31 protein-coding genes and 1 riboswitch (1 of these 32 running past the window's edge) are annotated in these 57,671 nt (G+C 67.2%); of the genes, 16 read left to right on the plus strand and 15 right to left on the minus strand.

Translation table 11 applies throughout. From position 1 onward, the window contains the following. The 6 genes from CRO50_RS18265 to CRO50_RS18290 form a co-directional block, all read right to left on the minus strand. Nucleotides 1-24,998 (minus strand): LEPR-XLL domain-containing protein (locus tag CRO50_RS18265; RefSeq protein ID WP_143516961.1); only part of this gene is annotated, 24,998 nt, incomplete at its 3' end. 223 nt (nt 24,999-25,221) lie between these two features. Continuing rightward, nucleotides 25,222-26,001 (minus strand): SapC family protein, encoded by a 780-nt coding sequence (locus CRO50_RS18270; RefSeq protein ID WP_097147388.1) that lies wholly within the window; start codon nt 25,999-26,001, stop codon nt 25,222-25,224. A 78-nt stretch (nt 26,002-26,079) separates the two neighbouring features. Next, entirely contained in the window at nt 26,080-27,450 is a 1,371-nt protein-coding gene (locus tag CRO50_RS18275) for a TolC family protein (protein WP_232617815.1), read from the minus strand. A gap of 452 nt (nt 27,451-27,902) precedes the next feature. Then, the gene (locus CRO50_RS18280; RefSeq protein WP_097147389.1) at nt 27,903-29,204 is read right to left on the minus strand and encodes an NAD(P)/FAD-dependent oxidoreductase; all 1,302 of its coding nucleotides are present in this window, start codon (nt 29,202-29,204) and stop codon (nt 27,903-27,905) included. 171 nt (nt 29,205-29,375) lie between these two features. Further along, a complete protein-coding gene (locus tag CRO50_RS18285; RefSeq protein ID WP_143516962.1) occupies nt 29,376-29,573 on the minus strand; it encodes a hypothetical protein in 198 nt (65 codons plus the stop codon). A 234-nt stretch (nt 29,574-29,807) separates the two neighbouring features. Next, nucleotides 29,808-30,269, minus strand: coding sequence for an Lrp/AsnC family transcriptional regulator (locus tag CRO50_RS18290; protein ID WP_097147391.1), 462 nt, complete (start codon nt 30,267-30,269; stop codon nt 29,808-29,810). Between the two features lie 104 nt (nt 30,270-30,373). On the opposite strand from CRO50_RS18290, the gene CRO50_RS18295 reads away from it, so the two are divergent. Beyond that, nucleotides 30,374-31,822, plus strand: a complete 1,449-nt coding sequence (locus tag CRO50_RS18295) for an aminotransferase class V-fold PLP-dependent enzyme (protein ID WP_097147392.1) — start codon at nt 30,374-30,376, stop codon at nt 31,820-31,822. 21 nt (nt 31,823-31,843) lie between these two features. On the opposite strand, the gene CRO50_RS18300 is transcribed toward CRO50_RS18295, so the two are convergent. Then, entirely contained in the window at nt 31,844-32,587 is a 744-nt protein-coding gene (locus tag CRO50_RS18300; protein ID WP_097147393.1) for a sulfite exporter TauE/SafE family protein, read from the minus strand. A 269-nt stretch (nt 32,588-32,856) separates the two neighbouring features. Here CRO50_RS18300 and CRO50_RS18305 point away from each other — a divergent pair, with 269 nt between their 5' ends. Beyond that, the gene (locus tag CRO50_RS18305; protein WP_097147394.1) at nt 32,857-34,083 is read left to right on the plus strand and encodes a cytochrome P450; all 1,227 of its coding nucleotides are present in this window, start codon (nt 32,857-32,859) and stop codon (nt 34,081-34,083) included. On the opposite strand, the gene CRO50_RS18310 is transcribed toward CRO50_RS18305, so the two are convergent. Next, nucleotides 34,080-34,754 (minus strand): GntR family transcriptional regulator, encoded by a 675-nt coding sequence (locus CRO50_RS18310; RefSeq protein ID WP_097147395.1) that lies wholly within the window; start codon nt 34,752-34,754, stop codon nt 34,080-34,082. The two genes, CRO50_RS18305 and CRO50_RS18310, sit on opposite strands and share 4 nt — an antisense overlap. Nucleotides 34,755-34,894: 140 nt before the next feature. On the opposite strand from CRO50_RS18310, the gene CRO50_RS18315 reads away from it, so the two are divergent. The 7 genes from CRO50_RS18315 to CRO50_RS18345 all read left to right on the plus strand — a co-directional run bounded on the left by CRO50_RS18315 (nt 34,895) and on the right by CRO50_RS18345 (nt 42,768). Continuing rightward, a complete protein-coding gene (locus CRO50_RS18315; protein WP_097147396.1) occupies nt 34,895-36,460 on the plus strand; it encodes an ABC transporter substrate-binding protein in 1,566 nt (521 codons plus the stop codon). Nucleotides 36,461-36,563: 103 nt separating this feature from the next. After that, complete coding sequence (locus tag CRO50_RS18320) at nt 36,564-37,487, plus strand: ABC transporter permease (protein WP_097147397.1); 924 nt, start codon at nt 36,564-36,566, stop codon at nt 37,485-37,487. Nucleotides 37,488-37,511: 24 nt separating this feature from the next. Further along, entirely contained in the window at nt 37,512-38,348 is an 837-nt protein-coding gene (locus CRO50_RS18325) for an ABC transporter permease (protein ID WP_097147398.1), read from the plus strand. Continuing rightward, complete coding sequence (locus CRO50_RS18330) at nt 38,345-39,322, plus strand: ABC transporter ATP-binding protein (RefSeq protein ID WP_097147399.1); 978 nt, start codon at nt 38,345-38,347, stop codon at nt 39,320-39,322. Before CRO50_RS18325 ends, CRO50_RS18330 begins: the two co-directional genes overlap by 4 nt. Then, entirely contained in the window at nt 39,309-40,337 is a 1,029-nt protein-coding gene (locus tag CRO50_RS18335; RefSeq protein ID WP_097147400.1) for an oligopeptide/dipeptide ABC transporter ATP-binding protein, read from the plus strand. Before CRO50_RS18330 ends, CRO50_RS18335 begins: the two co-directional genes overlap by 14 nt. After that, a complete protein-coding gene (locus CRO50_RS18340) occupies nt 40,334-41,443 on the plus strand; it encodes a CapA family protein (protein ID WP_097147401.1) in 1,110 nt (369 codons plus the stop codon). The genes CRO50_RS18335 and CRO50_RS18340 overlap by 4 nt, the downstream gene beginning before the upstream one ends. Then, nucleotides 41,440-42,768: an MmgE/PrpD family protein gene (locus CRO50_RS18345; RefSeq protein ID WP_097147402.1), complete on the plus strand. Its 1,329-nt coding sequence runs from the start codon at nt 41,440-41,442 to the stop codon at nt 42,766-42,768. The genes CRO50_RS18340 and CRO50_RS18345 overlap by 4 nt, the downstream gene beginning before the upstream one ends. A 76-nt stretch (nt 42,769-42,844) precedes the next feature. On the opposite strand, the gene CRO50_RS18350 is transcribed toward CRO50_RS18345, so the two are convergent. The 5 genes from CRO50_RS18350 to mdlC all read right to left on the minus strand — a co-directional run bounded on the left by CRO50_RS18350 (nt 42,845) and on the right by mdlC (nt 48,786). Next, complete coding sequence (locus CRO50_RS18350) at nt 42,845-44,305, minus strand: aldehyde dehydrogenase (RefSeq protein ID WP_097147403.1); 1,461 nt, start codon at nt 44,303-44,305, stop codon at nt 42,845-42,847. Between the two features lie 27 nt (nt 44,306-44,332). Further along, nucleotides 44,333-45,631, minus strand: a complete 1,299-nt coding sequence (locus CRO50_RS18355) for a TRAP transporter large permease (RefSeq protein WP_097147404.1) — start codon at nt 45,629-45,631, stop codon at nt 44,333-44,335. Beyond that, nucleotides 45,631-46,098 carry a TRAP transporter small permease gene (locus CRO50_RS18360; RefSeq protein ID WP_157791769.1) on the minus strand — a complete coding sequence of 156 codons (468 nt, stop codon included), beginning with the start codon at nt 46,096-46,098 and terminating at the stop codon, nt 45,631-45,633. The genes CRO50_RS18355 and CRO50_RS18360 overlap by 1 nt, the downstream gene beginning before the upstream one ends. Nucleotides 46,099-46,123: 25 nt before the next feature. Then, nucleotides 46,124-47,140, minus strand: coding sequence for a TRAP transporter substrate-binding protein (locus tag CRO50_RS18365; RefSeq protein WP_097147406.1), 1,017 nt, complete (start codon nt 47,138-47,140; stop codon nt 46,124-46,126). Nucleotides 47,141-47,205: 65 nt separating this feature from the next. Continuing rightward, complete coding sequence (gene mdlC / locus CRO50_RS18370; protein WP_097147407.1) at nt 47,206-48,786, minus strand: benzoylformate decarboxylase; 1,581 nt, start codon at nt 48,784-48,786, stop codon at nt 47,206-47,208. A gap of 112 nt (nt 48,787-48,898) precedes the next feature. Between mdlC and CRO50_RS18375 the strand changes: the two genes are divergently transcribed. Continuing rightward, complete coding sequence (locus CRO50_RS18375) at nt 48,899-49,804, plus strand: LysR family transcriptional regulator (RefSeq protein WP_179747324.1); 906 nt, start codon at nt 48,899-48,901, stop codon at nt 49,802-49,804. A 37-nt stretch (nt 49,805-49,841) separates the two neighbouring features. After that, nucleotides 49,842-50,017, plus strand: a riboswitch (cobalamin riboswitch). Nucleotides 50,018-50,057: 40 nt separating this feature from the next. After that, complete coding sequence (gene bluB, locus CRO50_RS18380; RefSeq protein WP_097147409.1) at nt 50,058-50,750, plus strand: 5,6-dimethylbenzimidazole synthase; 693 nt, start codon at nt 50,058-50,060, stop codon at nt 50,748-50,750. 80 nt (nt 50,751-50,830) lie between these two features. Here bluB and CRO50_RS18385 read toward each other — a convergent pair whose 3' ends face one another. Both CRO50_RS18385 and CRO50_RS18390 read right to left on the minus strand, forming a co-directional pair. After that, entirely contained in the window at nt 50,831-51,961 is a 1,131-nt protein-coding gene (locus CRO50_RS18385; protein WP_143516963.1) for an autotransporter outer membrane beta-barrel domain-containing protein, read from the minus strand. A gap of 358 nt (nt 51,962-52,319) precedes the next feature. After that, nucleotides 52,320-53,234, minus strand: a complete 915-nt coding sequence (locus CRO50_RS18390; protein ID WP_097147411.1) for a LysR family transcriptional regulator — start codon at nt 53,232-53,234, stop codon at nt 52,320-52,322. Nucleotides 53,235-53,380: 146 nt separating this feature from the next. On the opposite strand from CRO50_RS18390, the gene CRO50_RS18395 reads away from it, so the two are divergent. The 5 genes from CRO50_RS18395 to CRO50_RS18415 form a co-directional block, all read left to right on the plus strand. Further along, nucleotides 53,381-54,328: a VOC family protein gene (locus tag CRO50_RS18395; RefSeq protein WP_097147412.1), complete on the plus strand. Its 948-nt coding sequence runs from the start codon at nt 53,381-53,383 to the stop codon at nt 54,326-54,328. After that, on the plus strand, nt 54,325-54,702 hold the full coding sequence (locus tag CRO50_RS18400; RefSeq protein ID WP_010141138.1) for a Rieske (2Fe-2S) protein: 378 nt from the start codon (nt 54,325-54,327) through the stop codon (nt 54,700-54,702). The genes CRO50_RS18395 and CRO50_RS18400 overlap by 4 nt, the downstream gene beginning before the upstream one ends. Nucleotides 54,703-54,725: 23 nt before the next feature. After that, nucleotides 54,726-55,856, plus strand: coding sequence for an FAD-dependent oxidoreductase (locus tag CRO50_RS18405; protein WP_097147413.1), 1,131 nt, complete (start codon nt 54,726-54,728; stop codon nt 55,854-55,856). 81 nt (nt 55,857-55,937) lie between these two features. Beyond that, nucleotides 55,938-57,101 carry an MFS transporter gene (locus CRO50_RS18410; RefSeq protein ID WP_097147414.1) on the plus strand — a complete coding sequence of 388 codons (1,164 nt, stop codon included), beginning with the start codon at nt 55,938-55,940 and terminating at the stop codon, nt 57,099-57,101. Between the two features lie 102 nt (nt 57,102-57,203). After that, nucleotides 57,204-57,671, plus strand: partial view of an MBL fold metallo-hydrolase gene (locus tag CRO50_RS18415; protein WP_157791770.1) — the beginning only. 492 nt of this gene lie beyond the right edge of the window; the window shows 468 of its 960 coding nt (coding positions 1-468); the start codon lies at nt 57,204-57,206; its stop codon lies off the right edge, out of view.

Here is a 57,671-nt window from a genome sequence, read left to right on the forward strand (position 1 = left end):
CCGCCGGCTGCGGGCTCATCGTTGATCGAGGCGAAGTCGGTGTGGACGCCGTTGATGAAGTCGAGCTCCGCCATGTCACCGGAGATCAGGTGATCACCCGTGCCCAGCAGGATCTCATCCGCATCGCGGCCACCCAGGACAACCATGTCGCCCGAGCCGAAATCGATCTCGTCGGCCCCGCCGACGGTGCTGTCGGTGGTTTCGATCCGGACGTAGGCGCCAAGCGCGGTCTGTTCGATCCGGCCATTGTCGCCGAGCACCACGCCGTCGCCGTTGGCGCCGGTGATGGAATCGCTGCCCTGGCCACCGATGACCCACTTGTTGCCGTCACCCAGGGTGATCTGGTCGTCGGCACCCGAGGCGGGCACGCTCTGGGAGCTTGCGGCCACGAGCGGCGTCGTGCCGCCGTGCAGCGTCAGGTAGCCCGTGTCGCCCAGGACGATATCCGCGCCGGTGCTGGTCGAGATCGTATCTGCGCCCGCACCGGCGATGATCCAGTCCTCGCCGGAGCCACTGGTGATGCTGTCGGAGCCGCCCTCGTCGTCGCGCATGGAGCTCACGCGGGCGATGGAGCGGGTGTCGAAGGCACGGTTCACATCGTCGAGCTGCTCGATGATGCCGAAGTCGCCGAGGATGATCGCCTCGCCCAGCGAGGTGATCGTGTCATCGCCGGCCACGGAGAGGCCATCGCCGGTCTGCATGTCGAAGCCATCGGCCAGGGGATCCTGGGTGTAGGCCACGGTGATCAGCTGGTCCTGCAGGTCGTTGCGCTGGCTGAGGTCGATGTTGAGACCGTTGTCGCCATAGATATGGTCGCGGCCCAGCAGGCCGTGGATCTCGTCATGGCCGGAGCCACCCAGCAGGTGGTCGTCGTAGTTCGAGCCGGTGATCGTGTCGTCGCCGACCCCGCCCGAGATCATCACGGTGCCCATGGCAGCCGAGGCGTCGATCTTGTCGTTGCCACCGGCGATGAAGGCCCGTGCGGTGCCGTTGAGGCCGCTGATGTCCTCTCCGCCCGCGTCGGTGGTGCCGACGTAGGAGGAATAGCGGTCACCGCTCTGGGTGGTATCGCCGAAGATCGCCAGCACGCGGTCCTCGCCGCCGGCCTGGGCCTCGCCGTCGGTGGGCTTGGTGACGGTGATCGTATCCGAGCCGCCGCCGCCGTGGACCACGGTGATGGCCCCGGCCGCCGTGCTGTCGATGGCCAGCGTGTCATCGCCCTGGCCCAGCATCAGCTCGACCACCTCGAACTCGTCGTAGGTGATCCCGGCCGCGTAGTAGACGTAGCTGGGCGAGGTCCGGGTGCCCTCGTTCAGGCGCAGGTCGGTCTCGACCATGCCGAAGCCGGTCAGGGAGGTCTCGGTCAGCGTGCCGCTCTGGCCGGTCAGGTTTCCGGCGTTGAAGAAGAGCAGCGTGTCGGTCTTGGTGGTCTCATCCGTGGGCGTCGAGACCTCGGGCAGATCCTCGTCGCTTTCGGACGGCAGGGTCAGGCCGGGCTCGAGCGCACGGTCGATGCCGGGGCCGACGCCGCCGTAGACGTAGAGCGGGCCGCGGATGCCGGTCAGCACCTGTTCCTGGGCGCCGACCTTGACCGTGGGCTGGCCCTCGGTGGGCGGCACATCGGCCTTGGTCAGGATGATCTCGACCGGCTGGTCCCAGTTGTCGGCGGTGAAGGTCACCTGGCCGTTGGCAAAGCGCGGGTCGCTGGAGCTGGGCACGGTGAGGCCGTCAGAGAGCACCGAGACCACCACATCGGCGGTCGGCGCCTTCGACAGCACCATGGTGTAGCTGTCCGACGCGCCCTGCGAGACGATGGTGCTGCCGTTGGTCTCGGTGATGATGACCGAGCCCTTGTCGTTGTCGGCCACCTGCACGTCGATCTCGACGGGCACATTGCCAAGGTAGTCGGAGGCCGCATCGTCCGAGGTGACCTCGAGCTTCAGCTTGTGGCTTTCGTAGTTCTCGACATCGGTGTCGTCGGTGGCGGTGATGTTGATCGTCTGCGCGTCCGACCAGTTGCTGGCGTCGAAGGTGACCGAGGCCAGGTCGAGCTCGATGTCGCTGCCCTCGAAGCTGGGCGTGACGGTGATCGTCTCGCCCGGCGCGGGCGCGCGGGAGAGGCGGATCTGCAGCGCATAGGCGCTGCCGCCCTCGACCAGTTCGATGGTCGAGACATTGCCCTCGACCAGCACCATGGGCAGGTCGTCGTCGTAGACGGTGATCTCGGCATTGGCGATGCGCGGCGTCGAGCTGAGCCCGTCGCCCTTGGCCGAATGGCTGATCACAACGTCGCGGGTGCCCTCTTCGGCGCTGTCCTGCGGGGCCTTCACGTAGACGGTGACCCACTCGTTGGCATTGGTGAACTCGATCACCTGGGCCGAGGCATATTCGCCGGTGGCAGAGGTGGCGACCAGCGCCGAGAGCGCGGGGTCCACATCGGTCAGGTCGCGGTCCTCGGAGGACGAGCGCGCCGCCGAGACCGTCAGGTAGACGGTGCCCGCGATCGCCTCGTTCATGCGGATGCGGTAGGAACCATAGGTCCCGCCCTCGTCCAGCACGGCAAGGCCAGAGGTGTCGACCTCGAAGAGACCGCTCTCTTCGGAGGCCACGTTGAGGCGGATGCCGTCGACGAAGATCTGGTCGAAGGCCGGATCTTCGGAGATCACCGAGTGGTTGACCACCGAGGAGGTGCCCTCGACCTCCTGGCTGACGATCTCGGAGGTGACATCGCCGGCGATGGAGATCGTGTCGGCCCCGAGGCCGCCGATGACCGTCACCACCATGCCCTCTGCGGTCGACAGCACGTAGAAGGTGTCATCGCCTTCCAGGCCGTCGACTTCGGCCTTCTCGACCCCCGCGAAGGAGATGTTGAGGCCCGCGCCATAGATGCCGCCATCGGTGATCAGGAAGCTGTCCGCCGCCTCGGTGCCCAGCACCACGATGGTGTCGGTGCCCGAGCCGCCGTCGATGGAGAGCGGGGCGTTGATGTTGTAGAGCACCTTGTCGTCGCCGGCACCGCCGAAGACCTCGGTCTCGCCGCCGCCCGCGGTGATCGAGCTGTCGAGCTTCAGCACGAAGGCCCGCACCACGAAGGTGTCGTTGCCGCTCTCGCCGAAGAGCTTGGTCAGCGCCTTGTTGGAATAGACGTTGAAGGTGTCGTGACCGGCACCGCCGAAGATCACCATGGCCTGGCTGTTGCCCGGCGTCAGGAAGCCCTGGGTAGTCTCGACCGTTGCGATCTCGTCACCGACGGCCACGTAGGGGGCCTGGCGATCGGCGCCGTAGAGCTGGCCGATCTGGAAGGTGTCGTCGCCGGCGCCGCCATCGAGGGTGAACATGGTGCCGGTGTCATCGGAGGCGATGAAGTCTTCGCCGCCCAGGGTGTTGATGCGGATGCGGCCATTGATCGAGGCATCGTAGTTGATGCGCTCGTAGTCATCGGTGATGGCCCCCTCGGCATCCTTGTTCATCAGCGCCACGAAGTTCGGGCGCACCAGCACGGTGTCGTCGGCGTCATCGCGGCCGTTGATGGTCAGGATGTCGGCGCCGTCGCCATCGGCGCCGGTGTCGGAGAAGGTCAGCTCGTAGTAGCGCGCCTCGTCGGGGCGGTTGACGATGAATTCGTCCGATCCGCCCTCGCCGTCGATCAGGAAGCTGTCCGCGGCGTCGCGGGCATTGAGCGAGGTCAGGGTGAACAGGTCCTGCCCGTCGCCCAGTTTCACGGTCACGTCGCCGTCGATGCGGGCCGGCTTGATCAGGATGTCATCGGCATCGCCATAGGTGGTCAGGGTGATCGTGGCGGCATCCCAGGTGCCGTACATCTCGATCGTCGCGCCCTCGGCGTCGGTGGCGAACTGGCTGCCGTCGCCTTGCAGCGCCAGCAGGCCGGTGACGGTCACGTCGCTCTCGAGCGAGAAGGACATGCTGTCGCCCGCCCGCAGGGTGGCGTTGGAGGCCGACAGGCTGGTCGAGCCGGTCAGCACCAGCGCGGTTTCGGCGTTCACCACCAGCGTGGCGGCGGTGACCTTGGCCTCGGCGCCGGTCAGCGTGAGCTGCGCGCCCGAGCCCAGGGTCAGGGCCTGGCCCGCGGCGTCGATCTCTTTCGAGATCGTCATGGCGCCGGCGGAGGTGATGACACCGGTGCCTGCCAGGTCGATGGCCAGGGCCTCGAAGTAGGTGCTGTCGAGCAGCAGCGCGTCCAGCTCGTGGATCCAGGCGCCGCCCACATCGGTCTGCACCGAGAAGCGGGTCACATCGGTGACCAGAGCCTTGCCGGCGGTGCCGATGCTGTCGGCCTGGATGCGGGCATAGACGGTCTCGATATTCGAGGCGGAATCCGAGCGTGCATTGGTCACGGCGCCCGAAACGACGAGGGTCACCAGCTCTTGCGAGGTCAGGCGCATCAGCGGCAGGGCCCCGGCGGAGGTGATCCAGATGTTGTTCACCGCCTCGGCGCTCAGGTGGCCGCCCGTGCCGGTGATCAGCAGATCGAAGGGCACGGTCTGGGTGCCGATGTAGCTGAAGCGGCTGTCCAGGATCAGGACATTGGCAGAGAGGGTGGCCCCCTCGGCACCGGAAATCGCCTGGCGTACCGCGATATCCGCGGTGCCGGTGATCGCTAGGTCCTCGCCCTCGACCAGGTCGAACTGGTCGTAGTCCGAGACATAGAGGCTGCCGCCCACGTCACCGAAGAGACCGCCCGAGAGGTCGATCTCGATCCGGTTGGAGGAGGTGCCCACGGAGCCGGTCACATCCAGCTCGACCTTGACCGCGGTCAGGTCCAGCGAGGGATCGGCATCGTCGGCGGCCGCGTCCAGCAGGTCGCCGCCCACCACCAGCTTGGCATTGCCCAGCACGTCGACATCGCCGAGGCGCAGATCGTCGGGGGTGATGATCTCGAGGCTGCCGCCCACGAGGCCGCGGGACAGGGTCAGCGCCCCGCCCTTCTGCTCGATGAAGGCGTTCTGGCCGGTCTGCAGCAGCAGCGTGGAGCCGTCCGAGATATTCACCCGGAAGAAGTCGTCCGAGCTGCCGATGGAGCCATCGGCGACCAGGCTGACATAGTCCTGGGCGGTGGCGGCATAGCCGCCGGAGGCCACGTCGAAGATCGAGCCGGTCGAAACGATGCGCAGGAAGCCCCCGGCATTGGCGCCGGCGACATTCAGGGTGGCGCCGTCATGACCGATACCGGCCAGGCCGTCGGAGTTCATGGTCAGCAGCAGGGCCGCCGTGGCGTTCAGCGCCCGCAGGTTCACATCCGCGAAGGGACGCGCCGAAACACGCTGGACGCTCCACAGGTCGGCGAAGATATCGCCGTCGGAGACGCTGACGAAGGCCGGATCCTCGGCGAAGCTCTTCTCGCTGGTGATCTCGGACCAGTTGGCGCCCGCGCTGTCCCAGTTGATCGACTGCACGTCGACGCTCTGCGAGCCGCCCGAGACATTGTGGAACAGGCGGTAGGTCGGTGCCGGGTCGTCCTGACCCTCGATCGGCCATGCGGACCAGATCGCGATGACCTCACCCGCGCCGATGGAGAGCGTGTCCCCGTCTGCGTAGTCGGTGAAGATGACGTTCAGCTTGGTCCAGTTCGAGGTATCGGCGGCCAGGCCGCCCTCTTCGGGCTGGGCGGTCAGCGTCGCGTCACCGCCGGTGCGGACGTAGAGGTCATAGACCACGTCGACGATATCCTGGACCTGCAGCGAACGGCGCAGGTTCTCCTGGGCCAGCTTCTCGGCCGGCGAGAGGCTTTCCAGGTCGAGGGTGAAGTCGATCTGCACCGGCTCGGTCAGCGTGCCGATCTTGCCCTGGCCGTCCGCACTTCCGGAGGCGCTCAGGATCACCTCGGCGGCGATGATGTTCGCGTTCTCGGCCGCCGCCCCGGCACCGCCGGTGACAGCGCTGATTTCCAGCAGCGGATAGAGTTCAAGCGCCACGGCAGAGGACAGCGTGCTGTCGATCGAACCATAGGAAGACATGGCCGCGTCAATGGCCGCCTCGCGGGCAGAGCCCTGCAGGAAGAGGCTTTCGACATAGGTGTCGAGCTGATCGCGGCTCTTGTTGGCCTCGTGCAGAGCCTCGTAGAGATAGCTCAGCTCGGCCTCGATGGCGGATTTCTCGGCAGCGCCGTCGAAGCCCGGCAGGGCCGCGTCATAGGCCGCGATCTGCGCGCGGACCGCACCGCCCTGGGCCATTTCCTGCGCCGCGGAGAGGTATTCCCCCCCGCCGTCGGTGGCGCCTTCGGTCGGGTTGGTCGCGCGGACGTAGTCGATGTAGCCGGTCAGCACCGCATGGTCGAAGGACCAGATCGAGTTGTGGATGTCCTCGAAGCGATCCTTGGCCGCCTCGATGGCGGCCTCTTGCTGGGTGTCGCTCAGCAGCGCCCAGTCGGCAGCGCCCCCGGCCTGCTCTTCCAGGTAGGTCTGGAAGGAGGCGAGCTCGGTCAGCGCGGTCTTGGTGTTGGCGTCCGAATGGATCAGCGTGATGTAGTCGCGCAGATCCGAATCCGTGCCGGTGTCCTCGCCGGCCAGCAGCTGGTGGACCGTGTCGTAGCGCGCATTGATCAGCGCACCCGCCATGGCCGCAAGCTGGCGGTCAACCTCGGCGATGTAGCTGGACATCGAGGTCAGGTCCGAGGTCTCGCCCGAGACCCAGATCACCGAATAGTACTTGCTGTAGAGCTCGTTGGTGAAGAGCGGCTTGTCGTAATACTGCTGATGCAGATCGTTGTAGGTGTCGTAGATGATCGTCTCGGCTTCGGAGACGGAGATATCCTCGTCCGATGCGGCCAGGGCGGCCACCAGGTCATCATAGGTCGACAGGCTGGTCAGGTCGCTCGAGACCGCGCCATCGCCAAGCTCTTCGCGGATGTTGGTCCAATACTCGATGTAATCGGCGTATTCGGCCCGCTTCTCGGCATCCAGCTGGAAGCCGATCACGGTGCGGTTGCCGTCGGTCAGGCCGAGGCGATCCTTGTAGGCCTCGAGCCGCGCCGCGGTGATCGCGCCGTCGGTCTCGAAGTTGTAGTCGTAGATCGAACCGGCCGCGGCGGTCAGCTGCACCGCCCCCGACAGGGAGCCCACGGAAATCGGGCCCAGTTCATCGGCGCGGATGAAGCTGGTCACGATGTACTTCGGCTGCACCAGGTGCAGATCGCTCGCCACCTCGGTCACGTTCATGCCGAGACCCGCGGCGGCCGCGAAGCCGCCCTCGGTGTCGGTGTGGTCCGTGTTGATCTCGACCGCCTGGCCGGCGGTGCCGATGACACCGCCCGAAGCCTGAAGCTCGACCCGGTTGCCGCCGACGACGCCGCCGGAGGTGCCGTAGATGCCCTGCGGCGCGCGGATGACCACGTCGCCACCCGAAGAGATGACTTCCTTGACCTTGGCCACGCCGCGATCGTTGGTGTCGGAGCCCACGGTGATGAAGATGTCGCCGGTGGCACGGATGTCCAGCAGGCGCGCATCAGAGGGCGCGCTGGCGTCGCCGGCGCTCCAGCTGGGCGCATCGGAGGTGACGAAGTTGACCAGCGTCAGTGTGACCGAGCCATCGGTGTCGACGGCCTGCAGGTAACCCGAGACCGAGACGCCATCCTCGGCGGTGATCGAACCGCCATGCGCCTGCTTGCCGCCGCCCGAGGGCAGCGAGAAGAGCGGATTCAGGTAGACCTTGGCATCGGGCGCGGTCTTGATGTCGCCCGCGATGACCACGTCGCCGACGCTTTCGATGCGCACTTCCGGCGTGGCGGACTGGTTGGCGAACTCGATGGAGATCGCGTGATCGGCGAGGATCGCCACGTCCCAGTACTTCTTCAAGCCTTCAACCGTCGTCTTCTCGTTGTAGACGGTCTTCTTCTTCATGTAGCCGCCACCCTCGGTCCACTTGCGGGTGGTGGTGGTGTAGTTCTCGAAGTCGTGCAGGAACCGGCCGTTGTCGCGGTCGGATGCCGAGAAGCTGGCGGTGGAATCGACGTCGAAGTCGTCGTCATACTCTGCCTTCAGGCTGCCATCGGTCTCGAAGAGATTGGCGACCAGGATCTTCAGCGGCTCGGTGCCGGTGTACTTGTAGTAGGTGCCATCGCTGCTCTTGACCACGTCGGCGGCGACCAGCTCGACCTCGGGGTTCGAGATGTTCTGGTAGCGCACCAGCACGTCGGGATGGTTGCCGGCGCTGGCGGTCGGGGTCTGGGTCCAGCCGCCGAGCGCGATCAGGTCGTCATAGCTCGACAGGGCCTGGCTTTCGACCAGCGGCTGGTCGTCCAAGGTCTCGACGTTCTTCGACAGCAGCGTGCCGCCACCGGCGTTGAAGTTGAAGAACAGGTTGAAGGTCTTCTTGTAGCGGGTCTCGATGGTCTGTTCGACCGTGCGCTGACCCTGCGAGTAGATGTAGTAGGTGCCTTCCTGCGGCGAATAGCTGTCGGTGGCGCTGTCCGAGAGCGTCGCCAGATCGACGAACTGGATGCCCTGGAAGTTGCCATCGCCATCGCGCGAGATCAGGCCGTAGCTTTCGGTCCGGGTGACCGAACCCGCGTTCTCGGTGAAGGTCGTGCGGCGCGCGACGCTGTCTTCATGGTCGCTGGTATAGAGGGTGTCGGTGATCTGGATCACGCCCTGGCGGTCGGTCGAGGTGTCGATCTCGTTGACGATCAGCTTGTAGCTGGAGTTGTTGCGGATCGAGACATTGGCGTAGCCCGAGGCCACGACCAGTCGGCCGGCGCCTGTCGAGATGACGTTGCCGGTGATCTCGATGCGGCCGCCCGAGAAGAGCATGTCGTCCAGGATGAAGGCCTGTTCGCCCGCGTCCCAGCGGCCGGTGACCGGCACCGCGGTGCCGTTGATCTCGCCGAAGGCCACGCCGTCGATGGCCTGGCCATCCTCGCCGCTGAGCGAGGTGTCGTAGGTCGGTGCGTTGAAGTTCTCGTCGATGGTGATCGACGCCTCGGTGACACCGGACTGGATCAGGCCGTTGACGTTCACATAGGTGGCGACGATCGAGATCATGCCATTGGCGACAACGGCGGAATTGGCCGCGGTCGAGGCGATGGCCGCCTCGATGGTGGAAAGGTAGCCGTCGGGATCATGGGTGTCGGACAGGTAGTCGGTGACCTTGGTGCCCTTGGCGGTATCCGAAGGTTCGACATTGCCGACGAAGCCCGAGAGACCGGCGTAGAGCCGCGGGTTGGAGCCCACGTGATACCAGTCGGTCGAGATGGTGAAGTCGCCACCGGCCGAGATATTGACCGTCGCGCCCGAGATCTGGCCGCTGACGCGGATCGCCGCGGTGTCGTTGTTCAGGGTGACATTGCCCAGCTCGTTGATCACCGAGCCGAGGATGTAGAGATCCGGCGGCAGGGTCGGCGTGGTCTGGAGCTGGTCGAAGTTGCCCGCGTTGAACTCGTCCAGGAAGTACTGGTCGATGGCGTCGATATAGGCGTAGTCGTTGCGGTTCATCGCCGCCACGGAGACGGTGATGGTGGCCGAGGGCTCGGTGCCGTCATCGGCGCCGGTCATCTTCACGTCGTTGACGTAGATGTTGCCCGGATAGAACTCGGTGTAATCGCCCGTGTAGGCCGAGTAGCGCGCCACCTTGGTGTTGTCGATGATCACGTCACCCACGCGATGCATCAGCATCATGTTGGAATAGACGGTGATCTCGACATCCTTGTGTGCCTTCAGCACCGGGGTGCCACCGGCGACGAGGCCCGCGAAGGCCGAGGCTGCCGCATCGCTCTCGATGAAGATCGAGCCCGGCGAGGCAGTGATGTCGGGGATGGTGATGAAGAGCGTCTCGAGAGTGTCCTCGACGATGCCGCCGTTCTCGTCCGGCGGGGTCAGGCCGAGCTGACGCATCTGGGTGGCGATCTGCTCGAGCTGGGCCTGGTAGCGGACCAGGGCCTCTTCGTTGGTGTCGTATTCGCTGATCCACTGCTGGACCTGCTTGTACTGCGAGGCCAGCAGGGTCGCCAGGCGGCCGACCGAGATCGTCGGCGCATTGATCGCCGTGGGACGGATCACCACCACCTGCTCGTCCAGCGCGTCGCGCATGAAGCCGCCGGCATCGCTCTGGTAGGCGGTGTCGATCTGCTCTTGCGAGGGCGAGTAGATGCGCTGCCACAGGGCCGAGTTGGTGTAATCGGCGGTGTTCATGTTCAGGGTGACAACGCCGCCGTCGTCACCGCCGATGAAGCGGTAGTAGCCGCCCGTCACGCCGGTGGCGCCAGTGGAGCCGGCCGAGAGCGTGACGATATCGCCGTAGAACAGGTCCATGGAGAGCTCGGAGCTATCCCAGAAGCCGATGGTGTATTCCTGGGTCAGATCCAGCCCGAGGGCGGTCTTCTCGGCATCGGTCAGCTCGCGCTCGGCATCGCCGTAGGTGAAGGTCGTGTTGCTGTTGTTCTTGTCGAAGAAATCGGCCGCGTCATAGACCATGAAGCGCGACTCGAAGTTCACGCCGGCGCGGATCTTGGCGGTCTCGGCAATCTCGACGGTGTTCGAGGTGCTCTGCCCGCCATCGTTAGTGACGTTGTAGCCATAGGGCGGCACGGCCAGCACCAGCACCAGGCCATCGTAGCCGAAGCTCGAGATACCGTCCTTGGCCTCGATGAAGACATTGCCCGAGGACATCAGCTGCGAGTTGCCGGTGATATTCACGTCGCTGTTGAGGTCGGTGGTGTTGTTCTGCACCGCCACGCCCAGCGAGACCCCCAGCGACACCAGAGAGCCATTGGCCGCCGTGCGCGAGACGATGGAGTTCACGGTGCCGTTGGCCTTGCCCGCGGTCAGCGCAAGGCGGCTGGCCTGGATGAGGCTGTCGTCGATGTTGATCGTGGTGTCCGAGTAGGTCTTGGCGGTGACCGAGATCCCGAGGTTGGCCGACAGGTAGCCGGCCTGGAAGATCGCCGCGTCGGCGGTGTTGCGCATGTAGGCGCGGGTCTCGACGGTGACGTCACCGGCGAAGTTCTCGATCGAGGCACCATCCATCGAGACATCGGTCTCGGCCCGGATGATCTGGCTGCCGGTGGCCACGGCGGCGCCCGCGATGCCCGAGACCGCATGGACCTCGATCGCGTCGGCGACCGAGTGGTCGGTGAGCGCGCGCAGGGTGACAGAGCCCGGCTCGTCGTAGGAGCCGACGCCGACGATGCGGGTCTTGCCCAGGTCGACCTGGCTGACGGACTTGTCGCTGCTGGTGCCGATTTCGGCCCCGGTGCCGAGGTAGGAGAAGCCGATCAGGTTGCCGGCGCCGGTGACGACGTTGTTCTCGACCTTCTTGCCGTCGCCGCTGTCGACGATGCCTTCCTTGTAGAGCTTGTTGTAGCTCTGGATCTTCACCGTGCGGGCGATGATCAGCGTCCGGTCATCCGCCGCGCCGGTGCCCTGCACGAAGCGCACCGTGGCGTCGCCGGTCGAGGTCAGCGACAGGTAGGCGCCGGTGCCCGAGGCCACGGCCAGGGCATAGGCATCCGCCGCGCCATCGACCTCGCGCTCGGCGCGGGCGGTGATGGTGACAGATCCCGCGGTCAGGCTGGTGCCATCGTCGATGACGGTATCGGCAGAGGCCTCGTCGGTGAGCACGGTCGCCGCGCCTGCGCCGGCGACACCGCCGCCGCCGCCCGCGGTGGCCTTGGCCCAGATGTCGGACTTCAGCTCGGACGAGAGGCTGATGATCTCGGCCTGCAGGGAGCTGCCGTTGATCACCTTCAGCTGGCTGTCATAGGTGTGGCCGGTGCCACCCTCGATGATCGCGTTCGAGCTGCCGAGCGCGCCCAGGCCGGCGGCGACGCCGGTGTTGGAAGAGCGCAGGAACATGTCGTAGGTGGCAAGCCCGGTGATCTGGTTGCCCGCCACGAGCGAGGCATTGTCGATGATGGTCTGGACCTGGCCCTCGGCCACGGCGGTGCCGACGTTGACCACGGCGGCAACGGTGCCGACGCTGACGCCGACCGCGCCGACCTCGGTGATATCCAGGTCGGACTTGGACCACAGCACGATGTCCTGCGCCGTCACGCTGACGTCGCGGACCGCGGAGCGGACCGTCGAGCGATGGCGGCTTTCCAGCACGGCCGCGCCGATGGCCAGGCCGATGGGCGCTGCGGCGATCGAGACATTGTCCACGTTGGAGGACATCTCGACGACTTCGTTGGCCTTCACCGTCACCGTGCCCGAACGGGCCTCGACCTGGCGGTTGGCGTTGTCGAGGTCGATCTCGGCCAGCACGGTGTTCGCGGTGTCGAGGAAGATGTTCAGGCCGCCGCCGGTGGCGGCGTAGCCGCCGACCGCCAGGGTCACACCGATACCGTTCAGGTCATTGGCCTTCGAGGTCGCGTCGGCGAAGACGGTGACGTTCTCTCCGGCGTCGACCATGGTGTCGTTGCCCACCCCGCCCAGGATCTGGGCGCGCGAGGCATTGGCGATATCCACGTTCAGCAGCGAGACAGAGATCGACACAGCCGCCAGGCCCGCCGAGGTGGCGGTGCCGACCATGGTGCTGCCCTCGACCCCGTCGACGGTATCGTCGACGGTGGTGTTGGCATCGGTCTGCACGGTGATCGAGCCACCGGCCACGAGGTAGCTGTCCTGGGCGATGGCCTCGACGGTCGAGAAGTTGGTGACATTGATCCCGAGGCCCGCAGCGGCAACACCGCCGCCGATGCCGATGGCAATCGCCACCGAAGCGGCGGCGACGCGCAGGTGGTGCTCTTCGGTGGCCATGGCCTGCAGGTCCAGGTCATCGGCGGCATCGAGGTAGCTGCCGGTGGCATAGACACGGGTCACGTGGTCGCGGTCGGCTTCGCTCTCGCCGCCGATCTGGGAGTTCGAGATCGAGATGCCGATGGAACCCGCGCCGGCAATGATGCCCGCGGAGGCGGCCACGGCGGCCGAGGTCACGGCAGAGGTGGAGCGGGTGGTCGAGGTGGCCACGAAGGACATGTCGCCGATGGCATCGTCGGAGGCATTGGTGCCCACGGTCTTGATGCGGGCATCGGTGATGACGATTTCCGAGGTGTTCTTGATCACGTTGGTGGAATTGGCACCGGCGCCCGACAGGGCGAGGCCGCCGAAGAGACCGCCGCCGGCGGCGACGGAGGCCGCGACCGAATAGGCCTTGGCGGTGGCGTCATTGGTGGCGTCGGCGTTGATCCAGCCCTGGGCGGTATCCGCACCGGCTCCGTCGCTGTCGACACCGGCCAGGATCATCGGCGCCGAGGTCAGCGCGTTGTCGGTGATCAGGATGCTGGCCGAGGTCCGCAGGTCGTTGCGCGCGATGGCGGCACCGATGGAGATCGCCACGCCCACGCCGACCGGGGCAACCGCCGCGGCCAGCGAGGCACCCACGGCCGTCGCGGTGGCCGAAGAGGTGTCCGAGGCGACAAGGGTCAGCGTCTCGGTCTCGAGGTACTTCGAGGTATTGCCGTAGGAGGCCGTGCGCTCGATCTGCACCGAGGTGTCGGTGTAGATGCTGTTGGTGACGCCCGCGCCGGCGCCAGAGACCGCACCGGCGGCATAGCTGTCGACACCGACGGCCACCGAGTTGGCATTGCCGACCGCCGAGATGACGGAATTGTTGGTGGCACTGATGGTGCTGGCGCCGGTCATCGACAGGCCCGCGTCCAGCAGGCGCGCGGTCACGTCGAAAGCCTCATCCGAGGTGCCGATGTCGTTCGACACATGGGTCGCGCCGATCGAGACACCCAGGCCGCCACCGCTGCCCGCGGCGCCGATGGCCACCGAGACCGAAACCACCGAGGCGGTGATCTTGGCGGAGTTCACCGCGCTCAGCACCAGGCTGCCGGCGGTGCCGGCGTTGACCGAGGTGATCTCGGCCAGGGTCGAGCCGGTGATCTTGTTGAAGGCGAAGGCCCCTGCCCCGGAGATGGCCACGGCAGCTGCACCGGAGCCCGCCACCGAGACGGAGGCGGCGACCGCGATGGCCTCGATCTCGAGCTTGCGGCCCGAGGCGCTGGTCTTGGCCTGGACGGAGAGGCTGTTCTCGACGTCGAGCAGGCCTGCGCCGGTCAGCCCGGTGATCCGGGCGATGGTTTCGGCCTTCATCTCGTTGCGCGCCACGGCGACGGCCACGGAGACCGAGACCGCGCTGCCACCGGCGACCGAGACGGCCACGGCGGCAGAGCCCACGCCCGAGTAGATATCGGCAAGGTTCAGGGCGGTGATCGAGACATTGTCGGCAACCAGCTTGTGGCTGGTGGAGCTGCCCGAGACCTCGGCGAGGACCTCGGCCTGGCCGAGGTTGGCGGCACCGGCACCGGCACCCGCGCCGGCAAGGCCGAAGCCGCCGGTGGCGGCAACGGCCACGGAGGCCGCGACCACATGGGCGTCGATGTCGATTTCGCTCTTGGCCTGCAGGGTGAAGTCACCATCCAGGGTCACGAGGCTGTCGGTCACGCGCGAGGCCACGATGAAGCCGTGATCCGCGGGCAGACCGCTGACCGCGCTCGAGGGGCCGTCGGTCTGGTTCACCGCCACGGCGACACCCAGGGCGACACCGCCGCCGGCACCGCCGCCTGCGGCCACGGCCACGGCAAGTCCGACCACCACGGCAGTGATGTCGGCATCGGAATAGGCATCCACGGTCATGTCGTCGACGCCGGAGATCGTGGCGCTTTCGACCAGCGCATAGGTAGCGCCCTTGATCGTGTTGCCCGACCCCGCGCCGCCGCCGGCGAAGCCGACGGGTCCGGTGGTGCCGGCAACCGCGGCGGCCAGCGAGACCGAGACGATGGTGGCGGAATTGTCGACGTCGAGGAACAGATCGTTCTGTCCGCTTACGCCACCGCTGCCGGTGACCGTGGCGCCGAGGCGCGCTCCGGTGACCGAGGAAATCTGGTTCGAGGCCGCCGAGAAGCCGACCGCGCCCGCTCCCGAGGTCCCGCCGATGGCGACCGCGGCCCCGAAGGCCACCGAGGTGATATAGGCGTCGTTCGAGGCGGTGACGCCCAGGTCGGCCTGGTTGTTCAGGTTGACCGTCGCGCTGCCGATCCGGGCTTCGACATCGCTGTCGATCCTGGCCACGGCCACGGAGCCTGCCACCGCGATGGCCACCGCGGAGCCCATGCCCAGGGCTGCCGCCGCGCCCACCGAAACGGTGACGATGCCGCTGCCGTCCAGCGCCGAGACCTGCAGGCCCGGCGTCTGACCGGTCTGGCTGTCGGCGGTGGTGGTGGCGGTGGAATTCAGGTTGATCGTCGCGCCGTCGCCGATCTCTGCGACGATATCGCGCTCGATGTAGGTCGAGGCCACGTTGATGCCGATGCCGACCATCTTCGAGCCGCCGATGGCGGCGGTGATGTTCACCGACTGCGACTTCAGGTCGTCGCGGCTGACATCGGTCTGGCTGAAGACGTCATCGGCAAGACCGGCCACCGCGTCATCGAGGAAGCCATAATCGTCACCTGCGCCGACAGGCGCCTCGGCGCCCGCCGCGATGGTCACGTGACCGGAAGAGGTGATAGTGATGTCGCCGGTCACCTTCGAGGTCACCGAGCGGCGGTTGTCGACCACGCCGAAGGCCAGGCCCACGCCGCCATTGCCGAGCGAGATGCCGACCGCGCCGGCGATGTTGGTGATATAGGAGCTGTCGGTGGCCGTCGCGGTTAGATCCGCCACGGTCCAGGTGCCGGAAGAGCCGATATCCACCTTCACGTCGCCGGTCAGCGTCGAGGTGGCGACAGAGCCGCCGATGGAGATTCCGCCCGAGCCCGCGCCGCCGATGGCCACGGTCACCAGGCCCTGTTCCGCGCGCGCAATGAGGCTGGTGGCCCCGGTCGCGGAGATCGTGCCGTCGAGCTTCACCGTCACCGGGGTGTCGATCAGGTTGAGCGCGATACCCGCACCGCCTGCCCCGCCACCGGAGCCGGAGAGGGCCACGCCGAAGCCGCCGGCCACGGCGACATAGGTGCTCTCGTCATAGGCCTCGGCCCGCAGGGTCGAGCCAGAGGTCAGGACAGAGGTCCCGTCGACCGAGACCTTGGAGCCCAGGAAGCTGCGGTTCGCCGCGGCAGAGCCTGCCAGCGCCACCTTCTTCGAGACCGCCGCGCCAACCGCGACGGCGACCAAGTCCATGTCGTTGCCCGCCAGCAGCACCATCGGCGTGGTGCCCGTGGTCAGGGAGGAATCCGAGATCAGGACCTCGGTGCCATGGGTCTCGTCATCGTCGTTCTTGGCGCTGGTGACGATGTTCACCGCCACCGCGATGCCGACCGCCACATTGCCGGCCGAAAGCGCGGCGCCACCGGCGCCGACACCCAGCCAGGAGGTCTCGAGCGCCGAGATGGTCAGGCCGCCATCGTCGCCGACCTCGATATCCGAGCCGGTCACCTTGGCGACCGTGGAGGAGGCATAGTGGTTCAGCGCCACCATGCCGACCCCGGCGCCGCCAGAGGCTTCCTTGGACCCGGCGATGCCGAAGGCCACCGAGTCGATCACCACGTCGTTCAGTGCCGAGAGGGTGAAGCCATCCGCCGAAACGCCCGTGGCATTGCCGACGTATTCGGCCATCGCGGTCACCAGGCTCTCGATCACCGAGAAGCTGAGCGCGACGCCGACACCGGCCTTGCCGCCATAGGCCGCGGCACCGGCGACAGATATCCAGTCGGAGGAGTTCTCGGCCTTGATGGTGACCTCGGGCGTGCCGGCCAGGGTGACCTGGTGGCTGGAGGTGCCCACGAGACCTGCCTCGATCTCGGTGCGGTTGACCGCGACGGTGAGCGAGCCGGTGACGCCGACCCCCTTCGAGCCGGTGGCCACCGCGACGCCCGCGGCGAAGAGGAAGTAGCCCGCCTTGTCCAGAGCGGTCAGGTCCAGGCTGCCCAGGGTCAGGACGAATTCATTGCTGTCGGTGCTGACCAGCGCCGAGATGTTCTTGGTGCTGTTGACCGCGGTCACGGCGCCGGAGACGCCCACGGTCGACTGGCCGCTGCTGGAGGTCGAGACCGAGCCCGCGCCGGCGATCAGCACCTTGGTGGTCTCGTCCTGGGCGGTGAGGGTGAGCGCATTGGCGCTCAGGCTTGCCAGGTTGGAGACCGTGACATGGACGTTGACGGTCTCTTCCAGCGCCGCGGCCGAACCCGAGACGGCGACGCCGCCCTTGCTCGAGGCCGCACCGGCGGAAGAGCCGGAGGACGACAGCGCGCTGCCGGTGCCGCTGCTGCCGGCAAGAGAGCCGGTGTCGGACGAGCTCTGCGCCGATTTCGGGGCATCCGCCGTCTTGGCCGCAGCCACGGCGCCCATCAGGGTCACGCCCGCCGAGGTCGCGCTGAAGCTGGCATCGCCGGTGATGTTGAAGACGCCGCCGCTGCCGTCGCCGGCCACCTGGGCCCGCGCGGTGCGGTCGGTAATGACGGTGACCCCCGAAAGGCCCACCGAGACACCGCTCGAAGAAGAGACTCCGCCTGCGAAAGCGAAGAGATCGACGCGCTCGGTGGCGCCGACGGTCAGGTCACCGGACAGGGTGATGGTGCTGCCCGCCCCGATCTCGGCCCGCGAGACGGCGTCGATGTTGTAGTGGTTCCAGGCCCCGTTGATCGACAGCTTGCCGCCCTTGCCACCCGCGGCGGCCAGAGAGACGCCAAGGTGGTGGGTGCTGGCCGTGACATCGAGATTATCAGCCTTAATCCAGACATCGCCGATCTCGGCGATGGCATTGGTTCCCTCGACATTGATCGCGATGGAGCCGCCGATGGCGGTCTCGGTCTCGCCCTCGCCCAGCGGGTTCTGCACCGCGCTGCTTTTCTTGAAGCTGTCCTTGATGCCCGTGTAATGTGCCGCGATCGCGCCGCCGAAGCCCTTGTTCTTGGTGTCGGCGGGGTTCGAGAAGCTCATGCCGAAGGGCGCGATATTGCCCAGGCCGATGATGTTCTGATCGGTGGCCGAGGCAGAGACCGTGACCTTGCTGTCGGCCACCGCATCCGCGCCGTCGGTGCCGTCGGAGGTGATCACAACCTTGGCGCCGTCGCGGATCATGGCGTTGGCAGTGTAGTTGGTGTCCAGGTAGTGGCCCGCCAGCGCGACCGAGGCCTTCTCGCCGCGCGCGAAGCTTTGTTCCCAGATGTTGAAGAGCTTGGTCACCAGGCCGAAGTTGTCGTCCAGGTAGGTGGCCAGTTCGCCAATGAAACCAATGACGTAGTTCGACCAGTCGACGGCTTCCCAATCGGCAGGCTCGTTAGCGAAATCTTCGGTCGACAGGTCGACCTTCAGCCGCGAGGTCTTGGCCTTGTACTGCGTGCCGTCATCCAGCTCGACGATATCGCCGGCCGAGATGTCCTGCTCGCCATCGGCGGGCGTGTAGTCGGGATCGCTGAAGGCTTCGACCAGCGGCATGAAGAGCGTCGACAGCCAGGTGGCGGTGATGTCGAAGGAGTTCTCGGCGGCCGCGTTGACGGTCACATCGCCCTGGGTGCGCAGCACGGTCCCGGATTCGATCTCGGCATCTGCGGTGATCTTCAGGACGCCGACGTTGACCGCCAGCGTGGCGGCGAACTTGGAGGACTCGAGCTTCTTGCCCTGGTCGCTCTCGCCCTCGTTCGAGGCAAAGGCGAAGGCGGCCATGGTCGGGCGCACCGAGGCGGTGCCGTAGACATCGACCGAGCCACCGACCTTGATCAGCGAGTCGCTGCCGTCGTCGTAGCCGACAGAGGCGGTCACGTTGTCGATGTCGACGAAGACACCGACCGCGCCCCCCAGCTGGAAGGGCGGCTTGTAGGCGGCGTCGGAATCGCCGTCACCCAGCTTTTCGCCCAGCCACTTGGAGAAGGCATTGGGGTCGCCCGCCAGCAGCCAGGCAGAGGCTTTCGCGGAGACAACCGACTTAATGGGCCCCAAGGGATTGAGATCCTTGAGGAAATCATCGACCACGTTGCCGCCGCTGACAGAGCCCACGGAGGCAGAGCTCATCACGCCCGGACTTGCGGCGAAGGGCACGATATAGCCCAGCTTCTTGCTGACCGCGCCCAGCACGTTCTGCGCCTGGACGATCAGGTTCCCGTCCACCGTCAGGTCTTCCGAGGTGACCCGCGCGGTCGTGGTGTTGGTGCCGACCTGGACACCCGCGGCAAGCGCGAAGAGCCCGTCGTCGCCGGTCGAGGCCCCGGCGGTGACCAGCATGCGCTCGACCGAATTGGCCTCGGCGCGCAGGTCGCCCTGGACATGGCTGCCCGAGGCGGCATCGACGAGGACGTTGTTCTCGATCAGCGCGATGGAGACGGCGAAGCCCAGGCCGACGCCGCCCAGGCCACCGGATTCCGCGATCACGTCATTGGTCACATCGACCGAGGAGCGCAGGTCGAAATCACCCGTCAGGTCCAGCTCGCCCAGGATCTGGACGTCGTGGTAGACCTCCGACAGGCCGAAGCCGAGTGCCGCCAGGATGGCAATGGGCTTGGCCTTGCTCACCTCTTCGGTGGCCACGCGGATCACCAGGTTGCCGTCGTCGCCGGTGCCGGTGGTCTCGAACTTGGTATGCTCGGAGGCGACCAGGGTGATCGAGGAATAGGTCTTGGTGTTCGCCGAGATCAGCGACATGTCTTCCAGCGCGTCGATCAGGCCCTGCCCGATGTCGGCGGCGGACTCGCCCAGGCCGGCCCAGAAGCTCTGCTCATCCGCCGGATCGCCGGTCGAGACATTCTCGGCCGGCAGCTTGCCCGCCCGCAGGTCGATGCGGATGTTCTTCGCCGAGATCACCGCATCGCGGTCATCGTCGCCCGAGACATTCCCGCCATAGCCGAACTGGTAGTTGATGGTGTTGCTCGTGGGCTGCCAGAAGCCCGTGGTCCAGCGGCGATCCTCGGCGCGACCGACGAAGATCAGGTCTCCGGTCGAGCTGATGGTGGTGTCGCGCATCTGGGTGAAGTTGAGCGTTTCAAACACGATACGGCTGTCGCTGTCGCCGGTCTGGACGACATCGCCGGCGATGACGATGCTGCTTGCGCTGAAGGTGAAATTGCCCGCGCCGAAGGTGACATTGCTGTCGATCGTCATGTCGTAGGCGCCGCTATTCTCGTAGCGGGTGAGCCAGCTCTGCTCGAGCTTGGCCGGCGGCGCACCGATGATCGCATTGAAGGCGACATCGCCGGTGCCGTTGGCGGTGTAGTCCACCGCATCCATGATGCCGGAGGGCACCGAACCGGTGAAGTCGAAGTAGATCAGGTCGAAGGCATTGGCCGCATCCCCCGCCGAGACGTTGGAATCGACCGCCAGCGTGGCGCCGCCCGCGTAATCCTCGAGGATCAGCGTATCGGTGCCCTGGCTCTTCTTCACCGTGTCGGCGCCGCCGCCGGAGCGATAGATCAGGTCGGCCGAGAAGCCCTCGGCGTCGATGGTCTGATCCGCAGAGGTGCCGCGCACCTCCAGGATCTCGACATTGGTGGCGGTCAGCAGGGTGGTCGGCCCCGAGGTGTCTTCAACCGTGAAGGAGGAGCTGTCGCCGTCGATGTCCAGGCTGCCCGCCCAGCCCGAGCGGGTGAGCAGCAGGTGGTCGCGCCCTGCCCCGCCGTCGATCGTATCGCCTTCGGCCGCAGTGGTGCCGGCGATAATCAGGTCGTTGCCGTCCGAGCCGGTGATGTCATCGGCTCCGGCAAGGCCCTGGATCATGACCTTGGCACCGCCCGCGAGCGCGGCGGTGACCGAGCTGCCCGAGAAGGCGATCTGCCCCAGGCCAAGGGCCTCGAGCAGGCTGTCATCGACCCAGACGGTGGTCCCGCCCGAGCCATCGTCCTCGGTCACCTCGACGCCCTCGAAGCTGAGGGTGCCGCTGCCCTTGGACGAGCTGATGACCAGCTCTCCGTCGGTGATCGAGGCGGTGATGCCGTCGAGGTCGTTGAAGGCGTCCAGCACGTCCTGCATGGTCTCTTCGGAGCCGTCGAGATCCAGGTAGGCGATGGTGCCGTCGGGGTGGATGACCTTGAGATCGTAGAAGGTTTCGCCGGTGTCGACGGTTTGCGTGCTGCCGGTGCTGTCCTCGTAGGTGATCGTCGAATCGTTGGAGTAGCGGATCGGCAGGCCGAAGCCGCCGTTCAGGTCGCTGATCAGCGTGGCGGCGGTCAGCTCGGCCTTGCCCAGGCCCGAGGCATCCAGCGTATCGGCACCCGTGGTGCCGATCAGGACGAAGTCCTCGAAGCCGCTATGGGCGACCTTGTTGGCAGAGAGAGCGGAATTGGCATTGAAGGACAGCCAGTCGTCGTCCAGCGTCTGGTTGGTCTGGCCGGCACCGACGATGCGGTCGAAGCCCGCGCCGCCATCGAGCACGAGATTGGTGGAATCGTAGGTACCCGCACCGGTCACGACCACGGTATCGTCGCCATCGCCCAGATCGACCGCGTGGCCAGCCCCCACGACGACTTCATCGTTGCGGCTGGAGCCGGTGATCATGGCGCTGCCGGTGAAGCCCGAGACATCCACGTAGCCGCCGACCGAGAGGTCGAGGCTGAGGTCCGCGTTCTCGATGTTGGCGACGCTCTCGGGGCTGCCCGCACGGGTGCCCTCGATGACGTCATCGCCCGAGGTCTCGGTGTCCTGGGTTTCCAGGCTGAAGGCGGTGGCGCTGCCCGCATCGGGCGTGGCAGTGCCTGCGGCCTTCAGCATCAGGCCCAGGTCGCGGCCCTGGTAGGCATAGGTGAAGGTCAGCGTGACGCCGGTGATCGCATTGCTGGTCGCATCGCGGGAGACGGTGATCTCCAGGCTCTCGCTGTCGAACTGCTGGAAGCCACGGATCGCCTGGATCACGTCGGCGTCGCTGTCGCTGAAGGCCAGCGGTGCCGTCGTCAGCTCGGTGCCATCTTCCAGCACCAGGGTCAGGCGGAAGAAGTCGTCCGCGCCGGTGCTTTCGGGCAGGTCGAGCGACATGATGAAATCGGTGTCGCTGTCCATGTCGTGGATCAGCGAGGTGTCGGTCAGGATATACTGCCGCGCGCCCGCCTCGATCAGCAGGTCATCGCCCGAGCCGCCGTCGAAGCTGTCTTCGCCGGAGCCGCCCGAGAGCGTATCGTCATCGCTGCCGCCGACCAGGGTGTCGTCACCGCCGTTGCCGACGAGCATGACAGAGGCCAGGGTCAGCCCGGAGGCGTCGAAGGTGTTGTCGGTCTCGTCGCCCGAGAAGGTCAGACGGTCGAAGTCGCCGGTCAGCGTGTCGGTGTCGCCGGTGTTCTTGGTGACCTCGATGAAGGTATCGGTGGCATCGTCGGCCGCCGTCCAGTTGCCGGCCACGTCGATGGCGTAATAGCGATCGGTGCCGCCGGTGCCGGTGATGCTGTCGGCCCCCATGGAGGCCTGGAAGGTATCGTCCTGGGCCGAGCCGATCAGCGTATCCGCGCCATCTCCGCCGCGCATCGAGATCGTGCCGGCCGTGTAGGCGCTGGCGTCCATCAGGATGCCGGTGGCAAGCCCGTCCTTGGCCAGCAGGACCACGTCGCTGACGCCGGTGAAGCTGGCCACCACGTCGCCCGCGGCCGTGTCCTTGCGCAGCTCGCCATCGAGCAGCACGAGGTCCTGCGCGGCATAGCCATAGCCCAGGGTATCGGTGCCCGCACCGCCCTGGATGGTGGGCGAGAAGGAGGTGAAGTCGACATCGCCGAAGGCCAGCAGGTCATCGCCGGACAGGCCCTGGATCAGCTTGGTCTCGCTGCCGCCCGTGAGAGCGTCGTTCTTGGTGGTACCGATCAGCACCTCGACCGCGCCGGTGAAGGCCTGGAAGCCCGCGACGGCGCCTTCCATGAGGTCGGTGATCACGTCGCCGGTGTATTCGCCGTAGTCGCCGCCGTCGCCTGCGTAGCTCAGCGTCAGCTTGGAGCCGCCAGAATTCGAGCCACGCTGGATGTTGGTATAGCCGAGGGTCAGCGCCCCGGAGACCACCACCGCGCCGGCGTAGACATCGGTCACGTACCAGGTCAGCACATCGGTGGGGATGTTGAACTCGATGGTGTCGGGATCGTCGGAGCTGCCCTGCCCCTCGAAGTTCTCGACATCCGTGAAGCTGGCCCCTGCGCCCAGGTCGGTACCGGTGCCCGTCTTCAGCTCAAGCGCGAAGGAGCCATCGGCGCCATTGCCGTCGACATTGGTGACGGTGAAATGCGAGCCCAGCGGATCGCGGGTCTGGATGCCCGCCGTGGTGTCGTCGAGGTCGATCGGCAGCGCCGCCCCCTCGTCGAAATCGCTGGCGTAGACGGTATAGACCGCGTCCAGCGCATCGGTGTCGCCCTTCAGCGTGTCCTTGCCCGCGCCGCCGGAGATGGTCGCGGCCGCGCTGAACTTGGTCAGGGTGATCGTGTCGTCACCCGCGCCGGTCGAGATGTAGACCGTATCCGAGGCGGCGATGATCTCGTCGTTGCCGCCGCCGGTGATCACCGCGTTGAAGCCCGCGTGCAGCGACAGGCCGGTCGAGGTGCCCTGCTGGAAATCGACCGAGACATCGCTGTCCCAGGCCGAGAAGTTCAGGGTCGAGACGCCGGTGGCCTCGCTCTCGAGCTCTTCGACGCCGCGCGCCGAAAGGGCCGCGCCGGCCGTGACATAGGTCACGGTCAGCTCGGGCTTGTCGGTATCGTCGCCCGAGAAGGCCACGCTGACATCCCCGGCGAAATCGAGGATCAGCTTGTCCTCGCTGTCACCGCCGGTCAGGTCATCGGCGCCCCAGACGGTCGAATAGGTGCCGAGGCTGACCCAGTCGAGCGCGCTCGAGGCATCGGAGGGATCGTCGGGCAGCTCGAAGAACTCGACGTTGAGGGTGGCCTCGGGACGGGTGTTCGAGGTGATCGCGTCGATGGTCCATTCCAGCAGGTCATCGGTGCCGGTCACGGAGTCGTCGCCGCCGCCGAGGTTGAAGACCACGCCCTGGCCCAGGCGCACCGCATCCTCGCCGCCGGTGCCGGTGAAGCCGGTGACGTTGCGCACGTCCAGCATCCAGCGCACCGCGTCGCGGTCGGTGTCATTGGCGTCATAGAGGCTGAGCTGGCCGCCTTCGGCGCTGAAGTCCGCCCCCGCCTGGCCGGCGGTGCGGCTCTCGAAGGCCAGGTTCAGGTGGGTGTCATTGCCCTTGAAGGCATCGACGCCCGAGATCGAAAGAGAGGTGGCGCGAGACAGCGTGCTGTCGGAGGTCGCGCTGGCCGAGGTGCCGGCGGTGAACCGCTCGAAGAGCGTGCCCGAGGTATCCCAGGTGACCTTCCATTCCGAGCCGACGCCGATCTCGTCGACCAGCACGTCGCGGTTGGCCTCGAAGGAGAAGTTCTCGACCCCGTCGAAGGAGAAGGCGTAATCGCGGCCGCCGTCGTAGGTCACCTTGGTGTCGATGGAGGTATCGTTGGCGTCGGGATCGTCGGTGTCGCCGGTGGCCGCCATGATCGACAGCTCACCGCCCGCGGTCGAGCCGGACAGGCTGTCCAGCGTCCAGATCACGCCCTCGGGCGAGGCGGGGCCGACCAGGGTGTCGTCACCACCGCCCAGGTTGATGTCGAAGGACAGTGCCGAGGCGATCGAGAGGATCGACTCGTCGACGACCAGCGTGTCGCCGTCCGCCGATGCGGTGATCGACAGCGAAGTGATCATGTCGGGGTTGATCGCATCCACGTCGCCCACGACCACGCGGGACTCGCCGTCGATCTCGATGATGCGGCGTTCGGCGATCACGACCGCCGAGCTGTCGTCGGCGTTGATCCCCTGCACCAGCTGGACACGCAGTTCCTTCTGGTTGTCAGGCTCTTCTTCGGTGCCGGCGTTGTAGCTGACCTCTGCCACGCGCAGCGAGGCATTGCCCGCCAGCGCGAAGCTGGCGCTGATCGGGTCCGCCGAGAGCAGCAGGCGCGGCTCGAGGTTGTCGATGGCAGGGCGGCGCTTGGGCAGACGGGCGCGCGGCTTCCTGCGGAACATTCCACGGGTGAACCCGTCAAGGAAATCCGAAAGCGTCGGCTGAGTGGCGGGGGCGGAGCCAGGGCGCATCACCGGGAGCAGATCGTCCACGGCTGTGGCGTTCTGTCGGTCCGATTTGTCGAAGATCTTACTCATCTTCCCCCCGATTACTTTCCAGCTCGACGCGGATGCGCCGATAGCTTTTCAAATTACGCCGAAGCGTCAAAATTCTTTGGCGCGGCTGCGCCTTATTCTGCCGGTGCCAAATGCACCGATAGCCGGGCCTCAATGGCCCGGCAGGTCGTCCGCCGGCCGGTAGCAGACCCGGCTGGCAAATCTGGTGTCCCCGGCCCTCCCCCGAAGGGCCGGGAAGCCGTTCTCAGAGCTCGGCCGGTTCGGCCTCTTCGGCCTCGGCGGGCGAGGCGGTTGGCTCGGGCTGGCCACCAAGCGCCTGGGCGATCAGACGCTCGGCGTTGTGCATGGACAGCATGTGCAGCTGGATCAGATCCAGGTCGCCGGTGCGGAACAGCTGGGCGATCTTGTCGTCCGGCAGGGCGCGCAGCTTCTCGTTCGAGACGCGCCAGAAGCCGGTGATGCCGCCGGTCTTGCCGTCGCCGAGGCGATAGTCGATGCGGGCTTCTTCCAGCAGGTCCATCTCGGCCAGGCGATCACAGAAGGCCTGGGTCCGGTTGAAGGTCGCCTGGTATTCCTCGATGAAGCGCAGGACGGTCGACAGGTAGGTGGTTTCCTTGCCGTCGGCGTCGAAGAGACGCTCGCCGCGGTTGTCCTTGTTCAGACCCTCGAAGCTTTCGTCGACGCAGAGCGTCAGCTTGTCGTTGCCCTGCTGGGCCGAGAAGACGAAGGGATAGCGGCGCAGGAAGGCCGGCACGTAGCGGCCGGTCCAGGCGCCCTCTTCGTTGACGAAGGCGCAGCGGCCCTCTTCGACACCGATCAGCGCCAGCGACACCGGGCCGGTCTCGGTCTTGGCGAAGACGATGGGCGCTTCCAGGGCGATCTTGGCGAATTCCACGTCAACGATCGGGACCGAGTTCAGCGTCTCTGCGAAGGCGAAAGAGGTGGTGCGGCGCACCGAGAGGTCCCGGTGGGTCTGCCGGTTCACGGGGACCACCTTGTCGTAGATCAGCAGCTGCTTGGTCATCTGCGTTTTCGTCCTTTCATCTGGGTCAGGCTGTGCCTGGACCCTGTCGTATCTGCCCCGAGCGAGGGGGCTAATTCCTTATGCCCCGGCGAAATCCTGGGACAATGTTTCCAAATCAAGCGCTCCGAAGAGCGCGTAAAGCTCAGCTTGCAACTGGATTGCACGCAGTCGCGCGAGTTGTGAACGCAGGTTCATCGTATCGCGTCTGAGACGAGATTCCAGAACAACTTCACTTGTCTGGCGCCCGGCCTCGACCTGCTCCAATGCTGCATTGTAGCGCTCGGAGGCGACGCGGCGGTCGCTGGCCGTTGCCTGCACGGCCTCGAGGCTGCGCTGCAGCGCGGCAACAAGCGATTGGTAACGGCGCTCGGCCAGTTGCTGGGCCTGTTCCAGGCGCAGCTCGGCCATCTTCACACGGGTTTCGGACTCGCGTTTCTGCGAACGCCGCACCCCGCCCTCGTAGACCGACCACCCCAGCTCGAGCCCCAGCTCGGTCGAGGTCACGGTCGAGCCACCACCGAAGAGAGAGCCCTCGGTCTGTTCGTATTCGCTTTCCAGCGTCAGGTTGGCGGTCGGACGGAAGGCCGCCCGCACGCGCTCGAGCTGGCGCTGCGCCACCACGAGGCTGGCCTTGGCGACCTGCACATCGGGGTTCAGCTCGGCCAGGCGCTCCGGGCTGAAGGTATCCTGGAAGCTGCGGAACTGGGCCACGCTGGCATTGGCGTTGAAGCGCACGCCCTCGACCTCGGGTCCAGTGAAACGGTGCAGGCCGAAGAGCGCTTCCGAGATCCCCATCTCGGCCTCGGCACGGTCGGCGCGGGCGGCGAAGACATCGCCCTGGGCGCGATACTGGCGGTCGGCATCGGCACGGCCACCGTCGACCAGCAGGCCGATGTCACGCTCAAGCTGGGTGCGGGCGCGCAGGATGGCTTCGGCCTCATCGAGCTGCAGCTGCGCCGAGGCGACCCGCAGGAAGGAGGCGACGAAGTTGCGCGACAGTTCGTTCTGGGCGGCCACGGCCTGGGCCTTGACCAGCTCTTCCTCGGCGCGCGCCAGCGGCAGCGCCTTGAAACGCACGGCGTCGTAGATCGGCTGGGTGATCGCCAGGGTCACGTTCATGGTCGGATAGGTCGAGCTGCCTTCCTGGAACGTGGTGTTGTCCTGGTTGATGATTTCCTGCTGGGTCTGGATGTAGTTCAGCGACAGGCGCACCCGCGGACGGCGCTCGCCCTTGGCCTGGGTGACGACCTCCTGGGCAACCTGCTGCTCCAGTTCGATCAATTGCAGATCCAGCTCGCCGCTTTGCATCAGCCGGGCGGCCTCGGAGAGGGTCACCTGCTGTTGCGCCGCCACGGGCGCGGCCAGTGCAAGCCCTGCCACCAGCGACAAGGCGGATGCCACGGTGCGCAATTTGCTCTGGCGCCTCGACGGCACGACATTCCGGATCATGTTCGCTCCTCTCGTTCCTGCCGGGTCGGGGCGGTCTCACAGCAGCCGGATCGGCCCACTGGCAGGGATCGCCCTCGGGTTTTGAAGAATGATCACGCATGTTCGACGCCGTATGGCAAGCCTTGTGATCGCGCCGAGGTCGCGGCGTTGTCTCAATCCCTCAACACATTTGCGCCCAAACGGACTCGAATCTGTCGCCAAATCGCGTCACAATTCGCAGCCGTATCCGAAAAGGAGCCAATTTTTACACGGCTTTATAAAGTGTTAACGGGCGCCGTTTTTCAACCAATGCCTGTATACAAGACCAGGGTGCCTCAAGCACCGCGCAAGATCAGGAGTCTCCGGCAAGGTTCTATAAAATAAAAATTTTCTGACGCCGCGTCGCAGCGACATTTCCTTCCGGCGGCCTTCTGGCGGTATTTCTCTCAGAGACGAATCAGCTGATTCGCGGCTCAGAGCTTGTCTCTCAGCGCGTACCAGAGCATCGCCGCGACCAGCAGCGGGCTGCGCAGCATGGGGCCTCCGGGGAAGGGCGCGGTTGGCAGCTCCGCCATCATGTCGAAGCGTCCCGCCTGCCCCGCGACGGCCTCTGCCATCAGCTTGCCGGCAAGGCTGCCCATGGCCACCCCATGCCCCGAGAAACCGGAGGCCGAGAGGATATTGCCCTCGATCCGCTCGAAATGCGGCAGGCGCGACATGGTGATGCCCAGGGTGCCACCCCAGGCGTAGTCGATCCTGGCATCGCGCAGCTGCGGGAAGACCTCGGCCATCGGCCCCCGCACCTTCCCGGCCAGGTCGCGCGGGAAACGGTAGCCGTAGCTCTCGCCGCCGCCGAAGATCATCCGGTGATCCCGGCTGAGCCGGTAGTAATTGATCACGAAACGGCTGTCGCCGACCGCGTAGTCATTGGCGATCAGGCTGCGCGCACGGGCTTCGCCCAGGGGCTCTGTCACGGCGATGAAATTGTTGATCGGCATCACGCGCCGGGCCAGCGGTCCCGCGATATTGTTGTGATAACCATTCAGACCCAGCAGCAGATGGTCGGCGCGGATCACCGCCTGCTCGGTGCGGACCAGCACCGGGCTGCCGGGAGTGTAATCCAGCATCCGGGAGTTCTCGAAGATGCGGACACCGGCCTCTCGGGCCAGCTTGGCCAGCGCCAGCGCGTAGCGCAGCGGGTGCAGGTGGAAAGAGCCCATGTCCAGCGAACCGGCGTGGTAATCCTCCGATCCGATCTCGGCCCGGATCGCGCCTTGGTCCAGGTAGCTGATCTGGTCGTAGCCGTAGGTTTCCCTGAGGTGGTCGACGTAATGCCTTGTTTCATCGGCAAAACGGGCGCGGTGGTCGGCGTGCAGGATGCCCGGCACGATCTGGCAGTCCTCGCCGCTGTCCCGCACCAGGTCACGCACCAGCTCGACGGAGTCGAGCCCGGCCTGCCAGAGCTCCTTCGCCTTGCCGAGCCCCACCATCTTCTCGAGCGCAAGCTGTTCGACACGCTGCCCGGTGTTGACCTGCCCGCCATTGCGCCCGGAGGCGCCGAAGCCCAGCCGGCTGGCGTCCAGAAGCACCACATCGAGGCCGGCGCGGCGCAGGTGCAGCGCAGCCGAAAGCCCCGTGAAGCCGCCGCCGACGACGCAGACATCGGCGCGGATGTCTCCCTCGGCCTGGGGGGCGGGCTCGGGCAGCGCGGCGGTGGCCTTGTAGAAGCTGTCCGGATAGGTGCCGGGGCGATCATTGATTGTCAGAATGTCCATCGGGCCACCTCTTCTCCGGGTCACCGGGCCACTGCCGCAAGGCGCCCGGCAAGGCGGAAGATCAGGCATATACCAGAGGGGGTCAATGCATTTTGATCAAATTATCCGGTCACCATTGCCCCTCCCCTGACAGCGCCGGTTTCCGCGCCACCGCCGGGACGGGTGCTGCCGTTAAGGTGTCTCGTTCCGGAAGAGGCCCAGCACCTGCCCCAGGTCTTCGACACCCCCCTGCAGACGACTCATCAGGGCCGCGCGCCGATGCGCCTGCCAGTTGACGGTGATCAGCATGACCCCGGCCAACAGCGTACCGATCGCCAGCAGTATGCCCCCGCGCAGGCCAAAGCCGGTCATGTGAAGGCGCGCCGCCAACGCGACCTCGTGGAGCATTCCCCGCAGGTCTGGCCGAGCGGCGTCAAGACCCCTACCTTCCAGGGCCAAATGGCACCTTACCGGCTGGTGAACGAAGGATGAAGTTGTCCGCAAAGTGCAACTTGCGGCCGGTTTTTCTGACTGCTCCGAATGTATTCGATCCGGAACAGCAAGAAGTAAGGTCCCGTTAAGCGATTTCGCTTCCCCGTAAGAGCCCAGCCCGCACCGCCGCGCCTAGAGCGGGAGCGGCCGGTCGTCGATGATCGATTCCATGGCGAAGTAGGAGGTCACCGTGTCCAGTTCGATCCGCGCCGTGATGTGCTGGTAGACCCTGTCGAAGGCCGCGATGTCCTCGGTCGCGATCTTCAGCATGTAGTCGTAGTCGCCGCTGATACGGTAGAACCCCACGACCTCGGGGGTGGCAATCAGCACCTGGCGCAAGGCCTTGAGCCAGTCGGCAGAGTGGTGCCGCGTGCGGATCATCGAGAAGGTCACCAACCCCATGCCGACCGCCACCGGATCAACGCGGGCCCCGTAGCCATGGATAACGCCTTGGCTTTCCAGATTTTTCAGCCGTCGCCACAGGGCGTTCTGAGACAGGCCGACATCCTCGGCCAGCTCGCGTTGCGAACGGCTGGAATCAATCTGAAGGGCGCGCAGGATCCTGCGGTCCGTTTGATCTATCTTTTCCGACATGCGTCGATCATTTGACCCAAAACTGAAACTTTATCGCATATATATGTGAACTATTCTACGTCCGACAGTGGCAAATTCCTCGAAACAGTTTTCAAGGAGCCGCAATGTCCGACCTGCCCCCCTCTACTGCCCTCACCCGCTTTGCCAACGCGCTGTCGGGGCCGGGGGCCATTGAAGACATTCGCTCTGGGCTGATCGGCGACGGGATGATCTTTGACAGTCCCTATGGTCCTCAGCGGCTGCTCTACGCCGATTATGTCGCCTCGGGCCGCGCGCTGCGCCAGGTCGAGCAGTTCATCGCGGAAGAGGTGCTGCCGGTCTATTCCAACAGCCATACCGAGGCCTCGCACTGCGGCAGAGAGATCACCCGGATGCGGGCAGAGGCGCGGCAGATCGTGGCGCGCGAATGCGGCGCGGGGCCGGATTGCCATGTGATCTTCGCCGGCGCAGGCGCCACGGCCGGGCTGAACCGGATCGTCGCCCTGCTCGAGATCCCCGCCCGGCTGGCGCGGGGCGCGCAGGTGGAGGTGCTGATCGGGCCCTATGAGCATCACTCCAACATCCTGCCCTGGCGCGAGAGCGGCGCGCGGGTGGTCGAGATTGCCGAAGCGCCGGGCGGGGGCGTCGACCTCGAGGACCTGGCCGCGCGGCTGGAAGACGCGAAGGGTGCGGATCTGATCGTGGGCAGTTTCTCGGCGGCATCGAATGTCACCGGTCAGCTGACGCAAGTGGACGAGGTGACCGCGATGCTGAAGCGCCACGGCGCGCTGGCGATCTGGGATTACGCCTGCGCCGCCCCCTACCTGCCGATGCAGATGGACGGCACCGGCGCGCCGAAGGATGCCATCGTCTTCTCGGCCCACAAGTTTCCCGGCGGCCCCGGCGCCTCGGGCGTGGCGGTGCTGCGCGACACGCTCACCCGGCGCGCGACCCCGACACAGCCGGGCGGCGGCACGGTCTCTTTCGTCTCGCCCTGGGGGCACCGCTATGCGGCCTCGCCCGAAGCGCGCGAGGAGGCGGGCACGCCCGATGTGATCGGCGACATCCGCGCCGCGCTGGCCCTTCTGGTCAAGCGGGCGGCGGGCACGGCAGAGATCCATGCGCGGGAAGATGCCCTGCGAAAGCGGGCACTTACCGCCTGGGCGGACCTGCCGGGGCTGCGCCTTCTGGGCAAGCCCGAGGCCGATGCCCTGCCGATCTTCTCGTTCCAGCTCTTCGACGGCGCGCGGCAGATCCACCCGCAGCTGGTGACGCGGATGCTCTCGGATCGCTACGGGGTGCAGGCGCGCGGCGGCTGTGCCTGCGCCGGACCCTATGCGCACCGCCTGCTGGGGATCGGAGAGGCCGAGTCCGCCGCGCTGCTGGCCCAGTTGCAGGCGGGCGAGGAGCTGGCCAAGCCGGGCTGGACGCGGCTCAATCTCTCGTGGTGCCACAGCGAGGATCAGGTGGCGCATATCCTCTCGGCGGTCGCCGGGCTGGCGCTGGCCGCCAGGGGGATGGAGGCAGATTACCGGCCCGACCCGGCAACCGCGCGCTTTGCCCATGTCGCCTGAGGCCCCGCGGGCCCCCGCGGGTCAGCCTACAAGCAGCGTCTGTCCGCCACGGGCCAGCAGGATCACCGACAGCAGGAAGAGCATGCCCTGGATGACGCGCATGTAGAGCGCCTCGGACAGGCGGTGGGTCAGGTAGCGGCCCATCACGGTGCCGGCGATGCCGGCCGCAGCCAGCCCGGCGATCAGCGGCCAGTCCAGCCCCTCGAGCTGGCCAAGCGACCAGTAGGCCGGCAGTTTCACCGCGTTACCGATGGCGAAGGCGATGGCCACGGTCCCGGCGAACTCCAGCTTGGGCAGCTTCTGCGGCAGCAGGTAGGCCTGAGAAGGCGGGGCGCCGGAATGGGTGATGAAACTGGCGATACCGGTCAGCACGCCCCAGAAAAGGCCGGGCACCACGCGGGCCTCGACCTTCTCGCTCTGGCCCCGGCGCAGCCAGCTGCGCAGGCAGTGCCAGAGACCGATGGCTCCGGTAAAGATCAGCAGCGCGCCCTCGGGGGTATAGGGGGTGATCACCGTGGCCACGGCGATTCCCGCCAGCATCGAGGGAATGAGGATCGCCAGGTTGCGACGCGAGAAGCTGTGGCGGAAAAGATAGACGCCCACCCAATCGGTGACGATGTAGACCGGCAGCAGCAGCGCGGCGGCGCGGATCGGGTTCATCACCAGCGCCAGCATCGGCACGGCAATGGCAGCGGCAGAGGCCAGCCCACCCTTCGAGGCGCCGACGATGAGGGCGGCGAAGATCAGAAGCAAAGTATCGGTCATGAAAGGGCTTTCCCGGTTCCGGCCGCGCCACTCTAGGGCGCGGCGGCGGGAATGTCAGGGGGCAGGAGCAGGCCCGGCCGCCTGCCTGCGGGCGCCGCTTCATGCGGGCCTGGATGCCCCCTGCCGCAGCGGGGCCCAAGGCATCCCCTTGCCGACCTGCGCCCTGCCGTCGCGGCACGGCCAACCGGACTGACTCTCGGCAAACTTGCGCAAGGTACTTGAAGTTGGAAACCATTCCAGCCAAATTGTCGACAATCAGGGAGCAAGAAATGACCAATGTGATTCACGACCGCCGCGCGCCCGAGGGCACGGAGAGGTTCTCCAAGCGCCATGATTTCGACGCCGACGGACAGGACGATTTCGACGCGGCGCACGAGCTCTTTGCCGATCTGCGCGCCCGCTGCCCCGTCGCCCATTCCAACGACATGGAGGGCTTCTGGATGCTGACCCGCTACGAGGATATCGACCAGGCGATGTCCGACCCGACGCTCTATTCGACCGCCGTGCAGAACGTGGTCCCCCGCGTCGCCACCACGGGCCGCCGGCCGCCGCTGCACCTCGATCCGCCCGAACATACGCCCTACCGCAAGGCCATCGCGCCCCTCTTCCGCAAGGAGCGCATGCGCCATTGGGACAAGGTGGTGCGCGAGATCTCGGACCGGCTGTTCCAGGACCTGCCGGCGAAGGGCAAGGCCGACATCTGCGCCGACTTCTCCTATCACCTGCCGATCCATGTGCTGGCCGAATTCTTCATGATCTCGGAAGAGGATGCCATGCGCATCCGCAGCATCGGCCAGGCCTTCAACCTGGCCCTGCAGACCAAGGATTTCAGCGAGATCCAGAAGCATTCCCTGGTGCTCTACGAGATCGCCCAGGCGATCATCGACGACCGCAAGAAAACGCCGCGCGACCCCGGGTCGGACCCCGCAAGCGCCTTGCTGGCGGCGCGCGATGCAGAGGGCAACCCGCTGCCCGACCAGGGTATCCTGGGCACGATCCGGCAGCTGCTGGTGGTTGGCATCATCGCGCCGACGACCTTCCTTGGCTCGGCCGCCGTGCATTTCTGCCGCCACCCCGAGCACTTTCAGCTGCTCAAGGACACCCCCGAGCGCACCGCCGATATCACCGAAGAGCTGCTGCGCCTCTACACGCCCTACCGGGGCTTTGCCCGCACGCCCACGCGCGATGTCGAGATTGGCGGCGAGAAGATCTGCCGTGACGAGCCGATCGCGCTCTGCTTCACCTCGGCCAACCGCGACGAGGCGGTCTTTGAATGCCCGCATGAGTTCCGGCTGGACCGCGAAGACAGCCGACCGGCCATCGCCTTCGGGCGCGGCCCGCACCGCTGCGCGGGCGAGCCCATCGGCCGCCTGATGATCGAGGCCGCGCTCGAGAGCTGGGCCAAGTATTGCGACGGTTTCATCTCTGACGGCCCGACACCGATGACCACCTGGCCGGAATATGGCCCGGTGTCGGTGCCGGTGCGCTTCCGCTAACTGGCCGAAAAGACCGCCTCGGGCAAACGCGCCACGTGCTCGTTCCCGGCGCGGACATGGGCGCGCATCGCGGCCTCAGCGGCCTCGGGCGCGCCGTTGAGGATGGCGGCGGTGATCACCCGGTGGTCCCGGTTGGACCGCCCGATGGATTCCGCCACATCCGCCGGCGGCATCTGCACCCGGATCAGCGGAATGCGCACCCGGTCGATGTAGGCCGAAGCGAACTTGTTGCCCGCCAGCCGCTCGATCAGGGCGTGATAGGCCCGGTTCTCGGCCCCGAAGGAGGGATAATCCCCCGCCGCCTCTGCGACATTCATCCGCTCTTGCAGCGCCTCCAGCTCCTGCCGCATCTCGCCGCTCAGCTCTGCCTCGGCAGCCAGTTTCGCGGCCAGGCCTTCCAGCACCTCACGCACGCGGCCCATCTCGATCAACTCGGCGCGGGTATAGCAGCGCACCAGCACGCCGCGATTGGCGACGAACTCCAGGTAGCCCTCTCCGGTCAGCATGCGGAAGGCCTCGCGGACGCGGCCACGGCCGACGCCGAACTCCTCGGCCAGATCCATTTCGATCAGGCGCTGACCCAGACTGTAGGCCCCTTCAAGGATGCGCACCCGCAGCTGCGCGGCAATCCCCTCGGAGCTCAGACCCTCACGCGCTGCACCCTCTTCCATCGGGTTCCCTCCTGCATTCCGGCGCCAGCATGACCCGGATCCGCGAAGATGACCAGATCAGGATTGTTGACAATCCACCCGAGCAATAGGACACTTGGTGTACTATTGGAGCGGCCCGCTAGTGGCCGTAGGGAGGAAAAATGCAATACCATCTGAAACCGCGCCGCCGCGCGGCGGTGCTCGGTGCATCCGCACTTGCCCTGCTGGCGGCCACGCCGGTGACTGCCGAGACACTGACCGTCGCCATCCCCACTTTCTCGGAACAGACGATGACGCCCTGGGCCGGCTCGGGCCAGCGCAAGACCTATCTCGACCTGGTCTATGATTACCTTGTCTACATCGACGCGGAGGGCAACGCCGAGCCCGGCCTCGCCACCTCCTGGGAGATGGAGAACGAGGGCCAGACCTGGACCTTCAAACTGCGCGAAGGCGTGCCCTTCTCGGACGAGAGCTGCGGCACGGTCACGGCGGAGGACGTGAAGTACTCGCTGGAGCGCCTGATCGGAGAGGACAGCCGCGCCGGCCCCGCCTCGACCATGCGCCGGGTCATCGACCGAGCCGAGGTGATCGACGAGCTGACGGTTCGGGTTCACCTGAAAGCCCCGGACTTCCTGCTGGCCACCGGCTACTTCGGCGAGGCCCAGCAGCTTGGAATCGTCTGCAAGTCCTACATCGAAGCCCAGGGAGAGGGCGCCGATGCGGCCATGCCGGTCGGCACCGGCCCCTATACCGTGGCGGAGTCCATCGACGGCTCAGAGATCACCCTGAGCCTGCGTGAGGATGTCGATCACTGGCGCGTGTCGCCCGACTTCGACGAGATCACCTTCCGCGCCGTGCCGGAAGAGGCCACCCGTGTCGCCATGCTGCAGGCGGGCGAGGCGGATATCGCCCCGGTCAGCTTCGATTCGATCCCCGGCCTCGAAAACGCGGGCCTGCGGATCGTCTCGGCGGAAAAGACCTGGTCTCCGGTGATCCGGCTGGGCGGTACGGTGCAGACCGACCCCGACCGCTTCAACCCCGACAACCCCTGGGCCGACGTCAGGGTGCGCCAGGCGCTGAACTATGCCGTCGACAAGCAGACCATCATCGACGAGCTCTTCCATGGTCAGGGCACCATCGCCAATGCCGATACCCCGGTTGCGGCCTGGAACTCGGTTCCGCCCTACCCCTACGATCCCGAGAAGGCACGCGAGCTGCTGGCCGAGGCCGGCTATCCCGACGGCTTCGAGATGCGTCTGAAGACCTTCACCACCACCCCCGGTGCCGAGCTGCCGCTGATGGCAGAGGCCGTGGCGCTCTACTGGGCGGATGTGGGGATCGACGTCACGATCGAGCCGGGCGACTGGCCCTCGATCCGCTCCGAGTGGACCTCGGGCAAGCCGCTGGACTTCGCCATGACCCACCGCGGCTTCCCCTTCGCCAACCCCGAGAACGGGGTCGAGGCGGGCTTCTCGACCAAGTCGCTCTTCGCCTCCTTCACCTCGGACGAGCTTGAGACAAAGCTGGCCGAGCTGGGCGCCGAGACCGACCCGGCGAAGCGGACCGAACGCCTGACCGACATCGGGCACTACATCCGCGACCAGGCGGGCGCCGTCTTCATGGTGCTGGCCAATGAGCCCTACGGCGTCGGCAGCCGCGTCGGAGACTGGGGGATCGACACCTCCTACGTCTACAACTTCGACCAGGCCGAACTGGCGTCCGAGTAACGCCTGAAGGGGGGCGGCCCCGCTGCCGCCCCCCCCCTCTCCCTCGCAGACCATCCCGCGCGGCGCCCTTCCCCACCCCCGTGCCCGAGAAGACAGGACCTCCATGCTGAAACATCTTGCCGGACGACTGGCCGAGGCGCTGGTGGCGCTCGTGCTGATGAGCCTCGTGATCTTCCTGCTGAGCCGGGTCATCGGCGATCCCGTGGCGCTCTTGCTTTCGGACAGTGCCACCGAGGCGGACCGGCAGCTGCTGATCCAGCAGCTCGGGCTCGACCGGCCCATGTGGCAGCAGTATTTCACCTTCCTCGGCAATGCGCTGCAGGGCGACTTCGGCCAGTCCGTCACCGCCGGGCGCGAGGATGCGCTGGAGCTGGTGCTCTCGCGGCTGCCTGCCTCGCTGTCGCTGGCGGGCGTGGCGCTGGCCTTCACCCTGGTGCTGGGCATCCTGCTGGGCGTGCTGGCGGCGATCACCCGCGGCACCCTGGCCGACCTGGCCGTGCGCATGCTGGCCCTGCTGGGACAATCGGCGCCCAGCTTCTGGCTTGGCATCATGCTGATCTACGTCTTCGCGGTGCACCTGGGCTGGCTGCCCACCTCGGGCTTCGGAGGCCCCGCCTACTACGTCCTGCCCGCCCTGACGCTGGGGCTTTTCACCCTGGCTGCGATCACCCGGCTGGTGCGGGCCTCGATGCTCGAAGCGCTCAGCTCGGAATACGTCAAGCTGGCGCGGATCAAGGGCCTGTCGGAATGGAGCGTGGTGCTGCGCCATGCGCTCGGCAATTCGCTGATCCCCGTCGTCACCTTCATGGGCACCTTCTTTGCAACCATGATCACCGGCGCCGTGGTGGTCGAGACGGTCTTCGCCTGGCCCGGCATCGGGCGGCTCGCCTACGAGAGCATCATGGCGCGCGATTTCCCCGTCATCCAGACCGTGGTGCTGGTGATCACCGCCTTCTTCATCCTCGCCAACCTGATCGTCGACCTGCTCTATCTCGCCATCGACCCGCGCATGCGGGCCGCGGGCTGAACCGGCATCCACAGGGACCCATTCATGACCCGTGATCTCTCTTTCAAACTGGCCCTCGGGCTGCTTGTCGTCTTCGTGCTGGTGGCGCTCTTCGGCCCCTACCTGCTGGAGCACGACCCGCTGCGCGGCTCCCTGCGCGCCCGCCTCGACCCGCCCGCCTGGGCCGAGGGCGGATCGGCCGAGCATCTGCTGGGCACCGACCGGCTGGGCCGGGACGTGCTGGCGCGGATCGTGCAGGGCGCCCGCATCAGCCTGGCGGTCTGCCTGGTGGTCATCGCCATCGCCGGCAGCATCGGCACCGCGCTCGGCACGTTCTCGGGCTATGTCGGCGGCTGGGTCGACCGGGTGCTGATGCGTCTCGTCGACCTGGCGCTCTCTCTGCCGGTGATCCTGCTGGCCCTGCTCTTTGCCGCCGTGGTCGGGCCCTCCTTCCTCAACATCGTCATCGTCATCTCGATGGTGCTCTGGTCGCAATACGCCCGCATGTCGCGCGGCGAGACCCTGCGGGTGAAGAACGAGGATTATGTCGACCTCGCCCGCACCTCGGGGCTGGGCCACGTGGCGATCATCTTCCGCCACGTGCTGCCCAATATCGCCCCCTCGCTGATCGTCGTGGCGACGCTGCAGGTCGGCGTGGTGATCGTGCTGGAGGCCTCGCTGTCGTTCCTCGGCGTCGGCGTGCCGCCGCCCAACCCCTCCTGGGGAGGCATGGTGGCCGAGGGCCGCAGCTACATCGTCACCGCCTGGTGGGTCTCGGCCCTGCCCGGAATCGCCATCGTGCTGGTGGTCATGGCCGTCAACGTGGTGGGTGACGCGCTCACCGATCGCATCAACCCCGGACTGAGAGGACGCGGCGCATGACCGAGCCCCTGCTATCCATCCGCGACCTCACGGTTCGCGTCGGCAAGCACCCCGAGGCGCCCTCGATCCTCGACCGCGTCTCGCTGGACCTGATGCCCGGAGAGACCCTGGGACTCGTGGGCGAGAGCGGTTCGGGCAAGTCGACGCTCGGCATGTCGGTGCTGCGGCTCAATTCGCCCCGCCTGGCCGCCGGCACCACGGGACAGATCCTGTGGCAGGGCCGGGACGTGCAGAAGATGAGCGCCCGCCAGCTGCGCCGCATTCGCGGCGAAGAGATCTCGATGATCCTGCAGGACCCGATGGCCTCGCTGAACCCGGTGCAATCCATTGGCGTGCAACTGCGCGAGGCCCTGCGCCGCAGCGGCAAGCGCAACCTCTCGGCCGCCGCCGAGGCGGCCCTGGCCGAGGTCAACATCCCCTCTCCCGCCGACCGGCTGCGTGCTTATCCGCACCAGATGTCGGGTGGCATGCGGCAACGCATCGTCTCGGCCATCGGGCTGGCGCAGGATCCCAACCTGCTGATCTGCGACGAACCCACCACCGCGCTCGACGCGACGATCCAGTACCAGTTCCTGGAGCTTCTCGCGGCGCTGCGCGCGGCGCATGACATGGCGATGCTCTTCATCACCCATGACTTCGGCGTGGTGGCGCGGATCTGCGACCGGGTGGCGGTGATGTACGCAGGCCGCATCGTCGAGACCGGCCCCGTGGCCGAGATCTTCGCCCGCCCCGCCCATCCCTATACCCGTGCGCTTCTGGCCTCGGTGCCCTCCACCCGCCATGCGCCCCGCCGTTTGCCGGTGATCGAGGGCCAGCCGCCCGCCGTCGGCAACCGCCCCCGCGGCTGCCCCTTCCACCCGCGCTGTGCCGCGGCCACCGATCAGTGCCAGAGCGTTCCGCCCCGCGCCGAGATCCGCCCCGGCCACGTCCTTGACTGCTGGCACCCGCAGGAGATTGCCCATGACCCCGCCTGACCGCGCCCTGCGCGTCGTGCCCGAGCGCGCCGAGACCCCGCCCCGCCCCGCCCCCTCCGGGCCGCCGATCCTGGAAGCCCGCCGCCTTGGCCGCGCCTTCAAGGTCCGTGGCGGGCTGCTGCATGCGCTCTCGAACGTCACGCTCAGCTGCGCGCCCGGCACCTCGCTGGGGATCGTCGGGGAATCCGGCTGCGGCAAGACCACGCTCAACCGCCTGCTGCTGGCGCTGGACCGGCCGACCAGCGGCGAGGTGATGTTCCGTGGCAAGCCGCTGTCGGACATGTCCCGCGCCGAGATGCGCGTCTACCGCCGCGCCGTGCAGCCGGTGTTCCAGAACCCCTATTCCTCGCTCTCGCCGCGCATGAAGGTGCGCCGCATCATCGCCGAGCCGCTCTCGGCCAGCCGCGAGATGAGCCGCGCCGGGGTCCGTGACCGGGTGATCGAGGTGCTGGAACAGGTGGGTCTTTCCGCCGATGTGGCCGACCGGCTGCCCTCTGAATTCTCGGGCGGGCAACGCCAGCGCATCGCCATCGCCCGCGCCCTGGCCTCGCGTCCCGAGCTGCTGCTGCTGGACGAGCCGGTGAGCTCTCAGGACATCTCAATCCAGGCGCAGATCCTGAACATCCTGAAGGACCTGCAAGAGGACTACGGCCTCGCCACGCTCTTCGTCAGCCACGACCTGGCGACGGTGCGCTTCATGTGCGACGAGGTGGTGGTGATCTACCTGGGCCGGGTGGTCGAACGGGGTCCCGCCGCGCGGATCTGCACCACCCCCGACCACCCCTATACCGCCGCGCTGCTGGCCGCCGCCCTGCCCGCCGACCCGGCTGCTCCGGCCACCGACACCCCCCCGATGGGAGAGCTGCCCTCGCCCCTCTCGCCGCCCTCGGGCTGCGCCTACCACACCCGCTGCCCCTTCGCGCAGGAGATCTGCAAGCAGGAGCGCCCGGTGCTGAAAGAGACCCCAAGGGGCGAGGTCGCCTGCCACCGGGTCAGCGCCGAGGGCTGGTCATGAGCCTGAACTTCACCGCCGTCGGCGACGTCGCCCCGGACCGCGAGGACCCGGCCTCGATCTTCGCCCATGTGCGCGACCGCCTGCGCTCTGCCGATCTCGGCTATTGCCAGCTCGAGGTGAACCTGACCACGCGCGGCACCCGCCTGCCCCAGGCCCGCCACACCATGCGCGGCAAGCCCGAGATCGCCGATGCGCTGGTGGACACGGGGCTTGAGGTGGTCTCTTTCGCCGGCAACCACACCATGGACTGGGGGCCGGACGGCATGTTCGACACGCTGGGCCACCTGGAGCGCGCCGGGGCCCTGCACATGGGCGCCGGGGCCAATATCGCCGAGGCCCGCCGCCCGGTCCTGGTCGAGCGCGGCGGCCTGAAGGTGGGCTTCCTGGCAGTGAACTCGATCCTGCCGGCCAACTACTGGGCCGAAGAGGACCGCCCCGGCTGCGCCCCGATGCGCGGCCATACGCTTTACGAACAGATCGAGACCGACCAGCCGGGCACCCCCGCCCGCATCCACACCTTCCCGCACCGAGAGGACCTGGCCGCGCTCACCGCCTCGATCCGGGCGCTGAAACAGCAGGCGGACGTGGTGATCCTGTCGCATCATGCGGGCATCCACTTCGTCCCCGCCGTGGTGCCCGACTACCAGCGCGACGTGGCCTTCGCCGCCATCGACGCGGGCGCCGACATGGTGCTGGGCTGTCACGCGCATATCCTGAAGGGGATGGAGTTCTACAGGGGCCGCCCGATCATCCACTCGCTGGCCAATTTCGCGCTCGACCTGAAGATGGATGCCAGGCATGCCGCCTCGAAGGGCTTCCGTGAGATCCAGAAGCTGAACCCGGACTGGGTGCCGGACCTCGACTCCAGCTACAATTTCCCGCCCGACAGCGCCATGTCGATGGTGGTGGAATGCCGGCTGGACCGCGATGGCGTCAGCGACCTGCGCCTGGTGCCGGTCTGGATCGACCGCGATGCCGCGCCCCGTTTCGTGCCGCCCGAGGATCCAAGGTTCACCCGCATCCTCGACTACCTGCGCCAGATCTCGACCGAGGCCGGTTTCACCACGGTCTACGAGGCCGATGCGGAGGTCATCCGTCCCCGATGAGCCTGACGCGCGATATCGCGGGCCGGGCGCTTGAGGTCGACGCCCTGCCGCCCCGGGCCCGCCACGCGGCGCGGTTGTCGCTGCTGGACGGGCTGGCGACCATGGGCGCAGCGGTGACGCTGGAGCCCGCCGCACGGCCTTTTGCCCAGATGGCGCGGGGCCCCGGCGCCTCGACGCTGCTGGCGGGCGGCACCGCGCCGCCGGGGCTGGCGGCGCTGGCCAATGGCGCGCTCTCCCATGCGCTGGACTTCGAGGATACCTTCGACGCCGCCGGGCTGCATCCCAACGCCGTGGCCATCCCCGCCCTGCTGGCCCTGGCCGAGCTCGAGGGCACGGCGCCCGAGCGCCTGCTGGTGGCCCTGGCGCTGGCCTGCGATGTCAGCTGCCGCATCGGCCTGTCCCTTGGCGCGGACCCGGCGGCGCGGGGCTGGTACCACCCGCCGATGATCGCCGCCGCCGGTGCCGCGCTCGGGGCCGCCCACCTGCTGCGGCTGAGCCCCGACCAGGCCACCTCCGCGATCTCCCTGGCGCTGACCCAGTTCAGCCTGACCGACGCCCTGAAGCGCAGCCCCGCCAGCGACCTGCGCGCCGTGCGCGATGGCTTTGCCGCCCGCGCCGCCGTCGAGGCCGCCCTGCTGGCCCGCGCCGGGGTCACCGGCACCGGCGATCCGCTGGCCGAACCCGGCGGGCTGGTCCATCTGCTTGCCGGCGCCCCGCCCGATCCCGCCGCCTTCGACGGGCTGGGCCGTACCTTCCATGGCGAAGAGGTCACCCTGAAGCTCTGGCCCTGTTGTCGCGGCACCCATCCGGCGATTGCCCTGGGCCTGTCCCTGGCCGCCGAGGGCCGCGCGCCTGAGCAGCTGGAGAGCGCGGCCTTCACCCTCAATCCGCCCGACGACATGCTGTTTCATCCCCTGGCCGACCGGCAGCGCCCGCAATCGGCCATCGGTTCCAAGTTCTCGATCCCCTATGCCTTCGCCCATGCCTGGCTGCATGGTGCCCCCGACCTCCGCGCCTTCCAGCCCGAGGCCCGGCAGCACCCCGAGACGCTGCGGCTGGCCGCGAAGATCACCCTGCAGGACTGCGCGGCGGGGCTTCGGATTTCGGCCCTTCTGCGCTTTAACGACGGCGGGCAGGAGGTGCGTCCCCTGCCCGCCCCGCCGCGCCTGCCTGCCGGCACGACCCGGCAGGAGGAGATCGCCGGCAAGCTCGCCGATTGCCTGCGCCACGCGCCCGAGGCCATGGCGCCGCTGCTCTGCGCCCTCGAGGCCGAGCGCTTGCCCGCCGACCTCTCGCCACTGCTGGCCCCCTTGCGCGCGGCCTGAGCCGGTACGACCCGGACAGAAAGAAACGCCCGCCCCGGAAGAGGGCGGGCGTCATGGCTTTCAGATCCGAGGTGTCTCAGGCGAAGTGGATCGTCTTGCCTTCCAGGTAGTTGTCGAGGCCCTCGATACCGCCTTCGCGGCCATAGCCCGACTGCTTCACGCCGCCGAAGGGCATGGTGGGGTCGATGATATTGCCGTTGATCGTCAGACCACCGGATTTCACCTGCCGTGCCATGCGATAGGCGCGTTCGCTGTCGGCCGAGAAGATGGCCCCGTTCAGGCCGTAATCCGTGGCATTGGCCTTGGCGATGGCGTCGGCGTCATCCTTGTAGGTGATGATCGAGACCACGGGTCCGAAGATCTCTTCCTTGGCGATGGTCATGTCGGGGGTCACGCCGGTGAAGACGGTGGGCTCGAAGTAGAACCCCGTCTCCATGCCCTCGGGCGTGCCGCCGCCGGTGGCGATCTTGGCGCCCTCGGCGAGACCTGCCTTGATGTAGCCCTCGACGCGCTCCTTCTGGCGGCCCATGGCCAGCGGGCCCATCTGGGTCGCCGGATCGGCGGGATCGCCCACCTTTATGCCCTTCACCGCGCCGACGAAGAGGTCGGTGAATTCCTGCGCCCGGCTCTCGGGGACCAGGATACGGGTCAGCGAGAAGCAGACCTGGCCGGTGATCGGCATGGTGTACATCATCAGCGAGGGCAGAGCGGCCTCGAAGTCGGCATCGTCCAGCAGGATCGCGGCGGATTTGCCGCCCAGCTCCAGCGAGACACGGGCCAGGCGCTCGGCGCAGACCGCGGCGATATGCTTGCCGGCAGCGGTGGAGCCGGTGAAGGCCACCTTGTCGATGTCCTTGTGGCGCACCAGGTGGTCACCGACCTCGCGCCCGGCGGGCACCAGGTTGAAGACACCGGCGGGCAGGCCCGCGGCCTCGATGCATTCGGCCAGGACGTAGGCTTCCAGCGGCGTCTCGGGCGAGGGCTTGGAGACAAAGGTACAGCCCGCCGCCAGACCGGCCGCGATCTTGTAGGTCAGCAGCACCATGGGCGCGTTCCAGGGCGTGATCGCGGCGCAGACGCCGACCGGCTCCTTGGCGATCACCACGCGGCCGCCATTGGCACGCTCGCGCTCCTCGGTGAAGCTGTAGGAATTGCTATCGATCAGGTCCGCGTAGTAGCGGAACAGGGTGACATTCTGCGGCGCCAGCACCTTGGTGAGCGTGATGGGCGCGCCCATCTGGCCGGTCCAGCTCTGCGAGATCTCCTCGAGCCGGGCCTCGATGTTGTCGGCCACCTTGCGCAGGTAGCCCGCGCGCTCCTTCGGCGACATGCGCGGCCAGGGGCCGTTGTCGAAGGCATCACGGGCGGCGGCGACGGCGTCCTCGACATCGGCGACCGAGGCCTCGGGGTAGTCCATCACCTTCTCGCCGGTGACCGGCGAGATGACCTCGAGCCGGGAAGAGCCCTTGGGCTCGACCCATTTGCCACCGATGAAGAACTTGCTCGGGGCGCGCAGGATTGGGGTTTGATCGTTCATTGGTCTCACTCCTCCATTTGACCAGACTTACATTGTTCCCGGCAGCCACAGGGCCAGGGCCGGGAAGAGACAGAGCAGAAGGATGCGCAGCAGGTCGACACCGACGAAGGGCAGCACGCCCCGGTAGATCTCGGTCAGCTTCACATCCCGTGCGATCGAGTTGATGACGAAGACATTCATCCCCACGGGCGGAGAGATCAGCCCGATGGAAATCGTGGTGACCAGCACGATGCCGAACCAGATCGGATCGAAGCCAAGCGCCTGCATCGCCGGGAAGACGATGGGCACGGTCAGCAGGATCACCGCCAGTTCGTCCATCACCGCGCCGAGGGCGAGATAGACCAGCAGCAGCAGCCCCAGCACGCCCCAGGCCGGCAGCGGCACCTGGGTCAGGTAGCTAGTCAGGTTCTGGGTCACCTGGGTGACGGTCAGGAAATAGCCAAAGAGCGTGGCCCCGACGGCGATGGTGAAGATCGCGGCGGTGATCTGCAGCGCCTCGACGAGGCAGCGCAGGATCACCCGAGGCGGCAGCTTGCCGCGCATCACGCCGATGACCAGCGCTCCGACCGCGCCGACGCCCGCGGCCTCTGTCACGGTGACGAAGCCGCCGTACATGCCGACGATCACCAGCGCGAAGAGAAGCAACGTGGCCCAGAGGTTGCGAAGGGCGGCGAAACGCTCGGCCCAGCTGGCGCGGGTGCCATTGGGCATGGCTCCGGGACGCCGCCATGCGATCACCTGCACCACCCCGGCATAGAGGCCAAGGCCCAGAAGCCCCGGTATCACCCCGGCCACGAAAAGCTGCGCCACGTTCTGCTCGGTGATGATGCCGTAGAGCAGCAGGAAGACCGAGGGCGGGATCATCGAGCCCAGGGTGCCGCCCGCGGCGATGACACCGGCGGCGAAGCCCGGCGCATAGCCGGCGCGGCGCATCTCGGGCAGGGCCACGGTGGTCATGGTGGCGGCGCAGGCCACCGAAGAGCCGTTGATCGCCGCGAAGCCGCCGCTGGCGGCGACGGTGGCGGTGGCCAGCCCGCCCCGGACATGGCCCAGCCACTTGTTGGAAGCATCGAAGAGCTCGCGGCTGAGGCCCCCGGCCCCGGCGAAGACGCCCATCAGGACGAACATCGGCACCACGCTCAGCGCGTAGTCGGACATCATCCGGAAGGGGGCGTTGAGCAGCAGGTTCAGCCCGGCGGACCAGTTGACCACGGCCGCGAAGCCGCAGACGCCGACGACCCCCATGGCGATCCCGATGGGGACCCGCAGGATGATCAGCGCGAAGAGGGCTCCGAAGCCGAGAAAGGAAAGAAGTGTCGGGTCCATCATCGGGTCCTGAGTTGCAAGAGGTCCCGGCCGAGGCGTGCGAGCCCCAGCAGGGCGGCGGCAGAGATCCCCGCAGCCGTGGCAGCCACCACCGGCCAGAGCGGCAGCAGCAGGTCGTTGGACAGCTCACCGCTGTCGAGGCTGCCCATGGTCTTGCGCCAGAGCATGACCATCAGCGTCAGCATGGCCACGAAGGTCACCACCGATGCGAAGACATTGATCCAGCGCTGCGCGCTCGGGGGCATGAGCTCGAAGATCGCATCGACCGTGATGTGGCGCCGCGACCAGGTGGTGCAGGCAATGCCCCAGGCGATGGCGATGCCCTGCAGGGCCGTGGCGCCGACATAGGCATCGGGGATGCGCATGCCGAGCGCATAGCGCAGCCCGGCCTCGGTCACCGTCAGAAGGGCGATGAGAACGAGAAAGACCCCCGCCACCATCTCGATGACGTGGATCAGGCGGGCCATCGGGCCCGCCTGCGTGGTGTAGTCGTCAAAGTCCGGCATCGTTGTCGGCAATTGCCGCCTTCATCGCTGTCTCGGCCGCATCGGCGTCGATCTCGGCCGCCTCGACCATCTCGCGCCAGCGCGCCACGGCGGGGGCCGTGGCCTCGAGCCAGGCCGCGCGCTCTGCCTCGCTGGGGGCAGAGAAGACATGCGCCGGGTCCGCTTCCAGCACCGCGCGCTCTTTCAGGTCCTCCTCGGCCCAGAGCTCGACGATATTGCCGGCCCATTCGCTGGAGCAATATTCGCCCATGATCTCTTGCTGGGCCGCGCTCATGCGGTCCCAGGCCATGGGAGAGATCACGTAGACGAAGTTCGCCGCGTACATCGGCATGTCCAGGTGATAGGTCGCCGCATCGGCGATGCCCCAGGTCACCAGCGAGCTGTAGGGGCTGGCGGTGCCATCGGCGGTGCCACGGGTCAGCAGGTCGCGCATCTCGGCGGCAGAGGCCTGGATCGTCGTCGCACCGAGGCCCGACAGGTAGTTGCCCAGCGTGCCATTGGCGGGGCGGATCGACATGCCGTCCAGGTCCTCGGGACCGCTGACCGGGGCGGTGGTGTGGATGGTGCCCGGCGAATGCATGAAGGCCATGCAGAACTTCACGTCCGACATCTCTTCCTCGGCATAGGGGCGATACCACTGGTCCAGCGCCCGCGAGCCCGAGACCGCGTCCTTGAAGTTGAAGGGCAGCTCTCCGTAGGAGATCACCGGGAAGCGCCCGGCGTTGTAGCCCGGATTGACCAGGGTGATATCGGCGATGCCGTCGCGGGCCAGGTCGTAGTGATCGACCGCCGCCCCCAGCTGGCGCGCCGGGTAGAGCGTGAACTCGATCGAGCCGCCAGAGGCCTCCTCGACCGCCTGCATCCACTTGGCGGTGCCCTGCATCAGCGGGTGATTGGCCCCCACCCAGACGCCGAAGCGCAGGTTGACGGGTTTGTCCTCGGCCGCCACAGGCGCAGCCATCAGCGCGGCAGCACCAGCTGCCAGAATTGCCGTTCGCATCATCTCTTTCTCCTCCCTAAGAGTGTTGCCACGTTGGTCTTGAGCGTGTCGGTGTGTCGGGGCTCTCCTCAGCCCGTGTCGATCATCACCTCCACCAGACGCGGCCCTCCTGCCGCGAATGCACGGGACAGGGTGTCTTCCAGCTTGGCCGGTTCGGAAACCCTCTCCGCCGGGCAGCCCTGCGCTTCGGCCAGGGCGGCCAGCGACAGATGCCCGATGTCACAGCCGACGACTTCCTTGTTGCCGGCAAAGCCCTTGAGCGCGGCATAGCCGCCGTTGTTGAGCACCACGAAGATGACGTCGGCGCCATGTTCCACCGCGCTCCACAGCCCCTGCACCGAGTACATCGACGAGCCGTCGCCAAGCACCGCCAGAACGCTCTGGCCGGGCTCGGAGAGCGCCACGCCGACGGCGGCGGGGAGCGCGTAGCCCAGGCCTCCGCTGGCGGTGGCAAAGAAGCCCGAGGCGCGGTCGATGGGCAGGTGGTCATGCACGTCGCCCCGGCTCGAGGGCGCTTCCTCGACCACGATGCCCCCCTCGGGCCGCAGCTTCTGCAGGGTCGCAAGCGCCAGCGCCGGGGTGATGCCCGCCGACTTCGGCAGCCGGGCCTTGCGGCGCATCCGGGCGCGGCGCTTCGGGCGCGGCGTGCCGGCAGCGGCCCGCAGGGATGCGAGCGACAGCCCGAGATCGCCGACGATCGAGGTGCCGCAGACCGCGCCCGCCGCCTGGTGCGGGTCGCTGACGATCTGCACCAGGGCCGCGCCCTCGGGGGGCACCGTCGCGGGCATCTCGTAGTGATAGGTGAAGACCGGCGCGCCCAGCACGGCGATCAGGTCATGTCCCCCCAGCAGGCGCGAGATATCGGCCTCGTTGGCGGGCAGGAAACCGGCAAAGAGCGGATGGCTTTCCGGGAAGGAGCAGCGCGACGAGAGCGGCGCCACCCAGACCGGGGCCTGGTAGTGCTCGGCCAGGGCCACGGTGTCCTCCCAGGCGCCATCGGCATCGACCCCGGCCCCCACCACCAGCACCGGATCGGCGGCAGCTTCCAGCTGGGCCGAGACCTGCGCCAGGTTGGCGGCATCCGGGGTTGCCCGGCCTGAGACCTCGCGCAGCACCGGCGGCTCGCAGGGCAGCGCCCAGTCGTCCAGCGGGATCGACACGAAGACCGGACCGGCGGGCGGCAGGCAGGCCATGTGGATGGCGCGGGCGATGGCGGCGGGCACATCCTCGGCGCGGGCCGGTTCGATGGCCCATTTGACATAGGGCTTCGGCAGCTCGGTCGAGGCCTCGGAATAGAGGAAGGGATCGGCCTTCAGCAGCGGGCGGCTCTGCTGTCCGGCGGTGATCACAACCGGGGCGCGGTTGCGATAGGCCGAGTAGATGCTGCCCATGGCGTGACCCACCCCCGCCGCCGAGTGCAGGTTGACGAAGGCCGGGCCCCCGCTGGCCAGCGCATGGCCGTCGGCCATGGCCACCACCACCGATTCCTGCAGCCCGGTGACATAGCGGAACCCCTCGGGCAGATCACTGAACAGGGGCAGTTCGGTCGATCCCGGATTGCCGAAGATCGTCGTCATCCCATGATGTTGCAGCAGTTCAAATACAGCGTCACGCACGGTCATCGCGTGCCCGGAACCCGATCGGGTCATCTTTCCTCCCCACCCCGGCGGACCGGGGGCCTTCCTCTTCATGCATACATCGTGTCAGGGGAAAGCACATTTAGGAATTGCCATTCTGTGCGCCCAGTCATACGCTTTCTGTATGACCTGGGACCAGAGAAGCCTCTCGATCTTCCTAACCACAGCGAAATTCGGCAGTTTTGGCCGGGCTGCGCGCGAGATGAACCTCTCGCAGCCCAGTGTGACCCGTATCATCCGCCGCCTTGAGGCCGATGTGGGCACGCCGCTTTTCGACCGGACCCCCAATGGGGTCAGCCTGAATGTATACGGGGAAGCCTTCCTGCCCTATGCCAGCACCGTTGATGCCGAGATGGCGAATGCGGTGGACCTGCTGGATTCGCTGCGTGGTGCCAGTAAGGGCGTGGTGCGTGTCGGCGGCGTCGGCAGCGTCGTCTCGGGGCACCTGGCAACGGCGCTCAGACAGCTCCTTTCGGCGCAGCCCGGCCTGCAGGCACAGGTGGTCGAAGAGATCGAGGACAAGCTGCTGCTGGCCCTGAAGCGCGGCGAGGTGGACCTGGCGATCTCGCCCGAGCCCTATCTCGACGATGAGATCACCCTGGCCTGCCCCGAGGCGCTGCATGACCAGGTCGAGGTCTTCGCCGCCCCCGGCCATCCGCTGGCGGGCCGCGCCGAGATCCCGCTCGACGAGGCCGCCCAGCACCCCTGGGCGCTGCCGCCGCAGGACACGCCCGTCACCCGAGAGCTGCAACGCCGCTTCTTCGCCCATGGCATCGAAACCATCGAGATCGGGGTCTCGTCACGCTCGGTCAACATGCTGAAGAGCATGACAATGCAGGGCGGCCTGATGTGCTGGATGCCGCGCCGCCTTGTCACGCTGGAGCTCGAGACCACCCGGCTGATGGCCCTGCCCATCCCCGAACTGAGCTTCCGCCGCACCTTCCACATCTACCGCCGCCGCAAGGGGCAGCTGCCGCCGGCGGCGCTGCGGCTGCTGCGCCACCTGCAGGGACTTTCCGGCGGTAGCTGAGCCCCCGCATCTGTGTTTGCGCCGGGCGAAGCGCCGGGAGATAATGGCCCCATCAGGTGCCCCCTCGGGGGAGAATCGGGAAGCCGGTTGAAATCCGGCGCGGGCCCGCCGCTGTAACGGGGATCGACTGGCAGAGGCCACTGGGCATATCCGGGAAGGCGCCAGCTCGAGCTGATCCGAAGCCAGAAGACCGGCCTGGTGTCATTGCGTCTCGGGGTGGAGCCCGCGGCGCCATGCACAATGCGAGGCCCCGATGCCCAAAGATACCACCGCGCGGAAGCTTGCTCCGCAGCCCGCCCGCCAGTTCGATGCCGGCGAGCGCCAGGCGCTCTACGATATCATCAACGCCCGGCGGGACGTGCGGAACGAGTTCCGCCCCGATCCCATCGACCCCGCCGCCCTGCGCCGCATTCTCGAGGCGGCCCATGCCGCGCCCTCGGTCGGCTTCATGCAGCCCTGGGACTTCCTGCTGATCCGCGACCCGGACCGGCGCGCCAGGATTCACGAGGCTTTTCAGAGCGCCAATGCCGAGGCTGCGGAGATGTTCGAGCCCGAGCGCAAGGCAAAGTACAGCGCGCTGAAGCTGGAAGGCATCCTGACCGCGCCGCTGAATATCTGCGTCACCTGCGACCGCACCCGTGGCGGCAAGGTGGTGCTGGGGCGCACGCACAACCGTGACATGGACCTCTATTCGACCGTCTGCGCCGTGCAGAACCTCTGGCTGGCGGCGCGCGCCGAAGGCGTCGGCATCGGCTGGGTGTCGATCTTCCGGCCCGAGGACCTGCGCAGCCTTCTGGGCATCCCCGATCATGTGGAAATCGTGGCCTATCTCTGTGCGGGGTATATCGACGAACTCTTCGTGCAACCCGAGTTGCAGGCCCGCGGCTGGCGCGAGCGGCTGCCCATCGACAGTCTGATCCATGAAGAGGAATGGCCGGGGGCCTAGGCCCCTGCCCCGCGCGATGCAGTGCCCCGACGGGCGGGGCACTGCCATGATCCGGCCCGCGACGCGGCGGGCCAGAACGCTCAGAAGGTCATGCTCAGACCGACGACCAGCGTCTGCTTGGTGCGGTTGCCGTTGAAGCCGTCATAGCGACCGTAGACCACGTTCAGCATCGCCTGGCGTGACAGCGAGACCGTCGCCCCGACGAAGCTGTTCAGATAGGCGCTCTCGTCGACCAGATCCTCGTAGCTGTTGGCGAACTCCAGATCGACGCCCAGGCCGACGAAGGGGTGCACCTTGCCCGGCCCGACGTGCTGCAGCGAGGCCTTGGCGTAGACCGAGCCATAGGTCTCGGTGGCATTGCCACCGGGGCCGATCACCGTGCCGCCGAGGGAGTTCGTCGTCTGCTCGAACCAGGTCTTCTGCCAGGCGGCACCGACGTTGGGTCGCAGGATCCAGCCCGCAGGCAGGGCAGCGATATCGGCCTTGGAGAACGAGCCGACCGCATCGAGCTGCATGTAGAGACGCTGCGAGTCCTGCTCGGAGGTCATCGTCACGCCCGGCAGCGGAATGCTGGTGTCGGAGGTGATCTGCGACCAGGAGGCGCGCATCGCCAGACCCCAGTGATCGTTCAGCACCTTCAGCGCATCGGCGCGCAGGGCCCAGGCCTCGCTGTCGATGGTGCCGCCGTTGTGGCGCATGTCGATGGCGTTGCGATCCACCGAGATCCCCACCCCCATCAGCAGGTCCTTGTTGGGCGCGTAGAGATACTGCACCCCCAGGCCATGGGCCTCGCTGTCGCTTTCCAGTTCGGTGGCACCATTCTGGGTCGGCGTGGAATCCGTCCAGCGGTTGTCCGAGGTGAACCGCAGATAGGAGGCGGTCTCGCTCGGCCCCTTCTGCAGGCGCAGCATGGCCCCGAGCGGCGTGATCAGGTCGCTCACGTCATCCGAGTAGCCATCGGCCGGATTGCCCGGGATGCCGGCCAGCGCCGCCATCGAGCGGCCGTTGCCGACGCGCGATTGCACCGTGCCGAAGCGATCGTTCGAGGCCATGGTCCCCATCAGGCCACTCTTGCCCATGTTGGCAAGCACCTGGATGGACAGGGGCGGCGGGCCGCCTGCTCCCATGGGCGGCGGTCCATCCGCCTTGGCTGCCGTCGCCGAACACAGGGTTACCGCGCCCAGAGCGCAGGTCGCAATGAGTTTGAGCATCTCGCTCCTCCACTGTTTCTTGATGCTGCGGGGGCCCTCCTGCCCCCGCGGGTCAACGGGCGCGCGAGCTCTCTCGCGGCCAGTCCCTGGGCAGATCCCGACCACCGGCGCCCCGCTTCTCAAAGCCGGGGCCCGCCTGCCGCAAACCTGCCGAAGCCTGCCACCCCAGGGCCCGAGGGCCCCGCGACGGCGGTTTATCTACGAAGATGTCCTTTCCTCCTCCGTGCGGTCGCAACGTCCCCCGTCGACCACACTTCTCCTCTCGAATCGGACCGTAGCGAGAGGCAGGGGGTAAGCAAAAATTGATTGTTCTTGATGCATGTATTTACAGCGTGAATGGATAGCCATTCCCGCCGGGTCAAACCTCGGGCTCGGAGGCCCCCGCCGCATCCCTGACCAGGGCGCGTAGCCAGATCAGCCCCGGATCCCGCGTGCGGTGCTTGTGCCAACGCATGCTCTGCTTCAGCGACGCCACCTCGAAGGGGGCGGGGTGCATCCGCATACCGCCGCGCTCTACCGCGACCTGCGCCAGCCGGCGCTGGATCAGCGCGATGCGGTCGGTGCCCCGGATGAGCTCGGGGATCGCCGAGAAGAGATAGCACCAGAGCACGGTGTTGGGCTCGATCCCCGCCTCGCGGATGGCGACCTCGGAATAGCTCTTCTGCCCGCTCAGGGGCTCCATCAGCACCTGGGGGGCGGCCGCGAAGCATTCCGGCGTCATCGGTCCCTCCGCATGGGGACCATGGGCATCCACCAGCACCACCATCTCGTCCTCGAAGATGATCTCGTGGTCCTGGTCGATGGGCCCGAGATAGTCCGGCACGATCAGCATGTCCGCCTCGCCCCGGTCCAGCAGCTTGCTGGGGTCCGCGTGCTGCGGACGCAGGTTCAGCCGGATGTTCGGCGCCTGGTCGGCCACCCGGCGCGACAGCTCTCCGCCCAGGGTCGCCAGCGAATAATCCGAAAGGACGATGTTGAAGGTGCGCGCGTCGGTCAGCGGGTCGAAGACCGGCCTGATCCGCGTCGCGCTCTCGACCCGCATCATGATCTCGCGCACTGGCTCGCGCAGGGTTTCGGCCAGCGGAGACAGCTCCATCCCCCGGCCGACCTGCACCAGCAGCGGGTCGTCGAAGAAGATTCGCAGACGGCCCAAGGCGTTCGACATCGCCGACTGGGTGATGAACATCTCTTCCGAGGCCCGCGTCACGCTGCGCGTTTTCAGCAAAACATCGAGTGCCGCCAGCAGGTTCATGTCCAGCTTGTTGAAACGCATCTGCCTCCCCCTTCCACGAATTCACCGGATGAATGCCAGACATTCATCGAAGCAATTTTTTAAATACCTCTCCCAGAGCTACACGATTGGCAAGCAGGATTCGCGCCCGGCCAGTTCCGGGTGCTGGCAGATGGAGGAGCTCAGCCATGCGCATCATCGGACCCGACTACCTGGTGTTCGGGGTTGACGATCTGGAGGGATCGAAGACCTACCTTGAGGATTTCGGCCTGAAGCCGGTGCAGCTGGACGATACCGGCTGGCTCTATGAGGCGCTGGACGGCACCGGGGTCATCATCCGCCCCAAGTCCGACCCCAGCCTGCCCGCCCCGCTCGAGACCAAGAACATGCTGCGCCAGCAGGTCTACGGCGTCGAGGATGCCAGCGTGCTGGACGAGATCGAGGCCGAGATGTCGAAGGACCGCCGGGTCACCCGGCTGTCGGACGGCTCTCTCGAGTTCAAGGACGACCTGGGTTTCGAGCTGCGTTTCCAGGTCACCATCCGGCGCGAGCTGTCGATGCCGGCCGAGAAGATCAACGCCCCCGGCGCCCCGGCGCAGCGTGCTCCGAACGAGTTGGGTGTGACCGACGACATGGCCGCCCTGCCCCGCTCGCTCAGCCACGTGGTGCTCTTCGTGCCCGACATGGAGAAGGTGGTCAGCTTCTTCTGCGACCGCCTGGGTTTCGTGGTCACCGACGTGTTGACCGGTGCAGGTCCCTTCCTGCGTCCGCAGGCCAATGACGACCATCACACCCACTTCTTCATCCGCACCCCCGCCTACATGCAGGGCTGCGAGCACCTGGCCTTCCACATGGGCGGCCCGACCGAGCTGATGGTCGCCGGCGACCGCTTCGTGCGCAAGGGCTACCAGAGCTTCTGGGGACCGGGTCGCCACAAGTTCGGCTCCAACTGGTTCTGGTACTTCAACAGCCCCCTCGGCGTGCACTTCGAATACGACGCCGACATGGACAAGCACGACGATACCTGGGTCGCCCGCGAGGCACCGAACGGCCCCGAGGCCAGCCAGATCTTCCTGCTGCAGTGGCGTGAGAAATGGGCGCCCAGCGGAGGTCCCGAAGGCGGCTCCGGCGCATGAGCGCAGGCCAGCTGAGACTGTGCCACCGCGATGACATTCCAGAAGGCGCCGCCCGCGGCTTCCTGCCGCTGCCCGATGCGCCGCGCAATGTCATCGTGGTGAACCGCGGCGGGCAGCTCCATGCCTACATGGATTCCTGCCCGCATTACCGCGGCGGCACGCCCATGGCGTGGCGCAAGGACGCCTACCTCGACGCCGAGGGCGCCCATATCGCCTGCCATGCCCATGGCGCACTCTTCGACATCGAAACGGGGGCCTGCGTGTCAGGCCCCTGCCTGGGAAGAAAACTGACCCGAGTCCCCCTCTCAGAGGCGCCGGACGGGTCCATCAGCGTACCGGCCCAGGTCGCCGGACGCGCAGCACGGGAGAGCTGACAGTGAAAACGGGAGGAGAGACCATGGCAAGCGCACGCAGGGTCCTGATCATCGGCGGTGGCTTCTCGGGCATGTCCGCGGCCATCATGCTGGCCCGCGGCGGCATCGAGACCGACCTGGTAGAGATCGACGCCGGCTGGCGCAGCTATGGGGCAGGCATCAGCCTGCACGGCGCCACGCTGAGGGTGTTCCAGCAGTTGGGCATCCTCGATGACTTCAAGCGCGAAGGGGCCGCGACCGATGGGCTGATCGTGCGGATGCCGCACAACGACCAGGAAATCGTCACCCTGCCCACCCCGCCGATGCCCGGCACCGGCCTGCCCGGCAATGCCGCCATCATGCGCCCGGCGCTGGCCGCGATCCTTTCCAAGACCACCCGCGCCGCCGGGGTCTCGGTCAAGCTGGGCCACAGCTTCGAGACCATCGAGCAGGACGCCGAGGGCGTGACCGTCACCTTCACCGACGGCACCTCGGGTCGCTATGACGCGGTGATCGGCGCCGACGGGCTCTATTCCAAGACCCGCACCACGCTGATGCCCGATGCCCCGAAGCCCGCCTACGTGGGCCAGGCCGTCTGGCGCGCAGAGCTGCCGACGCCCGAGGGCCTCAACTCGCTCAACATGTGGCTGGGCGATGGTCTGAAGGTCGGGATCAACCCGGTCTCCGAAGGCCGCAGCTACATGTTCATCACCGAGGACCGGCCCAACAACGACTGGATCGAAGAGGCCGACCTGCTGCCCGCCATGAAGGCGATGCTCGACCGCTTCCCCTCGCCCATCCTGACCGCGGTCAAGGAGGCGCTGAGCGAAGAGAGCAAGCTGATCTATCGCCCGCTCGAGAAGCTGCTGCTGCCCCAGCCCTGGCACGTCGGCCGGGTCATGCTGATCGGCGATGCGGTCCATGCCACCACCCCGCACCTCGGCGCCGGGGCCTGCATCGGCATGGAAGACGGCGTGGTGCTGGCGGAAGAGCTGATGCGCGAGGGCACCGTGGCCGAGGCCTTCGCCCGCCACGAGGCACGCCGCTGGGAGCGCTGCAACATGGTGGTCGAGAACTCCGCGAGGCTCTCGGAGATCGAGGTGCAGCGCGGTGACCAAGGAGAGCACAACGCGATCATGGGACGTTCGATGATGGCCCTGACCGAGCCGGTCTGAGCCGCGTCGCGGAATCTGTCCGCCAAGGGCAGGCAATTGGGAAGGTCGGCGGAGGAGCCGACCGACAGGGAGGAAAACAAGATGACTGACACTGCAGCCCCCGCGGCGGCCATGGCCCCCGCGCAAGGTATCAAACGCACCGGAGCCGTCGCGCTCGTGGTGGGACATTGTGCGGGCCTCGTCGATCTGGTCGCGCTGCCCGTCTGGGTCGGCGCGCTGATCGGCCGCTTCGGCTTCGGCCCGCGTGAAGCCGGCGCCCTGGTGACGCTGTTCCTGCTGGGCGCCGTGCTGGCCAGCGTGCTGACCGCGCGCAACTTCACCCGGCTGCCGCGCAAGGCGCTGACCGTGGTGGGCTTCGGCCTGGCGGCGCTGGCCTTCCTGCTGGCCTCGCAGCAGACCGCCTTCCTGCCGCTCGCGGCCCTGCATCTTCTGGGCGGCCTGGCCAATGGCATGGCGCTGAGCCTCGTGCATGGCACCATGGGCCGCGCCGCCAACCCGCACCGGCTCTTTGCCTTCGCCGGCATCGGCCTGGGCCTCTTCGGCGTGATCTACATGGGCGCGGTGCCGCAGCTGATGCTGCAACATGGCGGCATGGTGCTGTTCTTCAGCTTCGGCGCGATCATGGCGCTGGCAACGCTGATCTCTCTGCTGGCCTTCCCCAAGGTCGAGGACCGCACCCAGGGCGCCACGCCGCGCAGCCCGCTGGCGCCCGGCGTGATGGCGGTGGTCGCGGGCGTCAGCCTGATGACCTTCAACCAGGCGATGGTCTTCTCCTTCGTCGAGGTCATCGGCTCGGCCCGTGGTTTCGCACCGCAAGCCATCGTCGGCACGCTGATCGCGCTCGGCCTCGTGAACTTCGTCGGCCCCGCCCCGCTGGCCGCGCTGCTGGAAAAGCGCATCTCGGCGGGCCGCGTGGTGATCGCGGGGCCGATGGTCCAGGCGGTGCTGGCGCTGGTGATCACCTTCGCCTCGGTCTTCGCCCTCTGGGCGCCGGTGGCCGCGGTCTTCGTGGCGGTGCAGGTCTTCACCCACACCTTCGCCTTCGGCCTGCTGTCCCGCATGGACAAGTCCGGCCGCACGGCTGCCGCCACCCCGGCCATGCTGATGACCGGCTCGGCGCTTGGTCCGATCATCGGTGGCGCCCTGCTTGAAGGCATCTCCATCGAAGCCCTGGGCCTGATGGCCGTGGTCGTCGCAGGCCTCTCGGTTGCCTGCTTCGCCCGTGGCATCCGCGCCAGCCGCTGATCGAACGACCGGGCCCGCGCCCCCGGGGGCGGGCCCGGCACTGCGACGACACAGACACGATACAGGGCCTCTACAGGGCCCGACATGGGGGAGGAGACCCAGATGTTCACACGCCTTTTCAAACGACCCGCCACCGCCCTTGCGCTGCTGGCCTGCACCGCGCTTCCGGCCATGGCAGAGACCAGCTTCACCGTACTCGGCAGCGGCGGCGGCCCGATCGCCCGCGCCGACCGCTCGCAGCCTGCGAACCTGCTGCAGGTCAACGGCCGCAACATCGTCGTCGACGCCGGTGACGGCCTGTCGATCCGACTTGCCGCCAAGCGCCTGCGCATGGGCGACGTGGATGACGTGCTGCTCAGCCACCTGCATTTCGACCACGTCGGCGGCCTGCTTGCGGTGCTCGGCCAGCGCTTCCAGACCAACCCGGCCAAGCCGGTGAAGATCTACGGCCCTCCGGGCACCAAGGCGCTGATCGACGGCATGGTCGAGGGCATGGGCCCGGCGATGGAAGCCGCCTACGGCATGGAAGATGCCACGATCATGACCGCGGACGAGCTGGTCCAGGTGCAG

The organism is Pseudooceanicola antarcticus, assembly GCF_900215355.1.
Taxonomy (GTDB): Bacteria; Pseudomonadota; Alphaproteobacteria; order Rhodobacterales; family Rhodobacteraceae; genus Pseudooceanicola; species Pseudooceanicola antarcticus.

Bases quoted from the DNA above. Each gene is read 5' to 3' on its own strand.
- CRO50_RS18270 (WP_097147388.1), bottom strand. From the start codon at position 26,001: ATGACCAAGCAGCTGCTGATCTACGACAAGGTGGTCCCCGTGAACCGG.
- CRO50_RS18275 (WP_232617815.1), bottom strand. From the start codon at position 27,450: ATGATCCGGAATGTCGTGCCGTCGAGGCGCCAGAGCAAATTGCGCACC.
- CRO50_RS18280 (WP_097147389.1), bottom strand. From the start codon at position 29,204: ATGGACATTCTGACAATCAATGATCGCCCCGGCACCTATCCGGACAGC.
- CRO50_RS18290 (WP_097147391.1), bottom strand. From the start codon at position 30,269: ATGTCGGAAAAGATAGATCAAACGGACCGCAGGATCCTGCGCGCCCTT.
- CRO50_RS18295 (WP_097147392.1), top strand. From the start codon at position 30,374: ATGTCCGACCTGCCCCCCTCTACTGCCCTCACCCGCTTTGCCAACGCG.
- CRO50_RS18300 (WP_097147393.1), bottom strand. From the start codon at position 32,587: ATGACCGATACTTTGCTTCTGATCTTCGCCGCCCTCATCGTCGGCGCC.
- CRO50_RS18305 (WP_097147394.1), top strand. From the start codon at position 32,857: ATGACCAATGTGATTCACGACCGCCGCGCGCCCGAGGGCACGGAGAGG.
- CRO50_RS18310 (WP_097147395.1), bottom strand. From the start codon at position 34,754: ATGGAAGAGGGTGCAGCGCGTGAGGGTCTGAGCTCCGAGGGGATTGCC.
- CRO50_RS18315 (WP_097147396.1), top strand. From the start codon at position 34,895: ATGCAATACCATCTGAAACCGCGCCGCCGCGCGGCGGTGCTCGGTGCA.
- CRO50_RS18320 (WP_097147397.1), top strand. From the start codon at position 36,564: ATGCTGAAACATCTTGCCGGACGACTGGCCGAGGCGCTGGTGGCGCTC.
- CRO50_RS18325 (WP_097147398.1), top strand. From the start codon at position 37,512: ATGACCCGTGATCTCTCTTTCAAACTGGCCCTCGGGCTGCTTGTCGTC.
- CRO50_RS18330 (WP_097147399.1), top strand. From the start codon at position 38,345: ATGACCGAGCCCCTGCTATCCATCCGCGACCTCACGGTTCGCGTCGGC.
- CRO50_RS18335 (WP_097147400.1), top strand. From the start codon at position 39,309: ATGACCCCGCCTGACCGCGCCCTGCGCGTCGTGCCCGAGCGCGCCGAG.
- CRO50_RS18340 (WP_097147401.1), top strand. From the start codon at position 40,334: ATGAGCCTGAACTTCACCGCCGTCGGCGACGTCGCCCCGGACCGCGAG.
- CRO50_RS18345 (WP_097147402.1), top strand. From the start codon at position 41,440: ATGAGCCTGACGCGCGATATCGCGGGCCGGGCGCTTGAGGTCGACGCC.
- CRO50_RS18350 (WP_097147403.1), bottom strand. From the start codon at position 44,305: ATGAACGATCAAACCCCAATCCTGCGCGCCCCGAGCAAGTTCTTCATC.
- CRO50_RS18355 (WP_097147404.1), bottom strand. From the start codon at position 45,631: ATGGACCCGACACTTCTTTCCTTTCTCGGCTTCGGAGCCCTCTTCGCG.
- CRO50_RS18360 (WP_157791769.1), bottom strand. From the start codon at position 46,098: ATGGCCCGCCTGATCCACGTCATCGAGATGGTGGCGGGGGTCTTTCTC.
- CRO50_RS18365 (WP_097147406.1), bottom strand. From the start codon at position 47,140: ATGATGCGAACGGCAATTCTGGCAGCTGGTGCTGCCGCGCTGATGGCT.
- mdlC (WP_097147407.1), bottom strand. From the start codon at position 48,786: ATGACCCGATCGGGTTCCGGGCACGCGATGACCGTGCGTGACGCTGTA.
- CRO50_RS18375 (WP_179747324.1), top strand. From the start codon at position 48,899: ATGACCTGGGACCAGAGAAGCCTCTCGATCTTCCTAACCACAGCGAAA.
- bluB (WP_097147409.1), top strand. From the start codon at position 50,058: ATGCCCAAAGATACCACCGCGCGGAAGCTTGCTCCGCAGCCCGCCCGC.
- CRO50_RS18385 (WP_143516963.1), bottom strand. From the start codon at position 51,961: ATGCTCAAACTCATTGCGACCTGCGCTCTGGGCGCGGTAACCCTGTGT.
- CRO50_RS18390 (WP_097147411.1), bottom strand. From the start codon at position 53,234: ATGCGTTTCAACAAGCTGGACATGAACCTGCTGGCGGCACTCGATGTT.
- CRO50_RS18395 (WP_097147412.1), top strand. From the start codon at position 53,381: ATGCGCATCATCGGACCCGACTACCTGGTGTTCGGGGTTGACGATCTG.
- CRO50_RS18400 (WP_010141138.1), top strand. From the start codon at position 54,325: ATGAGCGCAGGCCAGCTGAGACTGTGCCACCGCGATGACATTCCAGAA.
- CRO50_RS18405 (WP_097147413.1), top strand. From the start codon at position 54,726: ATGGCAAGCGCACGCAGGGTCCTGATCATCGGCGGTGGCTTCTCGGGC.
- CRO50_RS18410 (WP_097147414.1), top strand. From the start codon at position 55,938: ATGACTGACACTGCAGCCCCCGCGGCGGCCATGGCCCCCGCGCAAGGT.